The 48051-nt window shown below is 71.7% G+C and carries 47 protein-coding genes (1 of these 47 running past the window's edge); 24 read left to right on the top strand and 23 right to left on the bottom strand.

Annotated features, from left to right (window positions below; translation table 11 throughout):
* Together ACTG9Q_RS23635 and ku are read right to left on the bottom strand one after the other, a co-directional pair.
* On the bottom strand, positions 1-226 hold a 226-nt coding region (locus ACTG9Q_RS23635), incomplete at its 3' end, for a transposase family protein (protein WP_455575047.1).
* Positions 227-338: 112 nt separating this feature from the next.
* Positions 339-1283, bottom strand: coding sequence for a non-homologous end joining protein Ku (gene ku, locus ACTG9Q_RS23630; protein WP_455575062.1), 945 nt, complete (start codon positions 1281-1283; stop codon positions 339-341).
* Positions 1284-1434: 151 nt separating this feature from the next.
* Between ku and ACTG9Q_RS23625 the strand changes: the two genes are divergently transcribed.
* The 5 genes from ACTG9Q_RS23625 (at position 1435) to ACTG9Q_RS23605 (ending at position 5087) form a co-directional block, all read left to right on the top strand.
* Complete coding sequence (locus ACTG9Q_RS23625; RefSeq protein WP_455575046.1) at positions 1435-1902, top strand: hypothetical protein; 468 nt, start codon at positions 1435-1437, stop codon at positions 1900-1902.
* 29 nt (positions 1903-1931) lie between these two features.
* The gene (gene lpdA, locus ACTG9Q_RS23620) at positions 1932-3332 is read left to right on the top strand and encodes a dihydrolipoyl dehydrogenase (RefSeq protein WP_455575045.1); all 1401 of its coding nucleotides are present in this window, start codon (positions 1932-1934) and stop codon (positions 3330-3332) included.
* Positions 3333-3438: 106 nt separating this feature from the next.
* Positions 3439-3855, top strand: a complete 417-nt coding sequence (locus tag ACTG9Q_RS23615) for an organic hydroperoxide resistance protein (protein ID WP_455575044.1) — start codon at positions 3439-3441, stop codon at positions 3853-3855.
* Positions 3856-3937: 82 nt separating this feature from the next.
* A complete protein-coding gene (locus ACTG9Q_RS23610) occupies positions 3938-4300 on the top strand; it encodes a MarR family winged helix-turn-helix transcriptional regulator (RefSeq protein ID WP_455575061.1) in 363 nt (120 codons plus the stop codon).
* Between the two features lie 37 nt (positions 4301-4337).
* Positions 4338-5087 (top strand): VOC family protein, encoded by a 750-nt coding sequence (locus ACTG9Q_RS23605; RefSeq protein ID WP_455575043.1) that lies wholly within the window; start codon positions 4338-4340, stop codon positions 5085-5087.
* Here the strand turns inward: ACTG9Q_RS23605 and ACTG9Q_RS23600 are convergent.
* Positions 5084-6166: a TetR/AcrR family transcriptional regulator gene (locus ACTG9Q_RS23600; protein WP_455575042.1), complete on the bottom strand. Its 1083-nt coding sequence runs from the start codon at positions 6164-6166 to the stop codon at positions 5084-5086. The genes ACTG9Q_RS23605 and ACTG9Q_RS23600 overlap by 4 nt on opposite strands.
* A gap of 111 nt (positions 6167-6277) precedes the next feature.
* Between ACTG9Q_RS23600 and ACTG9Q_RS23595 the strand changes: the two genes are divergently transcribed.
* Positions 6278-7465 (top strand): cytochrome P450 family protein, encoded by a 1188-nt coding sequence (locus ACTG9Q_RS23595; RefSeq protein WP_455575041.1) that lies wholly within the window; start codon positions 6278-6280, stop codon positions 7463-7465.
* Positions 7466-7619: 154 nt separating this feature from the next.
* On the opposite strand, the gene ACTG9Q_RS23590 is transcribed toward ACTG9Q_RS23595, so the two are convergent.
* Both ACTG9Q_RS23590 and gltB read right to left on the bottom strand, forming a co-directional pair.
* The gene (locus tag ACTG9Q_RS23590) at positions 7620-9062 is read right to left on the bottom strand and encodes a glutamate synthase subunit beta (protein WP_455575040.1); all 1443 of its coding nucleotides are present in this window, start codon (positions 9060-9062) and stop codon (positions 7620-7622) included.
* On the bottom strand, positions 9055-13572 hold the full coding sequence (gene gltB / locus ACTG9Q_RS23585; RefSeq protein WP_455575039.1) for a glutamate synthase large subunit: 4518 nt from the start codon (positions 13570-13572) through the stop codon (positions 9055-9057). The genes ACTG9Q_RS23590 and gltB overlap by 8 nt, the downstream gene beginning before the upstream one ends.
* Positions 13573-14100: 528 nt before the next feature.
* Between gltB and ACTG9Q_RS23580 the strand changes: the two genes are divergently transcribed.
* Both ACTG9Q_RS23580 and ACTG9Q_RS23575 read left to right on the top strand, forming a co-directional pair.
* Positions 14101-14589 carry an FxsA family protein gene (locus ACTG9Q_RS23580; RefSeq protein WP_455575038.1) on the top strand — a complete coding sequence of 163 codons (489 nt, stop codon included), beginning with the start codon at positions 14101-14103 and terminating at the stop codon, positions 14587-14589.
* Positions 14590-14642: 53 nt separating this feature from the next.
* Positions 14643-15161 carry a superoxide dismutase gene (locus ACTG9Q_RS23575; RefSeq protein WP_455575037.1) on the top strand — a complete coding sequence of 173 codons (519 nt, stop codon included), beginning with the start codon at positions 14643-14645 and terminating at the stop codon, positions 15159-15161.
* Positions 15162-15172: 11 nt separating this feature from the next.
* On the opposite strand, the gene ACTG9Q_RS23570 is transcribed toward ACTG9Q_RS23575, so the two are convergent.
* From ACTG9Q_RS23570 to ACTG9Q_RS23555, 4 genes are all read right to left on the bottom strand, one after another.
* Positions 15173-15979, bottom strand: a complete 807-nt coding sequence (locus ACTG9Q_RS23570; protein ID WP_455575036.1) for an NUDIX domain-containing protein — start codon at positions 15977-15979, stop codon at positions 15173-15175.
* Positions 15980-16088: 109 nt separating this feature from the next.
* The gene (locus ACTG9Q_RS23565) at positions 16089-18587 is read right to left on the bottom strand and encodes a DEAD/DEAH box helicase (RefSeq protein WP_455575035.1); all 2499 of its coding nucleotides are present in this window, start codon (positions 18585-18587) and stop codon (positions 16089-16091) included.
* 49 nt (positions 18588-18636) lie between these two features.
* Entirely contained in the window at positions 18637-19113 is a 477-nt protein-coding gene (locus tag ACTG9Q_RS23560; RefSeq protein WP_455575034.1) for a hypothetical protein, read from the bottom strand.
* 176 nt (positions 19114-19289) lie between these two features.
* Positions 19290-20126, bottom strand: coding sequence for a metallophosphoesterase family protein (locus tag ACTG9Q_RS23555; RefSeq protein ID WP_455575033.1), 837 nt, complete (start codon positions 20124-20126; stop codon positions 19290-19292).
* Positions 20127-20460: 334 nt separating this feature from the next.
* Between ACTG9Q_RS23555 and ACTG9Q_RS23550 the strand changes: the two genes are divergently transcribed.
* Entirely contained in the window at positions 20461-20916 is a 456-nt protein-coding gene (locus ACTG9Q_RS23550; protein WP_455575032.1) for a hypothetical protein, read from the top strand.
* Positions 20917-21057: 141 nt separating this feature from the next.
* Here the strand turns inward: ACTG9Q_RS23550 and recQ are convergent, their stop codons facing one another.
* The 4 genes from recQ to ACTG9Q_RS23530 form a co-directional block, all read right to left on the bottom strand.
* On the bottom strand, positions 21058-23076 hold the full coding sequence (gene recQ / locus ACTG9Q_RS23545; RefSeq protein WP_455575060.1) for a DNA helicase RecQ: 2019 nt from the start codon (positions 23074-23076) through the stop codon (positions 21058-21060).
* Between the two features lie 78 nt (positions 23077-23154).
* Positions 23155-24120: an LLM class F420-dependent oxidoreductase gene (locus ACTG9Q_RS23540; RefSeq protein ID WP_455575031.1), complete on the bottom strand. Its 966-nt coding sequence runs from the start codon at positions 24118-24120 to the stop codon at positions 23155-23157.
* Positions 24121-24235: 115 nt separating this feature from the next.
* Positions 24236-24724, bottom strand: coding sequence for an SRPBCC family protein (locus ACTG9Q_RS23535; protein WP_455575030.1), 489 nt, complete (start codon positions 24722-24724; stop codon positions 24236-24238).
* Between the two features lie 73 nt (positions 24725-24797).
* Entirely contained in the window at positions 24798-26036 is a 1239-nt protein-coding gene (locus ACTG9Q_RS23530) for a lectin (protein WP_455575029.1), read from the bottom strand.
* Positions 26037-26231: 195 nt separating this feature from the next.
* Here ACTG9Q_RS23530 and ACTG9Q_RS23525 point away from each other — a divergent pair, with 195 nt between their 5' ends.
* The 4 genes from ACTG9Q_RS23525 (at position 26232) to ACTG9Q_RS23510 (ending at position 29409) form a co-directional block, all read left to right on the top strand.
* Entirely contained in the window at positions 26232-26810 is a 579-nt protein-coding gene (locus ACTG9Q_RS23525) for an ArsR/SmtB family transcription factor (protein WP_455575028.1), read from the top strand.
* A 1-nt stretch (position 26811) separates the two neighbouring features.
* On the top strand, positions 26812-27555 hold the full coding sequence (locus tag ACTG9Q_RS23520) for an SRPBCC family protein (protein ID WP_455575027.1): 744 nt from the start codon (positions 26812-26814) through the stop codon (positions 27553-27555).
* A gap of 9 nt (positions 27556-27564) precedes the next feature.
* Entirely contained in the window at positions 27565-28359 is a 795-nt protein-coding gene (locus ACTG9Q_RS23515; RefSeq protein ID WP_455575026.1) for an alpha/beta fold hydrolase, read from the top strand.
* A gap of 78 nt (positions 28360-28437) precedes the next feature.
* Complete coding sequence (locus ACTG9Q_RS23510) at positions 28438-29409, top strand: hypothetical protein (protein ID WP_455575025.1); 972 nt, start codon at positions 28438-28440, stop codon at positions 29407-29409.
* Positions 29410-29467: 58 nt separating this feature from the next.
* Here the strand turns inward: ACTG9Q_RS23510 and ACTG9Q_RS23505 are convergent, their stop codons facing one another.
* Entirely contained in the window at positions 29468-30061 is a 594-nt protein-coding gene (locus ACTG9Q_RS23505) for a nitroreductase family protein (RefSeq protein WP_455575024.1), read from the bottom strand.
* Between the two features lie 58 nt (positions 30062-30119).
* Positions 30120-30578 carry a MarR family winged helix-turn-helix transcriptional regulator gene (locus ACTG9Q_RS23500; RefSeq protein ID WP_455575023.1) on the bottom strand — a complete coding sequence of 153 codons (459 nt, stop codon included), beginning with the start codon at positions 30576-30578 and terminating at the stop codon, positions 30120-30122.
* 87 nt (positions 30579-30665) lie between these two features.
* Between ACTG9Q_RS23500 and ACTG9Q_RS23495 the strand changes: the two genes are divergently transcribed.
* Both ACTG9Q_RS23495 and ligD read left to right on the top strand, forming a co-directional pair.
* Positions 30666-31223 carry a YceI family protein gene (locus ACTG9Q_RS23495; protein ID WP_455575022.1) on the top strand — a complete coding sequence of 186 codons (558 nt, stop codon included), beginning with the start codon at positions 30666-30668 and terminating at the stop codon, positions 31221-31223.
* A 178-nt stretch (positions 31224-31401) separates the two neighbouring features.
* Complete coding sequence (gene ligD / locus ACTG9Q_RS23490; RefSeq protein ID WP_455575021.1) at positions 31402-32373, top strand: non-homologous end-joining DNA ligase; 972 nt, start codon at positions 31402-31404, stop codon at positions 32371-32373.
* Here ligD and ACTG9Q_RS23485 read toward each other — a convergent pair.
* The 3 genes from ACTG9Q_RS23485 to ACTG9Q_RS23475 form a co-directional block, all read right to left on the bottom strand.
* A complete protein-coding gene (locus ACTG9Q_RS23485) occupies positions 32366-33484 on the bottom strand; it encodes an FAD-dependent oxidoreductase (protein ID WP_455575020.1) in 1119 nt (372 codons plus the stop codon). The genes ligD and ACTG9Q_RS23485 overlap by 8 nt on opposite strands.
* Positions 33485-33584: 100 nt before the next feature.
* Positions 33585-34559 (bottom strand): aldo/keto reductase, encoded by a 975-nt coding sequence (locus ACTG9Q_RS23480; protein ID WP_455575019.1) that lies wholly within the window; start codon positions 34557-34559, stop codon positions 33585-33587.
* 37 nt (positions 34560-34596) lie between these two features.
* Positions 34597-35292, bottom strand: coding sequence for an SDR family NAD(P)-dependent oxidoreductase (locus ACTG9Q_RS23475; RefSeq protein WP_455575018.1), 696 nt, complete (start codon positions 35290-35292; stop codon positions 34597-34599).
* A 95-nt stretch (positions 35293-35387) separates the two neighbouring features.
* On the opposite strand from ACTG9Q_RS23475, the gene ACTG9Q_RS23470 reads away from it, so the two are divergent.
* From ACTG9Q_RS23470 to ACTG9Q_RS23460, 3 genes are read left to right on the top strand one after another with little or no spacing between them, the layout of a single operon-like run.
* The gene (locus ACTG9Q_RS23470) at positions 35388-36032 is read left to right on the top strand and encodes a DUF2975 domain-containing protein (RefSeq protein WP_455575017.1); all 645 of its coding nucleotides are present in this window, start codon (positions 35388-35390) and stop codon (positions 36030-36032) included.
* Positions 36029-36247 (top strand): helix-turn-helix domain-containing protein, encoded by a 219-nt coding sequence (locus ACTG9Q_RS23465; protein WP_455575016.1) that lies wholly within the window; start codon positions 36029-36031, stop codon positions 36245-36247. Before ACTG9Q_RS23470 ends, ACTG9Q_RS23465 begins: the two co-directional genes overlap by 4 nt.
* Positions 36248-36306: 59 nt before the next feature.
* Positions 36307-36747: a cold shock domain-containing protein gene (locus ACTG9Q_RS23460; protein WP_455575015.1), complete on the top strand. Its 441-nt coding sequence runs from the start codon at positions 36307-36309 to the stop codon at positions 36745-36747.
* A 62-nt stretch (positions 36748-36809) separates the two neighbouring features.
* On the opposite strand, the gene ACTG9Q_RS23455 is transcribed toward ACTG9Q_RS23460, so the two are convergent.
* Together ACTG9Q_RS23455 and ACTG9Q_RS23450 are read right to left on the bottom strand one after the other, a co-directional pair.
* Positions 36810-38105: an RNA polymerase sigma factor gene (locus tag ACTG9Q_RS23455; protein ID WP_455575014.1), complete on the bottom strand. Its 1296-nt coding sequence runs from the start codon at positions 38103-38105 to the stop codon at positions 36810-36812.
* On the bottom strand, positions 38102-38434 hold the full coding sequence (locus ACTG9Q_RS23450; protein WP_455575013.1) for a YciI family protein: 333 nt from the start codon (positions 38432-38434) through the stop codon (positions 38102-38104). Before ACTG9Q_RS23450 ends, ACTG9Q_RS23455 begins: the two co-directional genes overlap by 4 nt.
* Positions 38435-38598: 164 nt before the next feature.
* Between ACTG9Q_RS23450 and ACTG9Q_RS23445 the strand changes: the two genes are divergently transcribed.
* Together ACTG9Q_RS23445 and ACTG9Q_RS23440 are read left to right on the top strand one after the other, a co-directional pair.
* Positions 38599-39036 (top strand): helix-turn-helix domain-containing protein, encoded by a 438-nt coding sequence (locus ACTG9Q_RS23445; protein ID WP_455575012.1) that lies wholly within the window; start codon positions 38599-38601, stop codon positions 39034-39036.
* Positions 39037-39228: 192 nt separating this feature from the next.
* Complete coding sequence (locus ACTG9Q_RS23440; protein ID WP_455575011.1) at positions 39229-40578, top strand: S8 family peptidase; 1350 nt, start codon at positions 39229-39231, stop codon at positions 40576-40578.
* Positions 40579-40618: 40 nt separating this feature from the next.
* Here the strand turns inward: ACTG9Q_RS23440 and ACTG9Q_RS23435 are convergent, their stop codons facing one another.
* The gene (locus tag ACTG9Q_RS23435; RefSeq protein WP_455575010.1) at positions 40619-42304 is read right to left on the bottom strand and encodes a M48 family metalloprotease; all 1686 of its coding nucleotides are present in this window, start codon (positions 42302-42304) and stop codon (positions 40619-40621) included.
* A gap of 62 nt (positions 42305-42366) precedes the next feature.
* Between ACTG9Q_RS23435 and ACTG9Q_RS23430 the strand changes: the two genes are divergently transcribed.
* Positions 42367-43050, top strand: a complete 684-nt coding sequence (locus tag ACTG9Q_RS23430; RefSeq protein WP_455575009.1) for a hypothetical protein — start codon at positions 42367-42369, stop codon at positions 43048-43050.
* Positions 43051-43169: 119 nt separating this feature from the next.
* On the top strand, positions 43170-44480 hold the full coding sequence (locus tag ACTG9Q_RS23425; protein WP_455575008.1) for an ABC transporter ATP-binding protein: 1311 nt from the start codon (positions 43170-43172) through the stop codon (positions 44478-44480).
* 55 nt (positions 44481-44535) lie between these two features.
* Here the strand turns inward: ACTG9Q_RS23425 and ACTG9Q_RS23420 are convergent, their stop codons facing one another.
* Positions 44536-45312, bottom strand: coding sequence for an IclR family transcriptional regulator (locus tag ACTG9Q_RS23420; protein ID WP_455575007.1), 777 nt, complete (start codon positions 45310-45312; stop codon positions 44536-44538).
* Complete coding sequence (locus ACTG9Q_RS23415; protein ID WP_455575006.1) at positions 45305-45727, bottom strand: hypothetical protein; 423 nt, start codon at positions 45725-45727, stop codon at positions 45305-45307. The genes ACTG9Q_RS23420 and ACTG9Q_RS23415 overlap by 8 nt, the downstream gene beginning before the upstream one ends.
* An 88-nt stretch (positions 45728-45815) precedes the next feature.
* Between ACTG9Q_RS23415 and ACTG9Q_RS23410 the strand changes: the two genes are divergently transcribed.
* Complete coding sequence (locus ACTG9Q_RS23410; RefSeq protein WP_455575005.1) at positions 45816-47156, top strand: aspartate aminotransferase family protein; 1341 nt, start codon at positions 45816-45818, stop codon at positions 47154-47156.
* Positions 47156-48051, top strand: partial view of an acyl-CoA dehydrogenase family protein gene (locus ACTG9Q_RS23405; RefSeq protein ID WP_455575004.1) — the 5' portion only. The gene runs 250 nt beyond the window's last position; only the first 896 of its 1146 coding nucleotides appear in the window; its start codon is at positions 47156-47158; the stop codon falls past the right edge of the window. Before ACTG9Q_RS23410 ends, ACTG9Q_RS23405 begins: the two co-directional genes overlap by 1 nt.

Here is a 48051-nt window from a genome sequence, read left to right as displayed (position 1 = left end):
CGAACAGTGGCCCGATCTGACGCATCGTCAGATTCGTCCGCCAATACACCGCGACCAGCAGCACCCGGTCCGGCAACGTCAACCGCCACTGCCTGCCAGGGCGTCCGTCGGCGATGGCCTCACCGCCACGAGCGGCCACCACCCGCACCAGCTTGCGGAACTGGCCCGGCTGCAGCCCGGTGAACGGCGCTATCCACTCCGACCGCGACGACGAGATCACCTGCACCCGCACATGATCAACCACCCGCCACACAACCCGATCACCGGGTTACGAGACACCCCTTAGCCACGTTCCGGCATCGCCTTTCGGTATACCGTGCCACGCTGAACGGCGCGGGTCAGGAAGCGGCTCGGGTGCCGGCTTTTTCCAGGGCTTTTTCGAGTTCGTCCCTGGTCATTTTTGAGCGGCCCTTGATGTCGAGTTCTTTGGCGAGTTTGTCGAGTTCGGCTTTGGTCAGGTCCGAGAGGTCCTGTTCGGGGGTGGCCTTGGTGGTGGGCTTTCCCTTGCGCCTGCTCTCGACGCTCGCGCTCAGGGCTTCGAAGAGGTCGACGACCTTTGTCGGTTCGGCGGGCTCTTCCTCGGTGACCACGGTTCGGCCCTTGCGCTTGTCTTCGATCAGTTGCTCGACGCGCTGGGTGTAGGTGTCGTGGTAATTGTCCGGCTGCCATTCCTCGGCCATGGACTCCACCAGGGAGACCGCCATGTCGAGTTCCTTGCCGCGAGCCGTGATGATCTCCGGCATGGATTTCAGCTCTTTCGCCGGGTCGCGGATGTCCTCGGCGAACAGCATGGTGTTCAGGATCAGCAGGTCGTCGCCGGGGCGTATGGCGGTGAGGTATTCCTTGCCGCGCATCACGAACGTCGCGATGCCCGCCTTGTTCGTCTTGCGCATCGCTTGGAGCAGGAGGCTGTAGGCCCGCGCGTACTCCTCCTTGGTCGGGGCCAGCCAATACGTGCGCTGGTAGTGGATCGGGTCGATCTGGTCCAGGTCCACGAACGCGCTGATGTCGATGGTGCGGGAGCGGCCCGGGGCGATGGCGTCGAGTTCGTCGGGTTCGAGGATGACGTACTCGTCGCCGCCGACCTCCGCGCCCTTGACGATGTCGGAGAAGGCGACCTCCTTGCCCGTGCGCTCGTTGACCCGCTTGTACCGGATGCGGTCGGCGGTGCCGCGCTCGAACTGGCGGAAGCTGATGGTGTGGTCTTCAGTGGCGCCGTACAGCTCTACCGGCACGGTCACCAAGCCGAAGTTGATGGCGCCTTGCCAGACCGGTCGTGCCACGACCCCTCCCCGGGTTTGCCTACATGTCAAACAGTAGGGGCGCACAGAGCCCAACGCCACGCTGTTGACTGAAAGAAGTTGACCGGTTCGAGGTTGAAAGTCACGCGAATGGGTAGTACTCCGGGTGTTACACGACCTCACGGAGGCGGCTTTGCTACGCACGAATGTCCCCCCACGCCCACTGTGGTGCGGCCTCGAGTACGGCCCCGCGCTCGTCGTGCTCGACCAAGCCGATGCCCGTCCCCGCGACCTGCCCCCCGCCTGGGCGCCGCTGGCCCTGTCCTTCCAGATCGCCTGGTGCGCGACCCCCGGCCCCGATTCGGGACCCGAGGCGGTCGAGGACGTCCTGGAGACCCTGGCCGACCGTCGGGTCCACACCGCCATGGTGGTCGACGCCGCGCTCGCCCAGTTCGCCGTGACCGCGCTCAGGGAGTTCTCCCACATCGTGCGCTCGCTCATCGTGGTCGGTCCGGGTGAGGTGCCCGACACCACGGTGCGCACGCGGCGCGTGCCCGGCAGCGGGGTCTCATCACCAGCTGTGGTCAAGGCGGTACACGCCGAACTCGACCCGCGCGCCCGGCTCGCGCCCCTCCGAGTAGACGGGTGGGCGCGCACCTGAACGGCCCAGCACGCAATATCGTGGGCGGCATGAGCACACACTTCGACGTCGTGGTCCTCGGGGCCGGGCCGGGCGGCTACGTGGCCGCGATCCGCGCTGCGCAGCTCGGCCTGAGCGCCGCCATCATCGAGGACCGCTACTGGGGCGGTGTCTGCCTCAACGTGGGCTGCATCCCGTCCAAGGCGCTGCTGCGCAACGCCGAGCTGGCCCACATCTTCACCCACGACGCCGACGCCCTCGGCATCGAGGTCGAGGGCTCCCTGCGCTTCGACTACGGCAAGGCGTTCGCCCGCAGCCGCACGGTCGCCGACGGCCGGGTCAAGGGCGTGCACTACCTGATGAAGAAGAACAAGATCACCCAGTACCACGGGTGGGGCACGTTCACCGACCCGAACACCGTCGAGGTGACGCTCACCGACGGCGGCGGCGAGACCATCACCTTCGACCACGCCATCATCGCCGCGGGCGCCACGACCCGGCTGCTGCCGGGCACCAAGCTCTCCGAGCGCGTGGTCACCTACGAGGAGCAGATCCTCAGCGACACGCTGCCCGGGAGCGTCGTCATCGCGGGCGCGGGGGCGATCGGCGTCGAGTTCGCCTACGTCATGCACAACTACGGCGTGAAGGTCACCATCGTCGAGTTCCTGGACCGCATGGTGCCGCTCGAGGACGAGGAGGTGTCCAAGGAGCTGGCCCGCCGGTACAAGAAGCTGGGCATCGACGTGCTCACCGGCACCCGCGTGGAGTCCATCGACGACTCCGGCGACAAGGTGCGCGTGACGGTGTCCAAGGGCGGCGAGGAGCGGGTCCTGGAGACCGACAAGGTGCTCCAGGCCATCGGCTTCCAGCCGCGCGTGGAGGGCTACGGCCTGGACAAGACCGGCGTCGCGCTGACCGAGCGCAAGGCCATCGAGATCGACGGCTTCTGCCGCACCTCGGTGCCGCACATCTACGCCATCGGCGACGTCACCGCCAAGCTCATGCTCGCCCACACCGCCGAGTCCATGGGCATCATCGCCGCGGAGACGATCGCGGGCGCGGAGACCATGGAGCTGGACTACGTCATGATCCCGCGGGCGACCTACTGCCAGCCGCAGATCGCCAGCTTCGGCTACACCGAGGCGCAGGCCAGGGAGAAGGGCTACGACGTGCGCGTGGCCAAGTTCCCGTTCACCGCCAACGCCAAGGCGCACGGCCTCAACGAGCCGGTCGGCTTCGTCAAGCTGATCAGCGACGCCACCCACGGCGAGCTGATCGGCGGGCACCTGATCGGGCCCGAGGTCACCGAGCTGCTGCCGGAGCTGACCCTGGCCCAGCAGTGGGACCTCACCGTCCACGAGGTCGCCCGCAACGTCCACGCCCACCCGACGCTGGGCGAGGCCGTCAAGGAGGCCGTCCACGGCCTGGCCGGACACATGATCAACATGTAGGGACGCTTGCCCGGGTAAGCCCGGGTAAGCCACACCACTTTGAGTTGTGTGCAATTGAGTTGCAGGCTATCTTTGATGGAGTAAGCCAACCGCGAAGGAGTTTGCGATGAAGGTGCTCTACACAGCCGAGGCCACCGCGACCGGCGAGGGCCGCGGCGGGCACGTCCGCTCGGCCGACGGTGTCATCGACCAGGACCTGGCGGTGCCGACCGGCCTCGGCGGGCCCGGCGGCGCGGCCAGCAACCCCGAGCAGCTCTTCGCCGCGGGCTACTCCGCGTGCTTCCACGGCGCCCTGCAACTGGTCGCCCGGCAGGCGAAGACGCCGATCGCGGGCTCGACGGTCACCGCGTCGGTCGACATCGGCAAGTCCGACGACGGCCTCGACCTGGCCGTGACGCTGACCGTCACCGTGCCCGACGTCGAGCGGGGCGTCGTGGAGGACCTGGTCGCCAAGGCGCACCAGGTGTGCCCGTACTCCAAGGCCACGCGTGGGAACATCGAGGTCGACCTCGTGGTCGCCTGAGCTTCACCGGAGGTGTGATGTGGCCGTCTCGCTGTCGTTGGAGCAGCAGCTGTGCTTCGCGCTGTACTCCGCGTCCCGGGCGATGACGGCCCGGTACCGCCCGCTGCTCGACGACCTGGGCCTGACCTACCCGCAGTACCTGGTCCTGCTCGCGTTGTACGAGCGCGACGCGCGCACGGTCAAGGAGCTGGGCGAGGAGTTGCGTTTGGACTCCGGCACCCTTTCCCCGCTGCTGAAGCGGATGTCCGCGGCGGGCCTGGTGCGCCGCACCCGCAGCGAATCCGACGAGCGCAGTGTCGTCGTCGAGCTGACCGACGAGGGCGCGGCACTGCGCTCGCGGGTGGGCGGGGTGCCCGCCGAACTGTTCCAGGGCAAGGACATCACCGTCGAGGAGATCGCCGACCTGCGCGCCCGGCTCCAGGACTTCCTCGCCCGCATCGCCTGATCCGCGAAAGTCGGCGTTCCCGGTTAGCGTGATGAGCATGAGTCACGTCAGTGCGAACCAGCCCCTCGGCACCCCGACCTGGGTCGACCTCGGCATCCCCGACCTCGCCGGCGCGCAGGAGTTCTACCACGGCCTCTTCGGCTGGGAGTACGAAGACCGCGCCGGCTACAGCATCGCGTTATCGGACGGCAGAAAAGCGGCCGGGCTGTCCGAGCACGCCGAGGGGCCGGATTTCTGGTGGAACGTCTATTTCGCCACCGACGACTGCGCCGCCACGGCCACCCGGGTCAAGGAGGCGGGTGGGCAGGTGGTCACCGAACCGGACCCGATGGCCGACCAGGGCGTGATGGCGGCGGTGGTCGACCCGGTCGGCACGCCGTTCGGCCTGTGGCAGGGCCAGAAGATGGTCGGCTGCGAGGTCGTCAACGAGCCGGGCGCCTTGGTCCGCAACGACCTCACCACCGGCGACCCGGCGCGGGCCAGGGAGTTCTACCGCGCGGTCTTCGACTTCACCTTCGACGTGAACGACGACCTGCCCGGCCTGGACTTCACCTTCCTGCGGCGCCCGGACGGCCACGAGGTGGCAGGCATCGTGGGCGAACCGAAGGCGCTGCGATCACGCTGGTCGACTACCTTCGAGGTCGCCGACGCCGACACCACCGCGACGGAGGCGCTGAAGTCGGGCGGGCGGGTCATCGACAGCCAGGACATGGCCTACGGCCGCGTCGCCGTCCTGCTCGACCCCTTCGGCACGGAGTTCTCCGTCATCGCCCGCCCCGCGGATTAGCTCGGCTCGTGGACGGCGGTGGCGTGACAGGCGCCCCAGCCCTCTGAGCGCAGCGTCACGCGGCCGTCGGTGATCCGCACGGCGACCTCGGTGCCGTCGCCGACGCCCTCGACGCCCGCCGCGGCGGCGATCGCGCCGGTCTCGTCCAGGACGACGCGCAGCCGGGGCCAGGCCGCCGCGGGGACGGCCTGGCGCAGGAGGCCGCGGGTCTCGGCCAGACTCAGCCGGACCAGGGGGAACAGCTCGGCCGGGGCGGTGGACACCACGACGGCGGTGACGGCCTCGCTGTCGGGGGCCGCGCGCAGGGCGTCCTCGATCGCGCAGAGGCGGTGGACGCCGAGGATGGCGACGACGCCGTTCTCGGCCAGCTCCGCCGGGCTGGCGCCCGCGGTGTCGGTGGCCGTCGGCGGTGACCACGGCCGGTCGACGGCCTGGATGTGGGGTAGGGCGTGCGGGGGAGCCCAGCCGTCCTCGAAGTCGGGCAGGTTCTCGCAGGTCTGCACCACGTGGAACGGCTCGACCAGGCCCGGGGCGGCCGCGGCGAGCTGGCGGGCGCCCTCCAGGGTGGTGAGCGCGGCCTCGGCCAGCCGGACCCGGCGCCCGGACCCGTCCAGGTGCTCGAAGGCCATGCCGAGCCGGATCGCCGAGAGCTTCATGAGCTGGGCGTACGGGCCGCGGGTGCGCTCGTCGGCGAGGATCTCCGGCAGCAGGTCGGCGGCGAGGCGGCTGGGACCGTGCGCGGGGTCGGTGGCCATCGGCAGCCGGGTGACGAAGGTCCGGGCCAGCGCGCCGAGGGCCGCGCGGGACGTCGTGTGCCGGGCAGGCCCGCCCTCGGCGGCGACGGCCTCGGCGTCCTCCGCCAAGACGGCGAAGTACAGGGCGCGCTTGCTCGGGAAGTTGGAGTAGACCGCGCCGCGGGTGAGTTCGGCCCGCGCGGCGATGGCGTCGATCTTGGTCTCGCGGAAGCCGCGCTCGGTGAACTCCGACCGGGCGGCGGCCAGCAGCTTGGCGCGGTTGCCCAGTTGGAGCGCGGTCCTGGTGGGCTTGGCCGCCACCGCGGGCCCTCCTCGCTCGGTCACGGTCTGTGCTCGATCACGATACCGCCGCCGCGTTCAGATGATGCGCCCATATGATGTCGGCATCCAGATGATGTCATCATATGACTTCATCATCTGAAATTGGAGGGCTGGATGACAGGCCAAGTCGCGGTGCCGGAGATCGAGGCGATGGACCCGGTGGTGCTGGGTGACCCGTTCGGGACCTACGCGCGGCTGCGGGAGCAGTCGCCGCTGGTCCGGCTGCTGGTCCCGGGCATGGGCGCGATGTGGGTGCTCACTCGCCATGACGGAGTCCGGGCGATGCTGGGCGACCCCCGCTTCGAGCTGAGCGCGGACAGCTACCTGCGCCCGCCGGGCCTCACCCCCGAGGTCACCGCCTACCTGCGGACGATGTCCGAGATGGACGGCCCGGAGCACGCCCGGCTGCGCAGGCTCGTCGCACCCGCCTTCACCGCGCGCCGCGCCACCGCCCTGCGCCCGCGCGTCGAGGCGATCGTGGACCGGCTCCTCGACGCGCTGCCCGCCACCGGCCCGGTCGACCTGATCGAGCACTTCGCCCGCCCGCTGCCGATGGCGGTGATCTGCGAACTCGTCGGCATCCCGGAGTCCGACCGCCCCGAGTGGCACGAGTACGGCGCGGCCGTCGCCGGTGGCTTCAGCGCCCGCTTCATCGAGGCGATCCCCAACATCATCGCCGGCGCCAAGGCGGCCGTCGCCCGCCGCCGCGCCGAGCCCGCCGACGACGTCCTCTCCGACCTCATCCGCACCCAGGACGAGGACGGCGACCGCCTCAGCGACACCGAGATGGTCACCCTCGTCTGGCACCTCGTCCTCGCGGGCCAGACCCCGACCAACCTCATCGCCAACTCCGTCGAGACCCTCTTCGCCCACCCCGACCAGCGCCCGGCCCTCACCGAGAACCCCGCCGCGGCTGTCGAGGAACTGACCCGCTGGTGCAGCCCGCAGCTGCTGACCACCCCGCGCCGCCCCCGCGAACCCGTCGACGTCGACGGCATCACCATCCCCGCGGGCGAGCCGGTCACCGCCGCCATCGCCTCGGCCAACCGCGACCCCCGCGCCTTCCCCGACGCCGACCGGCTCGACCTCACCCGCGCGCCGAACCAGCCCGGCCACCTCGCCTACGCCCACGGCCCGCACTACTGCCTCGGCGCCGCCCTGGCCCGCGTGCAGACCGAGGTGGCCCTCACCACCCTGTTCCGCCGCCACCCCAACCTGGCCCTGGCCATCGATCCCGCCGACCTCCAGCGCGCCCCCGACCCCGGGACCTGGCGCCTGGCCGCGCTTCCGGTGCGCCTCTAGAAACCCCGAGATCCGAGACCCGAGACCCGAGACCCGGGTGCCGAGACCCGAGACCCGGGTGCCGAGACCCGGGTGCCGGGTGCCGGAAGACTGATGGGAAAAGAGAACGGGCCCACCGACATCTTTGGCGGTGGGCCCGTTCGGCTGGGGCGGCCTAGACCAGGGGCCGGTCGGTCGGGGCGATCGGCCGCGGCAGGACCGTGCGGCCGGTCAGGTAGGCGTCGACGCCCGCCGCGGCGGCGCGGCCCTCGGCGATGGCCCAGACGATCAGGGACTGGCCGCGGCCCATGTCGCCCGCGGTGAAGACGCCGGGGACGCTGGTCTGGTAGTCGCCGTCGCGGGCGACGTTGCCGCGCGCGTCCAGCTCGACGCCCAGGTCGCCCAGCAGGGCCGACTTCTCCGGGCCGACGAAGCCCATCGCCAGGGTGACCAGGTCGGCCGGGATCTCCCGCTCGGTGCCGGGGATCGGGGTGAAGCCCTCGACGTCGGCCAGCCGCAGCGCCCGGACCGCTCCCTCGCCGACGAACTCGGTGGTGGACACCGAGTACACCCGCGAGCCGCCCTCCTCGTGCGCCGAGGACACCCGGAACAGCATCGGGTACGTCGGCCACGGGTGCGCGTCACCGCGCTCCACGCCGGGCCTGGGCATGATCTCCAGCTGCGTCACCGACGCCGCCCCCTGCCGGTGGGCGGTGCCGACGCAGTCGGCGCCGGTGTCGCCGCCGCCGATGACGACGACGTGCTTGCCCTTGGCGTCGATGGGGGAGCGGTCCAGCAGGCCGGCGGCCACCTTGTTCGCCGGCGGCAGGTACTCCATCGCCTGGTACACCCCGGACAGCGAGCGCCCCGGGATCGGCAAATCGCGCCACGCCGTCGCGCCCCCGGCCAGCACCACCGCGTCGTAGGACGACAGCAGGGCCGAGGCGTCGACATCGGTGCCGACGTCGACGCCGGTGCGGAACACCGTGCCCTCGGCCCGCATCTGCTCGAGGCGCCGGTCGAGCCGCGACTTCTCCATCTTGAACTCGGGGATGCCGTACCGCAGCAGCCCGCCGATCGCGTCGGCGCGCTCCAGGACCTCCACGTCGTGGCCCGCCCTGGTCAGCTGCTGCGCCGCGGCCAGGCCCGCGGGCCCGGAGCCGACGACGGCCACGTTCTTGCCCGTGCGCGCCACCGGCAGCACCGGGGTGATCCAGCCTTCTTCCCACGCGCGGTCGACGATGGAGATCTCCACGCGCTTGATGCCCACCGGGTCGGCGTTGATGCCCAGCACGCACGCCGCCTCACAGGGCGCGGGGCACAGCGTGCCGGTGAACTCCGGGAAGTTGTTCGTCGCGTGCAGCCGCTCCGACGCCGCGCGCCAGTCCTCGCGCCAGACCAGGGTGTTCCAGTCCGGGATGAGGTTGCCCAGCGGGCAGCCCTGGTGGCAGAACGGGATGCCGCAGTCCATGCAGCGCCCGGCCTGCTTGCCGACCTTGCGGGCGGCGAACTCGGCGGTGTCGTCGTAGACCTCGCGCCAGTCCTGCAGGCGCAGGAACACCGGGCGGGAGGGGGCGTTCTCCCGAGGGGTGCTCAGAAAGCCCTTGGGGTCAGCCATGTGCGGCCTCCATGATCGCCTGGTCGATGTCGCGGCCCTCGGCCTCGGCCGCGGCGCGGGCGGCCAGCACCCGCTTGTAGTCCTTGGGCATCACCTTGGTGAAGCGGCTGACGACGGCGTCCCAGTCGGCCAGCACCGCCCGCGCGACCGCCGAGTCGGTCTCGGCCTGGTGACGCGCGACGGTCTCGCGCAGGAAGTCGTGGTCGTCGGCGTCGAGCGGGTCGAGGTCGACCATCTCCGGGTTCACCTGGCTCGCGGCCAGGTCGAGGACGTAGGCGATGCCGCCGGACATGCCCGCGGCGAAGTTGCGCCCGGTCGGGCCGAGCACCACCACGCGGCCGCCGGTCATGTACTCGCAGCCGTGGTCGCCCACCCCCTCGACGACGGCCAGCGCGCCGGAGTTGCGCACGCAGAACCGCTCGCCCACCTTGCCGCGCAGGAAGAGCTCCCCGCTGGTGGCGCCGTAGCCGATCACGTTGCCCGCGATCACGTGCGCCTCCGCGGCGAACTGCGCCCCCGGGTGCGGGCGCACGGTGATCCGCCCGCCGGAGAGGCCCTTGCCGACGTAGTCGTTGGCGTCGCCGACGAGGCGCAGCGTCACGCCGCCGGGCAGGAACGCGCCGAAGGACTGGCCCGCCGTGCCGGTGAAGGTGACGTCGATGGTGTCGTCGGGCAGGCCGCCGCCGCCCCAGCGCCGGGTCACCTCGGAGCCGAGCATGGTGCCGACGGTCCGGTTGACGTTGCGCACCGGCAGTTCCAGGCGCACCTTGTCCCCGGACTCCAGCGCGCCCTCCGCCAGCTGGATCAGCGTGTTGTCCAGCGCCTTCTCCAGCCCGTGGTCCTGGGCGACGACCCGGTGCCGCGAGGCGCCCTCCTCTAGCTCGGGCACGTGGAAGATCGGCGAGAGGTCCAGCCCGGTGGCCTTCCAGTGGTCCACCGCGGCGCGGGTGTCGAGCAGCTCCGCGCGGCCCACCGCCTCGGCGAGGGTGCGGAAGCCGAGGGAGGCCAGCAGTTCCCGCACTTCCTGGGCGATGAACTCGAAGAAGTTCACCACGTACTCGGCCTTGCCGCTGAACCGCTCGCGCAGCACCGGGTTCTGCGTCGCCACGCCGACCGGACAGGTGTCCAGGTGGCAGACCCGCATCATCACGCACCCGGAGACCACCAGCGGCGCGGTCGCGAACCCGAACTCCTCGGCCCCGAGCAGCGCGGCCACGACGACGTCGCGGCCGGTCTTGAGCTGCCCGTCGGTCTGCACCACGATGCGGTCGCGCAGCCGGTTGGCCAGCAGCGTCTGCTGCGTCTCGGCCAGGCCGAGCTCCCACGGCCCGCCCGCGTGCTTGATCGACGACAGCGGCGAGGCGCCGGTGCCGCCGTCGTGCCCGGAGATCAGCACCACGTCGGCGTGCGCCTTGGACACCCCGGCCGCGACCGTGCCCACGCCCACCTCGGAGACCAGCTTCACGTGGACGCGGGCCGCCGGGTTGGCGTTCTTCAGGTCGTGGATGAGCTGGGCGAGGTCCTCGATGGAGTAGATGTCGTGGTGCGGCGGCGGGGAGATCAGCCCGACGCCGGGCGTGGAGTGCCGGGTCTTGGCGATCCACGGGTAGACCTTGGTGCCGGGCAGCTGCCCGCCCTCGCCGGGCTTGGCGCCCTGGGCCATCTTGATCTGGATGTCGTCGGCGTTGACCAGGTACTCGCTGGTCACGCCGAACCGGCCGGAGGCCACCTGCTTGATCGCCGAGCGTCGGGTCGGGTCGTAGAGCCGCTCGGCGTCCTCGCCGCCCTCGCCGGTGTTGGACTTCGCGCCGAGGCGGTTCATGGCGATCGCCAGCGTCTCGTGCATCTCCTGGGAGATCGAGCCATAGGAGATGGCGCCGGTGGAGAACCGCTTGACGATCGAGGCGACCGACTCCACCTCCTCGACCGGCACCGGCTCGCGCACGCCCTCCTTGAACGCGAACAGCCCGCGCAGCGTCTTCAGCGACGAGGACTGGTCGTCGACGAGCCGGGTGTACTCCTTGAAGATCTCGTATTTCCCGGTGCGCGTGGAGTGCTGGAGCTTGAACACCGTCTGCGGGTTGAACAGGTGCGGCTCGCCCTCGCGGCGCCACTGGTAGTCACCGCCGACGGCCAGCTCGCGGTGGCTGGCGCGCACGCCGTCGGCCGGGAACGCCGCGCGGTGCCTGCGGGCCACCTCCTCGGCCAGCACGTCGAAGCCGATGCCGCCGAGGCGGGAGGTGGTGCCGGTGAAGCAGCTGTCGATCACCTCGGCGCCGAGGCCGAGCGCCTCGAAGATCTGCGCGCCGTGGTAGGAGGCCACAGTGGACACACCCATCTTCGACATGGTCTTGCGCAGCCCCTTGCCCAGCGCCTTGATCAGGTTGCTGGTGGCCTGCCTGCCGTCCATCCCGGCGATGATCCCCCGCTCGGCCATCTCCTCGACCGTGGCCATCGCCAGGTAGGGGTTGACCGCGGAGGCGCCGAAGCCGACCAGCAGCGCGATGTGGTGCACCTCGCGGGCGTCGCCGGACTCGATCACCAGGCTCACCTGCGAGCGGGTCTTCTCCCGCACCAGGTGCTGGTGCACCGCGCCGACGAGCAGCAGCGACGGGATCGGCGCCAGGTTCTCGTCGACGCCCCGGTCGGAGAGCACGACGATGCGCGCGCCGTGCTTGATCGCCCAGGACACCTCGGCGCGGATCTCGGCCAGCTGCTCGCGCAGGGCGTCGCCGCCGCCGCGCACGTCGTAGCGGCCGTGGATGGTGACCGACTGGAAGCCGGGCATGTCCCCGTCGTCGTTGATGTGGACGATCTTGGCCAGCTCGTCGTTGTCCAGCACCGGGAACGGCAGCGAGATCCGGCGGCAGGAGTGCGGGCCCGCGGCCAGCAGGTTCGGCTCGGCGCCGAGCTGGGTGCCGAGGCTGGTCACCAGCTCCTCGCGGATGGCGTCCAGCGGCGGGTTGGTGACCTGGGCGAAGAGCTGGCTGAAGTAGTCGAACAGCGGGCGCTGGTCGGTGGAGAGCGGGGCGAGCGGGGCGTCGTTGCCCATCGACCCGATCGGCTCGGCGCCGGTGCGGGCCATCGGCTCCAGCAGCAGCGCCAGCTCCTCCTCGGTGTAGCCGAACGCCTGCTGGCGGCGCACGAGGGAGGCGTGCGTGGGGATCTCGCGCTCACGGGTCGGCATGGTCTCCAGCGGCACCATGCCCGCGTCGACCCAGTCGGCGTACGGGTTCGCCGCGGCCAGCTCGCCCTTGATCTCCTCGTCGTCGATGATGCGGCCCTGGGCGGTGTCGACCAGGAACATCCTGCCCGGCTCCAGCCGCCCCTTGCGGACGATGGTGGTCGGGTCGATGTCCAGCACGCCGACCTCGCTGGCCAGCACGACGAGGCCGTCCTCGGTGACCCAGTAGCGCGCCGGGCGCAGGCCGTTGCGGTCGAGCACGGCGCCGATCTGGGTGCCGTCGGTGAAGGAGACCAGCGCGGGGCCGTCCCACGCCTCCATCAGGGTGGAGTGGAACTGGTAGAACGCCCGGCGGGCGGGGTCCATCGTCGTGTGGTTCTCCCACGCCTCGGGAATCATCATCAGCACGGCGTGGGGGAGCGAGCGGCCGCCGAGGTGCAGCAGCTCCAGCACCTCGTCGAAGGAGGCGGAGTCGCTCGCGCCGCGGGTGATGACCGGCAGCACCCTGCGCAGGTCCCCGGGGATCAGGTCCGAGGACAGCATCGCCTCGCGGGCGTCCATCCAGTTCCGGTTGCCGCGCAGGGTGTTGATCTCCCCGTTGTGCGCGACGTAGCGGTAGGGGTGGGCCAGCGGCCAGGACGGGAAGGTGTTGGTGGAGAAGCGGGAGTGCACCAGGCCGAGCGAGCTGGTGACGCGCTCGTCGGTGAGGTCGGGGAAGAACGGCGCGACCTGGGGCTCGGTGAGCATTCCCTTGTAGACGATCGTCCGCGAGGACAGGCTCGGGAAGTAGGCGTCGGCGGCCCGCTCGGCGCGCTTGCGCACGCAGAAGGCCAGCCGCTCGAGGGCCATCCCGCTGACGCCGTCGGCCGCGGCGATGAACAGCTGCGCGAAGTGCGGCATGACCGAGGCCGCGGTCGCCCCCGCGTGCTCGCGGTTGACCGGCAGCTCGCGCCAGCCGAGGACGACGGCGCCCTCCTCGACGGCGATCGTCTCAATGACTGAGACGGCGGTGGCGCGCGCGTCGGCGCCCACCGGCAGGAAGGCGGTGCCCACCGCGTACGCGCCGGGGTCGGGCAGTCCGAAGTCGACGACCGCGCGGTAGAACGCGTCCGGCACCTGGATCAGGATGCCCGCGCCGTCACCGGTGTCCGGCTCGGCCCCGCGGGCGCCGCGATGCTCCAGGTTGCGCAGGGCGACGAGGGCTTTGGCGACGATGCCGTGGTCACGCCGACCGGTGAGGTCGGCCACGAAGGCCACCCCGCAGGCGTCGTGCTCGTACTGCTCGTCGTAAAGACCACCGCGCAGGCGGTCTTGGCGGGTCGTCACGCTAGCGGCCCTCCCATAATGCGGGAACTCATGCGGGCAGGCGGGACCTGAGGGGCCAGAGCGGCACCCACCAGACCCCACGGCCCGTGCGTTCCCGGAAACGTCCGGCGACATTGGTGCCCGGGCAACGGGCGGGTAGACGCACCTCATCGTGCGAGGGAGCGGCCGTCGGACCCCATTGGCGACGGGCGCGGGCAGGTGGCGTCGCGCTGCGGCGTCCGCTTGAGCGCGTCGCCGGGCACGATGCTTGGGCACAACACTGTGCGGGCCATGTGGATGAGGCGTCGGGCGGACTACGCTGGCACGTCCCGCCGCCTGCTGGCTACCCGGGATCTTCCGGGGTTCTCATGACAATAGTGTGAAATGTTCGTATCCGGGATACGCCGAACGGCGCGCGTGAAAATCGCCACGTGCCCCTTGACGCGTGCTGTTGGGGTCATCCTACCCCTGAGCTGGGGAAACGATGGGCGGGAGCGTTTCGGGCCTGTCACGCGTTGAACCGGTGACGACGTGAAAGGGAGGGTCGCCGTGCCGGTCTTGGTCCTGTTGCTGCTCGCGATGGTCGCCGAGGTGGCCGTCCTGGTGTGGATCGGCGGGCTCGTGGGCGTGCTGCCGACGCTGCTGCTGCTGGTCGGCGCGACGCTGCTCGGCGGCTGGCTGCTGCGCAGGGAGGGCGCCAGGGCGCTGGGCGCACTCCAGCAGGCGGTGTTCGCCCGCCGCGCGCCCGACCGCGAGGTGATCGACGGCATGTTGATCGCCGCGGCGGGTGTCCTGGTCTTCGTCCCCGGTCTGATCAGCGACGTGCTGGCGCTGGGCCTGCTGTTCCCGCCGACCCGGGCGGTGGTCAGGGCCAGGGTGCTGCGCCGGGCGTCGGCGCGGGCCGCGGTGGCCGACGCGATCGTGGTGGACTCGACCATCGTGAACCCGGTCGCCCCGGACCCTGGGCGGGTGGACTCCGGCCGGGTGGACCCCGCGGTCATCGTCATCCCCGAGCCCCGGGATGACACGAAGGCGTGAATCAGCGACGCGCTTGCGGCGGTTGAGGCCGCCGCGTTGACAGGATCAGCGCCATGCGTGCGCTGACCCTGGCTTGTGTCCTGTGCGTGGTGGCCGCGGTGCCCGCCGCGGCCGACGAGTTCGAGCCCTACCGGCCGGGCGCCACCGCGGTGACCTATGACGCGCGGGTGCCCGAGGGCGCCCGCGCGTCGGTGGTGTCCTTCGGGCTGGGCGGGCGGACGGTGGTGTCGCTGCTGGTCAGCGGGTTGCAACCGCGGGCGCACTACGGCGCCCACGTGCACGTGCGGCCGTGCGGGCCGACCGGCGCTGAGGCGGGGCCGCACTTCCAGAACGTGGTCGACCCGGTCTCGCCGTCGGTCGATCCGGCGTACGCCAACCCGAGGAACGAGGTCTGGCTCGACCTCACCACCGACGCCCGGGGCATGGCCCTGTCCTCGGCCCAGGTGTGGTGGCGCTTCGGCGACCGGCCCGCCGGGTCGGTCGTGCTGCACGCCCACCACACGGCGACCGCTCCGGGCGAGGCAGGGATGGCGGGCCCGCGGCTGGCCTGCCTGACCGCCGACTTCGCGTAGACCAACTCTGGTCAGCCCGCTGCGGGGAGGCGGTCCAGGAGCCAGCGGGGGCCGAGGACGTCGGCGCCCGCGGCCGTGCAGCGGGCGCGGAGTTCGCGGTCGGCGGTGACGACCGTGCACAGGTCCTGTACGGCCAGCTCGGCGATGGTGTCGTCGCCGCTGCCCCGGGCCGCCACGACGGTGACCTCGGGGGTCGGGTCGACGCCGCGGGCCTGGCCCTCCACGACCAGGACGATCTCGGGGAAGGCGACGTCGAAGCCGCCGAAGCCGGTGACGCCGCCCGCGGCCAAGGCGGCCAGCGAGTCGCGCAGGCGGGTGGCGGCCCCGTGGCGGTCGCGCCACCAGCCGTCCGGGCGCGAGCCCATGACGTTGGCGCAGTCGACCACCAGGACCGGGCGCCGCAGGCAGGCGCGCAAGCGGGGCCAGGCGTTGGCGAACGGGGCGAACAGCGGGCGCAGGTGGACCTGCTCCACCGGCACCCACGCCGCCGCGTCGGTCTCACCGGAGGCGGGGCCCACCTCGGGCATCGGATCGACCGTGCCGATCACCGTGTCGTAGGCCCAGCCGCCGTGGTCCTCGCGCAGGACGCCGATGAGGTCGACCAGGGACACGTCGAGGGTCGACTCCTCGCTGGTCTCGCGCAGCGCCGCCACGACCGCGTCCTCGTGGCTGTCCCGGGCCCCGCCGAAGGTGCCCCAGGTGTTCCCGCCCGGCGTCCACCCCGCGCGCCGCTGGAGCAGGACGTGGCCGCCGGACACCGGCAGCAGGCCCGCGGCGCCGTAGCGCCCCCAGTGCCGGTGCCCGCGCCTGCACCGCACCACTCGATCGCCGTCTCCCCGACCCAAGGAAACCCCTTTCGCGTCGACTGTGAAACGAGTCCACCACGGTGGGGGTTCCCGTGCGCGGCGTCCCGCCGCGGCGGGACCGTCAGAACTCGCCCACCTTCGTCACGGTCAGCACCGCGGTCCCGCTCTCGTCCGACGCGCGCAGGTCCACGTCCGCGGTGAAGCCCCAGTCGTGGTCGCCGCTGGGGTCCTCGAAGATCTGCCGCGCGCGCCAGAGGTCCTCGCCCTGCTCCAGGATCAGCAGCGCCGGGCCGCGGGCGTCGGGTCCGGTGCCGATCTGGGCGTGCGCGTCGAAGTACGGCGCCAGCGCGTCCTCCCAGGCGATGGCGTCCCACCCGGTGTCGCCGTCGAGCTCGCCCAGGGCGTGCCAGTCGCGGCGGGCGGCGAGCTGGACGCGCTGGAACAGGGCGTTGCGGACCAGGACCCGGAAGGCGCGCGGGTTCGTGGTGACCGCAGGCGGGGCGTCGTCGACCACGACGGCGTCCTCGTCGGCGGGGTTGGTCAGCTTCTCCCACTCGTCGAGCAGACTGGAGTCGACCTGGCGGACCAGCTCGCCCAGCCACTCCACCAGGTCGGTCAGCTCCTCGGTCTTGGCGTCGTCCGGCACGGTCTGGCGCAGCGCCTTGTAGGCGTCGGCGAGGTAGCGCAGCACCAGGCCCTCGGAGCGGGCCAGGCCGTAGAAGGCGACCAGCTCGGTGAAGGTCATCGCGCGCTCGTACATGTCGCGCACCACCGACTTCGGCGAGAGCCGGTGGTCGCCGACCCACGGGTGCCCGCGCCGGTAGGTCTCGAAGGCCGCGCCGAGCAGCTCGGCGAGGGGCTTGGGGTAGGTGACCTCGTCGAGCAGGGCCATCCGCTCGTCGTACTCCATGCCCTCGGCCTTCATCGCGGCGACCGCCTCGCCGCGGGCCTTGTGCTGCTGGGCCATCAGCACCTGTCGCGGATCGTCCAGAATGGACTCCACCACGGAGACCGCGTCCAGGGCGTAGGACGGCGATTCCCGGTCCAGCAGCTCGATCGCGGCCAGCGCGAACGGCGAGAGCGGCTGGTTCAGCGCGAAGTCGACCTGGAAGTCCCCGGCCAGCACGACGGTCCGGCCCTGCTCGTCGGGCTCGTCGAGCTTCTCCACCACGCCCGCGGCCAGCAGCCCGCGGTAGATGGCGATGGCGCGGCGGATGTGGCGGCGCTGGGCCGGGCGGTCCTCGTGGTTGTCGGTCAGCAGGTGGCGCATCGCGGCGAACGGGTCGCCCGGGCGGCCGATCACGTTGAGCAGCATCGCGTGGCTCACGACGAAGCTCGACGTCAGCGGCTCCGGCTCGGCGTCGACCAGCCGCTCGAAGGTCGGCCTGCCCCAGGAGACCATGCCCTCCGGCGGCTTCTTGCGCACGACCTTGCGCCGCTTCTTCGGGTCGTCGCCGACCTTGGCCAGCGCCTTCTCGTTCTCGATGACGTGCTCCGGCGCCTGGACGAGCACGGTGCCGACGGTGTCGTAGCCCGCCCGGCCCGCGCGCCCGGCGATCTGGTGGAACTCCCTGGCCTTGAGCAGCCGGGTCCTGATCCCGTCGTACTTGGACAGGGCGGTGAACACCACGGTGCGGATCGGCACGTTGATGCCGACGCCGAGGGTGTCGGTGCCGCAGACGATCTTCATGAGCCCGGCCTGGGCCAGGCGCTCCACCAGCCGCCGGTACTTGGGCAGCATCCCGGCGTGGTGCACGCCGATGCCGTGGCGCACCAGGCGCGAGAGGGTCTTGCCGAAGCCGGAGGAGAAGCGGAAGTCGCCGATGAGCCTGGCGATCTCGTCCTTCTCCTTGCGGGTGCAGACGTTGATGCTCATCAGCGCCTGCGCGCGCTCCAGGGCGGCGGCCTGGGTGAAGTGCACGACGTAGACCGGTGTCTGGTTGGTGCCGAGCAGTTCCTCAAGCGCCTCGTGCAGGGGTGTCAGGCCGAAGGAGAAGAACAGCGGCACCGGGCGCTCGGCGCTGGCCACGACCGCGGTGTCGCGGCCGGTCCGCCGGGTCAGGTCGTCCTTGAACCGGGTGACGTCGCCGAGGGTGGCCGACATCAGCAGGAACTGCGCCTTCGGCAGTTCGATCAGCGGCACCTGCCACGCCCAGCCGCGGTCGGGCTCGGCGTAGAAGTGGAACTCGTCCATCACGACCTGGCCGACGTCGGCGCCGTCACCGTCGCGCAGGGCGATGTTGGCCAGGATCTCCGCGGTGCAGCAGATGATCGGCGCGCCCGGGTTCACGCTGGAGTCCCCGGTCATCATGCCGACCTCGGAGGCGCCGAAGATGTCGCAGAGGGCGAAGAACTTCTCCGACACCAGCGCCTTGATGGGGGCGGTGTAGAAGGTGCGCTGCCGGTGCGCCAGCGCCGCGAAGTGCGCGCCGGTGGCGACCAGCGACTTGCCCGAGCCGGTCGGGGTGTTGAGGATGACGTTGGCCCCCGAGACCAACTCCATCAGGGCTTCTTCCTGCGCCGGGTACAGCGACAGGCCCTGCTCGTCCGCCCAGGTGGCGAACGCGTCGAACAGCGCGTCGGGGTCGGGGGAACCGGGGAGGCGGGCGGTCAGCGTCATGATGGGCACGATCGTGCCCGGTCTCGGCGTGGCGGCGCCACCCGGGTGTTTAGAAGCGGTGCCCGTACAGCACGCTGCGGACGGCCCCGATGACGGAGCTGAACAGCGGCAGGGCCGGGTGCGCCAGGTCAGGCGCGGTGGCCCAGTGGGTGGTGGCCCGGTCGGTGGCGGGGGTGGGCAGCAGCACGCGCGCGGCCACCGGCTCGACACCGGGCGGCAGCGGGCGGCGCCGCTGCTCGTTGGTGACCGGCTGGGTGAGGAAGGTCCACTCGGTGCGCTTGCCCGGCACCGCCAGGACGGGACCGGCGAGCATCCGCAGCCGCAGCCACCACTGCACCTCGGCGCCGAGCCCCGCGCGCATCCGCAGCCCGGCGACGTCGTCCCCGAGCACCAGGTAGGCCGCGCGCGAGTCCCCGTCGACCGGCCAGTGGAGCCGTGATCGGTACTCGGCCACCTCGAAGGCCGCCGGTTCCGCGCTTCCGTCTCCGTCCACGGCGTGCAACGCCGCGATGTTCGCCGCTGTCATGGCGAGCCACCTTCCACCGTCGACACCCGCGGTGATCGCCCCATTGCGGTCGTTGGACGCCGACTCTCGTTCATCTAAGGATCGGCGCTGCGGGAGGGGGTGACTCATCCCAGTAGCCCATAACCCGCAAGTGATAACGCCCACATACGGTGGTCGACCGATCGCGGGGGGCCAGGTCAGACGCGGGCGGGGCTGGGGAAGACCTTGCGGAGGATGCCGTGCGGGTTGCCGTGGCGCTTCCACTCGCGCGGGTAGCCGAGGCTGACCTCCTGGAACCGGACCCCGTCGTGGTGGGTGATGCGGGGGACGTGGAGGTGGCCGTAGATCATCGCGGCGGTGCGGAAGCGGGTGTGCCAGTCGGCGGTGAGGGTGGTGCCGCACCACTGGGCGAACTCCGGGTAGCGCAGGATGCGCGTCGGCTCGCGGACGGTGGGGTAGTGGTTGACCATCACCAGGGGAACCGAGGGGTCGCAGGCGGCCAGCCGGGCCTCGGTGGCGACGGCGCGGGCCTGGCACCAGGCGTCGCGGGTCTCGTAGGGGTCGGGGAACAGGTAGTACTCGTCGGTGCACACGATGCCCGCGGTGTGGGCGATCTCCAGGGAGTCCTCCTTGGTGGAGGTGCCGGGGGCGTGGAAGGTGTAGTCGTAGCCGACGAACAGCGGGGCGATCAGGACGTCGCCGTCCTCGCCCTCCCACGTCGCGTACGGGTCCTCGGGGGTCAGCACGCCCAACTCGCGGCAGATGCCCACCAGGCGGTCGTAGCGCTCGACGCCGCGGGTCTGGTCGGGGTCGTTGGGGGTGGTCCACAGCTCGTGGTTGCCGGGGGTCCAGACCACCTTCGCGAAGCGCTCGGCCAGCAGGTCGAGGGCCCAGCGCACGTCCTCGACGCGCTCGGCGATGTCGCCCGCCACCAGCAGCCAGTCATCGGCCGACTCAGGACGCAGGCCGCGGGTGATCTCGCGGTTCTCGTCGTAGGTGATGTGCAGGTCGCTGACGGCCAGGAGGGTTCCCACGCCCCGATCCTGTCATCCGGGGCTGGGAGCGGGGAACGGAGCTGTCGGCCGCCCGTCACTCCCGGCACCGGCTGACGGCCTTGGCGCGGGCCAGACCGCCTCGAAGCGGGCTCTCATCGAGCACGACGCCTGCTGTCCGGCCGCTCCGGACTGGCCCGGATGCAGTAATCTGTGACACACCGCACCCTTTGGACGATTCGCTAATTTGTGCAACGCTGTGTAGCCGCTCCTGCGTAGAAGTGTGACGTCGTCACACGAACCGGGGGTGCAAGGTGCATACGCGCAGAGTCCGCGGGGTACCTAGTACAGAACCTGCGGACGTGAGGAGCCCGTCATGACCGATCAAGCCCGCGGCATAGCCCGCAGGCTGGTCACGGTGACCAGGGGCGGCTCCGCGCCCGGCTCCGAGGCGCCGCTGGACCTGCTCGGCGGGCCCGGTGAACGGGCGCGGCTGCGCGACGTGCTGCGGGAGCTGGTCTCGGCCACCGCCGCGATGCTGCTGCACCGCGGCGGCGACCGGGCGGATCACTCATACCTGCTGGACCTGCACGACGCCGACGGCAGGCCGGTCCCGGTCGACAGCCTGAACCCGCCGGTCCGGGCCCTGGTGCGGGCGGTCCTGGCCGACATCAACGGGCGGCCCGCCGATGCCGACGCCCAGCTGGACCTGTCGGTGCGCAACAACGGCGGGGACCCGGTCAGCGTGCTCGTCCTCGCCCTGCTGTGGACAGTGGGCTCCCTGGAGTGGTGCGAGGCCCACCACGCGCCCGCGCCCGCCTGGCTGACCTGATCCCGTCACCCCGTACTTGACCGCCGGACAGCGGGCGCGAGGCCGATATTGGTGAATCGCGCACTTCGTCCCCGGAAATCCTCAGTCATTCTTGCCGCTAAATTCCTGGGCCCCAGACCCGTCGGCGCGCCCGGATCGGGGTCAGTAGTCCTCGTCCTCCGGGGGCTCGGGGAGCGGGATGTCGTCGTCGTGGTGAGCCGACACCGGCTCGGCCAGGACCGGTGATCCCGCCTGCGATCCTGGCGGCGATCCAGCAGGCGATCCTGCCGGGGCGGGCGCGGCGGGTCGCGGGGCCGGGCGCGGCGTCGCGGGCGGGGGCGCCGCGGCGTCGGTGGTGGTCTCGGTGAGGGTGTCGAGGACCTGCTGGCCATAGCGGGCCAGCTTGGCCTCGCCGACGCCGCTGATGGAGCTGAGCTCGGACAGCGTGGCCGGGTTCGCCGCGGCGATGGCGCGCAGGGTGGCGTCGTGGAAGATGACGTAGGCGGGCAGGCCCTGCTCGCGGGCGGAGGCGGCGCGCCACGCGCGGAGGCGCTCGAAGACCGGTTGGGCGCTGCTGGGCATTTCCGCGGCCGCCGTGGTGCGGCGGGCGGTGGTGGTGCGGGACCGGGTGCGCTCGGGCTCGCGGCGGAGCATGACCTGGCGCTCGCGGGAGAGGACGGCCGCGCTGTCCTCGGTGAGGTGCAGGGTGCCGTACTCGCCCTCGACCTTCAGCAGGCCCTGGGCCAGTAGTTGGCGGACCACCGCGCGCCACTCCGCGTCCTTCAGCTCGGTGCCGATGCCGAAGGTCTTGAGCTGGTTGTGGCGGAACTGGGTGACCTTGTCGGTGGTCTTGCCCAGCAGGATGTCGATGAGCTGGCCCGCGCCGAAGCGCTGGTTGCGCTCGCGGTCCAGGCGCAGGATCGTCGACAGCAGCTTCTGGGCGGGGACGGTGCCGTCCCAGGACTCCGGCGGGGCCAGGCAGGTGTCGCAGTTGCCGCAGGCGGCACTGCTCTGGCCGAAGTAGTTCAGCAGCTGACCGCGCCTGCACTCGATGGTCTCGCAGAGCGCCAGCATCGCGTTGAGGTGCTGGCCCTGGCGGCGGCGGTGGGCCTCGTCGCCGTCGGAGGAGTCGATCATCTTGCGCAGCTGCACCACGTCCTGCAGGCCGTAGGCCAGCCAGGCCGTGGACGGCAGGCCGTCGCGGCCCGCGCGGCCGGTCTCCTGGTAGTAGCCCTCGACGGACTTCGGCAGGTCCAGGTGGGCCACGAACCGGACGTCCGGCTTGTCGATGCCCATGCCGAAGGCGATGGTGGCGACCACGACCAGGCCGTCCTCGCGCAGGAAGCGCGACTGGTTGACCGAGCGGACCCGCGCGTCCAGTCCCGCGTGGTACGGAACGGCCGGAATTCCGTTGTCCGACAGCAACTGCGCGGTGTCCTCCACCGACGCCCGGGAGAGGCAGTACACGATGCCCGCCTCGCCCGCGTGCTCGGCGCGGATGAGGTCGAGCAGCTGGCGGCGCGGGTTGTTCTTGGACACGATCCGGTACTGGATGTTCGGGCGGTCGAAGCTGGCGACGAAGTGCCGGGCGGCGGTCAGGTCGAGCCGGGTGGCGATCTCCTCGCGGGTGGCGGCGGTGGCCGTCGCCGTCAGCGCGACGCGGGGGACCTCCGGCCAGCGCTTGTGCAGCTCCGAGAGCAGCAGGTAGTCCGGGCGGAAGTCGTGGCCCCACTGGGACACGCAGTGCGCCTCGTCGATGGCGAACAGCGCGATCTTGCCCTGGTCGAGCAGGCGCACCGTGGACTCGACCTTCAACCGCTCGGGCGCCAGGTAGAGCAGGTCCAGCTCACCGGTCAGGAACGCCTGCTCGACCTCGCGGCGCTCGGCGGAACCCTGCGTGGAGTTGAGGAACCCGGCCCGCACCCCGACCGCGCGCAACGCGTCCACCTGGTCCTGCATGAGCGCGATCAGCGGCGAGACCACCACGCCGACGCCGGGCCGCACCAGGGCGGGGATCTGGTAGCACAGCGACTTCCCGCCGCCGGTCGGCATGAGCACCAGCGCGTCGCCGCCGCCCGCCACGTGCTCGACGATGTCGGCCTGGTCGCCGCGGAACTGCTCGTAGCCGAAGACCCGCCGCAGGACTTCCTGGGCGGCGGCGCGGACGTCGGTCTGGGTCACGGGGGGCACAGCCCCGATCCTAGGGGCCCGCTCGCGCCGCCCGCCGCCCGTTCTCCCCAGCCTGTGGACAACGTCGGCTCAGGTGGCCGCGCGCAGGGCGGGGAGCAGCTCGGACTCGGCGAAGCTGAAGAAGTCTCGCTGCGCGTCACCGCCGATCTGCACCAGGGCGACATCGGTGAAGCCCGCGTCGAGGTACTCCGAGACCGCCTTGACGATCGGCTCGACGTCCGGTCCACACGGGATGCTCTCGGCCACGTCCTCGGGCCGCACGAACTGGGTCGCGCCCGCGAACGCGGCTGTGCCGGGCAGTTCGGCGTTGACCTTCCAGCCGCCGCCGAACCAGCGGAACTGGTCGTGCGCGCGGGCCACCGCGGCGTCGCGGTCGGGGTCCCAGCACACCGGCAGCTGCCCGATCTTGCGGCTCTCACCGGCCACCTGGTCCCAGCCCGTGACCAGGTCCTCTTTGGGCTCCACCGCGATCATGTGGTCGGCCAGCGGGGCGAACCGCTGTACCGACTGCTTGCCGGAGACCGCGACGGCGATCGGCACCCGCACCTCCGGCAGGTCCCAGAGCTTGGCCGAGTCCACCCGGAAGTGCTCACCGCCATGGGTGACGTAGCCGCCGTCGAACAGCGCCGAGATGATCCCGATGGCCTCGGCCAGCATGTCGTGGCGCACGTCGACGGAGGGCCAGCCGCGGCCCACCACGTGCTCGTTGAGGTTCTCGCCCGCGCCCAGCCCGAGGGTGAACCGCCCGCCCGCGAGGATCTGCGTCGTCGCGGCCTGCTGGGCCACGATCACCGGGTGGTAGCGGATGATCGGGCACGTCACGTACGTCATCAGCTCGACGGTCTCGGTCACCTGCGTGACCGCCCCCAGCACGCTCCAGGCGTTCGGTGCGTGGCCCTGGCTGTCCAGCCAGGGGAAGTAGTGGTCGCTGGAGACCTCGAAGTCGAAACCGGCCCGCTCGGCCGCGGCCGCGTGCTGCACCAGCTCCGCCGGACCGGCCTGCTCGGTCATCAGCGTGTATCCGAATCGCGCCATGGCGGGGATGTTCCCGAGCGGGGGTCCACGCAAACGTGCCCCGGCGGCCGGGGGCCACCGGGGCACGTCTCGCTTGCGCGGTTACAGCTCGGCTGTGCGTGTCTGCCGCGCGGGTCTACAGCGGGTTGGTGGTGGGCGCCTGCGGCGGCGGGTCCACCTCTCCGCGCCACGCGCCGGTCTCCTGACCCGCGCGGTCGGACTCGATGTAGTGCTTGAACCGCTTGAGGTCGCCCTTGACCCGGCGGTCGAGCACGCCGAGCTTGTCGGCCACGTTCTCCACGAAGCCCTCGGGGTCGATCTCCATCTGGGCCGTCACCCGGGTGGTGTCACCGTCGATGCGGTGGAACGTCACCACACCCGCGTGCATGGGTCCGTCGACGGACTTCCACGCCACGCGCTCGTCGGGCCGCTGCTCGGCGATCGTCGCGTCGAACTCGCGGGTCACCCCGCCGATGGTGGTCTTCCAGTGCGTGGTGCGGTCGTCGAGCTGCCGGATCTCATCGACGCCCTCCATGAAGTGGGGGAACGTCTCGAACTGAGTCCATTGATTGTACGCGGTCCGCACATCAACACGGACGTCCACGGATTCAGTGATGGTGCTCATCGACCGTGGTCTCCTTTCTGTCGACCGTCTCTGTCTACGTATCGACTACCCGCCCCCGCACTGGGTTACACACTTACGGGGCGGTCCATTTCTGGTTCGCCGCGCCCGAACAGGTCCAGATCTGCAGGCGCGCGCCGTTCGCCGAGCTGCTGTCGGTGACGTCGAGGCACTTGTTCGCGGCGATGTTGACGATGTCGCGCGCGCCGCTGATCGCCCAGCGCTGCGCGCCCGTCCCGTTGCAGTCCCAGAGCTGGATCTTGGCCCCGTTCGCGGTGGACCCCGAGGTCACGTCGAGACACTTGCCCAGCGCGCGGATGCTGCCGTCGCCCGCGATCGTCCACCGCTGCGCGTTGGTGCCGTTGCAGTCCCAGAGCTGCACCGGGGTGCCGTTCGCGGCGTTGGCCCCGGCCACGTCGACGCATTTGCCTGCCAGCCCGCTGATCTGGCCCGTGCGCTCACCGGAGGTCGGGGAGCTCACCCTGACGTAGTCGACGACCATCGACTGCGGGAACACGGTGCTGCCATCGGGGTCGCCGGGCCAGTAGCCGCCGACCGCGAGGTTGAGGATCATGAAGAACGGGTGGTCGAACACCCACCGGTTGCCGCCGAGGTCCGAGGGCGTCTTGGTGCTGTAGACGATGCCGTCCACCGACCAGGTGATGCGGTTGGGCGCCCAGTCCACGGCGAAGACGTGGAAGGCGTCGGCGAAGCGCTGTCCGCCCGGCAGCGTGTACCCGGCGCCCACGCCGCCCGCGCCGGAGTAACCGGGGCCGTGCAGGGTGCCGTGGACGGTGCTGGGCTCGAACCCGACGTTCTCCATGATGTCGATCTCGCCGCTGGCGGGCCAGCCGATGCTGCCGATGTCGTTGCCCAGCATCCAGAACGCGGGCCACATGCCCTGTCCACGTGGGACCTTGATCCGGGCTTCGAAGCGGCCGTAGGTCTGGGTGAAGGTGCCCGCGGTGTTGAGCCGGGCCGAGGTGTACTGGCAGGTGCCGTACCAGCACTGGTGGTTGGCGGGGTTCTCGCGGCGGGCGGTGATGACCAGGTTCCCCGCGCCGTCGAGCGAGGCGTTGCGGGTGTTGCCGGTGTAGAACTGCCGCTCGTGGTTGTTGACGTTGTCGCCGACCTCGTGGCGCCACTTGGCCGGGTCGACGCCCGCACCCGCGGGTCCGTTGAACTCATCGGCCCAGATGACGGCCATCGGGGCTTGCGCCGCGGCCGTCTGGGGGACGGTGGGGATCAGTGCTGTCATGGCCAGGACGGCCGTGACCAGGGCGAATCGCCGCCGTCGGGGTTCCGCGTGGGACATCGTCGTCACCTCGGGATGAAGTTTGTACAGGGTGGCAACAAATATGCAGGGTGAGGGCGGATCTAGGCAAGAGGTGCCCGGAACCGGTTCCGGTGACGGTCTCACCCTGGCTGTCGAGTCCACCGACAAACAGAATCATCAAGACAGTTGGAGTCATCCTTGACAAAATAAATTGTCGGTGAGAGCGTGTGCCGCATGTTGGACGTGACAGTGATCGAGGACCGGGCCGCCGCCGAGGTGTGGCTCGACCCGGTGCGGGCCACGCTGTTGGCCGCGCTGACCGAGCCCGGGTCGGCGACGATGCTCGCCGGACGCCTCGGCATCCCCCGGCAGAAGGTCAACTACCACCTGCGCACGCTGGAGAAGCACGGGCTGGTGACGCTTGTGGAGGAACGCCGCAAGGGCAATGTCACAGAACGGATGGTGCAGGCGAGCGCGGGCTCCTACGTCATCTCCCCGGCCGTGTCCCCCGAACTCGCCCCCGACCCGCGCAGGTCGCCCGACCGGCTCTCCGCGCGCTGGCTGCTCGCCGTGGCCGCCCGCCTGGTGCGCGATGTCGGCTCGCTGCTGACGAAGTCCGCCGCGACCGACAAGAAGCTGGCCACCTTCGCCATCGACGGGGAGATCCGCTTCGCCACCGCCGCCGACCGCGCCGCGTTCGCCGCCGAGCTGGGCGAGGCCGTCACCGGCTTGGTCGCCAAGTACCACGCCGATTCCGGCCGCGCCCACCGGATCGTCGTGGCCGTGCACCCCGACGCCGGGACGGAGGACTGAGATGGGCAGGCACTTCAGCCAGGACACCGACTTCGAGGTGCCCGCCTCGGTCGAGGAGGTCTGGGACGCCATCGCGACCGGGCCGGGCGTGCAGTCCTGGTACCTCGGCCGCACCGAGGTGGAGCCGGGCGAGGGCGGGGTCGTCCGCACCGCGCTGGGGGAGTACGCGCCGGAGGCGGAGATCACCGGGTGGGAGCCGAACCGGCGCTTGGCCCACCGGGACGGGCCCCTGCCGGACGGGCGGTTCCTCGCCTTCGAGTTCCTGGTCGAGGGCCGCGAGCGCTCCAGCACGGTCGTGCGCGTGGTCACCAGCGGCTTCCTGCCCGGTGACGACTGGGCCGACGAGTACGAGGCCATGCTGCAAGGCGGCGCGCTCTACCTCGCCACCCTCACCACCTACCTCACCCACTTCGTCCCCCGCACGGCGAGCCCGTTCACCGTCTGGGGACCCGCTGTGTCCACATGGGACGAGACCCGGGACCGGCTGCACGCCCTGCTGGGCGTGGCCGATCCCGCCGAGGGCGACCGCGTGCGGTTCGCGGAACCGGGGATCGGCAGCGTCGACGGGGTCGTCTTCCACGCCAACGACCAGACCGTCGGAGTGCGCACCGACAACGCGATGTACCGCTTCATGCGCGGCTTCCGGCAGTCCATCATGGTCAGTCACCTGCTGTTCGACCCGGCCGCCGACGTGGCCGACGCCGAGCGCGCCTGGGACGGCTGGCTCACCCGCAACTTCGTGTAAGGACAAGCCATGCCTTTCGCCACCTCCGCCGACGGCACCCGCATCGCCTACGAGACCACCGGTTCCGGCCCCACCCTGGTGCTGGTCGACGGCGCGCTGTGCCACCGCCGCTTCGGCCCGTCGGCCGACCTGGCCGCGGCGTTCGCGCCCCACTTCACCGTCCACACCTACGACCGGCGCGGCCGGGGCGACAGCGGCGACACCGCCCCGTACGCCGTGGACCGCGAGATCGAGGACTTGGCCGCGGTCATCGACGCCGCGGGCGGCCACGCGGCCGTCCTCGGCCTGTCCTCCGGCGCCGTGCTCGCCCTCGACGCCGCGCACCGCCTGGACTCCATCACCCGCCTCGCGGTGTACGAGTGCCCCTTCATCGTCGACGACAGCCACCCCGCCCGGCCCGCCGACCTCGTCGGGCACATGGACGCGCTCATCGCCGAGGACGAGCGCGGCAAGGCCGTCGCCTCCTTCATGCGGATGGTCGGCACCCCCGCCGTCGTCACCGCCGTGATGCGGGTCACCCCGGTGTGGTCGAAGCTCAAGGCCGTCGCGCCCACGATCCGTTACGACTACCGGGTTCTCGGCGACACCGGTGCCGGGCGCCCCCTGCCCGCCGAGCGCTGGTCGGAGGTCAAGGCGCCCACGCTGGCCATGGACGGCGGCAAGAGCCCCGCCTATCTGCGCACGGCCATGCGCACTCTCGCCGAGGTGCTGCCCTCGGCCGAGTACCGCACGCTGCCGGGACAGACCCACATGGTCAAAGCGCGGGTAATCTCACCCGTGGTAACGGAATTCTTTCTCAGTTAGGCACAATGGCGGTTGTCCGCGGCAATCCGATACCGGAATCCTCCGCTCAGGGACACCCTGCGAGAAGGAGAGAGCTGGATGGCAACAGCGGTATCCGATCAGTCCACAGTGGAGTCGAAGGCGACCTCGTCCTTCGTCTCCGGCATCTTCCCCCGACGCCCCGGCCTGGTCATCGGGCTGAGCGCCCTGGTGGGCTTCCTCTTGACGGTGGTGTGGTCGGCGAGGTTCGTCGACCACACCATCGGCGCCACGATCGCCGACGGCCTGCTCGGCCACAACGCCGCCGAAACGCCCATCGCGGGCATCGGCTCGGGCATCGCCTTCGCGTTCGTCACCGGCATCGCGGGGACGTTCACCGCGTGCAACATCGCCGCGTTCGGGGCGGTGGCGCCGATGCTGGGCGACTCCAGCACCCGGTGGTCGCGCTTCGTCGCGACCCTGCGCCCGGTCGGCTGGCTGGCCGTCGGCATGGTCGGGATCTCCGCGCCGTACGGCGTGCTGGTGGGGCTGGTCGGCACCAGCATGCCGCAGTTCGACACCGCGCCGTCGGTGCCGGGCGAGCTGTCCGCGCGCGGCGTGCAGTCGATGGTCGTCTTCGGGGTGATCGGCCTGATCATGATCTACATCGGGCTGGCCGCCGCGGGCAAGGTCCGCGACCCCTTCGCCGGGATCGCGAGCCGCTTCCCCAACGCGCCCATGGTGTTCATGGGCGTGCTCATCGGCGGCTTCCTCATCGGGCGGCCGTTCTCCCTGTTCCGCCAGATGTTCCGGGACGCCGCCGAGGCCCACGACCCGCTCTACGGCGCGGCGGCGTTCACCCTGCAGTCGCTGGGCAACGTGGTGATCATGGCGGTGATCTTCCTGATCCTCGCCTACGGCACGGGCGGCAAGCTCCAGCGCTGGCTGGCCGCCGACCCGCGCCGCCTCGCGGTGCTCACCGCGTCGGCGCTGATCATCGCGGGCGTGTTCACCTTCATGTACTGGGACATCAGGATGCTGGCCCGGCGGGAGATCATCCCGTGGTACCCGGTGGCCCCCTGGGCGGGCTGAGACAGCACAGCGGTGGCCCCGGACGCGTCCGGGGCCACCGCTGTGTCAGAACCGGGTTCTACCAGCGGTTGCGGTGCACGGCCAGCGGCGGGCGCGCGGCGGGGCGGAAGGACCCGCCGACGTAGTACGCGGTGGGCACGAGCGCGCCTTGGTGCACGCCGGAGGGCAGGCCGAGCAGGTCGGCGATCTCGCGCTCGTAGGCCAGGTGCGCGGTGGTCCACGCGGTGCCGATGCCCCGGCTGCGCGCGGCCAGCATGTAGCTCCAGACCGCGGGAAGCAGCGTGCCCCACAGCGACGCCTGGTTGTCCCGGGGCAGCGGGCCGCCGGTGTCCACACAGGCCAGTACGAGCACCGGCACCCTGGCCAGGTTCTCGGCCAGGTAGGCCGCGCTGTCGAAGGTGCGGGAGCGGGCCGCGGGCTTGGCGTGGAAGGCGGCGCGGTAGTAGCCGCCGATGGCCGCCTTGGTCGCCGGGTCGGTGATGACCATCCAGTGGGCCGTGGTGCGACCGGACCCGCAGGGCGCCTGGCCCGCCAGGTCGATGCAGTCCTCGATCTCGGTCAGCGGGACCTCGCGGGTCAGGTCGAGCCGCTTGCGCACAGTCCGGGTCGTGGTGAGCAGCGCGTCCGGGGTGAGCGCGAGGTCGGTGGTCACCCGTGAATGCTGGCAGCGCGCTTCAGGGCACGCATTCGCGATCGTGCTCTGTCTCGTATCAGCCCTCGTCTTCAGCAAGCCGGGCGGCGACACGCTCGGAGATGTCGGCAAGGGCGGCCACCAGCTCAGGTGTGAGCACATCGAACAGGAACTGGCGGACGGTCTCGACGTGGTGGGGCGCGGCCGCGTCGATGGTCGCGCGGCCCTCGTCGGTGAGCGCGACGAACGCGCCGCGCCGGTCGTTGGGGCACTCCTGGCGGTCGACGAGGCCGCGCCCGCGCATCCGGTTGAGCTGGTGGGAGAGCCTGCTCTTCTCCCACTGCAGCTTCTCGGCCAGCGCGAGCACCCGGGTCCGCCCGCCGGTGACCTCGCTCAACTCCACCAGCACGGCGAAGTCGGCGAGGGAGAGCCCGGAGTCGTCCTGCAGCTGCCGGTTGAGTCGGGCCGCCAGCCGGGCCTGCATGTGCAGGTACCCGCGCCAGGCCCGCTGCTCGTCCTCGTCCAGCCACCGTGTCATGCCAGGAGTGTACCGGGAATAGTTGACACATCATCCATGTTCCGCCAGTATCAAGTTGAGCAGTCAACAACTCGGAGGGCGACCACCATGACCACGACCATCGACTTCACGACCCTGACCGGCGCCTACGCCATCGACCCCGCGCACAGCCGCGTCGGCTTCGTCGCCCGGCACGCGATGGTGACCAAGGTCCGCGGCGGGTTCAACGAGTTCGAGGGCACCGCCGTCCTCGACGGCGCCGCTCCCGAGAAGTCCACCGTCGCCCTGACGATCCAGGTCGCCAGCATCGACACCCGCAACGGCCAGCGCGACGAGCACCTGCGCGCCAACGACTTCCTCGACGTCGCCAACCACCCGGCCATCACCTTCGCCTCCACCGCCATCGCCCACGACGGCGGCGCGGACTTCCAGGTCACCGGCGACCTGACGATCAAGGGCGTGACCAGGGAGATCACCTTCCCGCTCGAGTTCCAGGGCAGCGCGACCGACCCGTTCGGCAACGAGCGCGTCGGGTTCGAGGGCGCGCTCACCATCAACCGCAAGGACTACGGCGTGAGCTGGAACGTGGCGCTGGAGGCCGGTGGCGTGCTCGTCAGCGAGAAGGTCACCCTGGAGTTCGAGATCTCGGCGATCAAGAGCGCCTGAGGGCTAGTGCCTCGACCCAGAGCCTTGGCCGTGTATCGGCGTGTCCACGGCGTGGTTGGCAAGGCGCCGGGACGTCCTCGTATCGGGCATACGTGGGCGTTCCGGCGACGCGGCCAGGCGCGTCGTGGGCATGTCGAGACGTGGTGAAGGTTCTGGGTCGAGGCACTAGGTTGGCCCCATGGCGGCCAAGAGCCCTGCGGTCGAGGTTGAGGTAGGCCCGCACACAGTGCGGGTCTCCAACCCCGACCGGGTCTACTTCCCCGCCACCGGGGCCACCAAGCTCGACCTGGTCAACTACTACCTCGCGGTCGGCGACGGCATCGTCCGCGCGCTGCGGGAGCGCCCGTGCATGCTGCACCGGTTCCCCGAGGGCGTCGGCGGGGAGAAGGTGCACCAGAAGCGCGTCCCCCACGGCGCCCCGCCGTGGCTGGAGACCGTCCGGCTGCACTTCCCCCGCTACAACCGCCACGCCGACGAGCTGTGCGTCACCAAGGCCGCCGACGTCATCTGGGCGGTCCAGATGTCCACCGTCGAGTTCCACCCCTGGAACTCCCGGCGCGCCGACACCGAGTGCCCCGACGAGTGGCGCGTCGACCTCGACCCGATGCCCGACTGCGACTTCGCCACCGTCCGGCGGGTGGCGGGTGTGGTGCGCGAGCTGCTGGCCGAGCTGGGCATCACCGGCTACCCGAAGACCTCCGGCGGACGCGGCCTGCACGTCTACGTCCGCATCACCCCGTCCTGGGGCTTCGCCGACGTCCGCAGGGCCGCCCTGGCCTTCGCCCGGGAGGTGGAGCGGCGCGCGCCCGAGGACGTCACCACCACGTGGTGGCGCAAGGACCGCGACCCGCGCCGCCTGTTCGTCGACTACAACCAGAACGCCCGCGACCACACCATCGCCAGCGCGTACTCGGTGCGCGGCGTCCCCGGCGCCACGGTGTCCACCCCGATCACCTGGGACGAGGTCCCCGACGTCGACCCGCGCGAGTTCACCATCGCCACGGTGCCCGCCCGCTTCGCCGCGCTCGGCGACCTGCACGCCGCCATCGACGACACGGCGTTCTCCCTCGACCGGCTCCTGGAGTGGGCCGACCGCGACGAGCGCGACGGCGCGCCCGACCCCGGGGTCAGCGACCCCGGGGTCAGCTGACGATGCTCGCCGCGGTGCCCGCCATGGCGGTGCGGACGACGGCGGGCCCGCCGGGCAGGTCGGCGACGCCGAGCAAGCGGTTGCGGAGACTGATCTTCCACTGGCGGTCGGGGAGCATCCAGCGGGCGGCCCGGCGCCCGGAGCGCTGCTTGGCCTCGGTGAAGGGGCGCATCCTGGCTTCGTAGGCGGGCAGCGCGGTGGGGATGTCGGCCTTCCCGAGTTCGTCGGCGAGGACCCATGCCGCGGCCATCGCGACCGACGCGCCCTGGCCCGCCATCAGGGACACGGCGTGGGCGGCGTCGCCGATGAGGACGGCGTTCCCGCGGTGCCAGGCGGGCACGACGGTCTGGGCGACCTGGTCGTAGTAGGGGTCTTCCGGGCAGTGCGCCAGGGCTTTGGCGACGGTGTCGCCCAGGTAGGCGAAGGTCTCGCGCAGGGTGGCGCGGGGATCGCGCGGCAGTGGCGCCGTGGTGGCGTGGAGGAACATCGTGGCCAGGCCGGTGGCGGTCGGGTAGAGGCCGACCTGGCGGTTGGGCTCGGCGATGACCTGGAAGCGGTCGCCGACCTCCGCGGCCAGGGTCGGGTCGGCCAGCAGGTAGGACGCGGTGTGGAAGCCGAGCGGGCGCAGGAAGTCGCGCTCGGGGCCGAAGATGAGTTCGCGCACCCGGGAGTGGACGCCGTCGGCGCCGACGAGCAGGTCGGCCTCGACCGGGGTGCCGTCGGTGAGGCGGTCAGGGGCGGCCAGTGAGGTGCCGTAGCGGATGTCGAGGCCGACGGCGTCGCGCAGGATGCCGTCGAGGTCGCCGCGCATGAGGCTCACCAGGCGCCCGCCGAGGGCCCGGCGCATGGCCGCGGCGGAGACGCCGCCGCGCGGCGCGCCGCCCGGGGTGGTGTAGCGGAGGGCGGTGATCCCCGCGTCGGCCGCCTCGACCCGCCCGATCAGGCCCATCCGCTCGGCGATGTCGTAGCCGGAGCCGAAGAAATCCATCATGTACCCGTCCGGGCGCGGCCCGGGGGAGCGCTCGAGCACCGTGACCGACCACCCGGCCCGGCGCAGCCACCACGCCACCGTCAACCCGGCGATCCCAGCACCGCAGACCAGGGCCCGCATGGCACACCTCCACTTGGTCAAATGTATTGGGCATTTGACCAAATTCTGGCACAGAGGTGCGCACCGGCCGAAGACGGTGGGCACCGCTACCTGGTCTTGATCACCAGCGGTCGTGGATCAGGGGACGGATCAGCTCGTCGTACACGGCGGTGACCGTCTCGTGGGCTTCGGGGCTCAAGGGCGCGAGGTCGCCGACCGAGCTGTTGGCGTGGGCCTGCTCCTGGTTGCGGGCGCCGGGGATCACCACGCTCACCCCGGGCTGGTCAGCGATCCAGCGCAGTGCGAACTGGGCCATCGTCCACCCGGCGGGCACCGCGTCCCCGAGCCGGGCGACGGCGTCGAGCCCCACCTCGTACGGCACGCCCGAGAACGTCTCGCCGACGTCGAACGCCTCGCCGTGGCGGTTGTAGTTGCGGTGGTCGTCGGCGGCGAAGGTCGTGCTCGCCGAGTAGCGCCCCGACAGCAGCCCCGAGGCCAGCGGCACCCGGACGATGACGCCGACGCCCGCCGCGGCCGCCGCGGGCAGCACCCGCTCCAGCGGCTTGAGGCGCAGGCAGTTCATGATGATCTGCACCGTGGCCACGCCTGGCCGGGCGATCGCGGTGAGCGCCTGCTCGCAGGTCTCCACGCTCACCCCGTACGCGGCGATCGCGCCCGACTCCACCAGCGCGTCCAGCGCGTCGAAGACCGCGTCGTCGGAGTACACCGGCGTCGGCGGGCAGTGCAGCTGCACCAGGTCGAGGGTGTCGACGCCGAGGTTGCGCCGCGAGCGGTCCGTCCACGCCGCGAAGTTGGCCGCGGTGTAGTTCTCCTGGACCTGCTCGACCCGGCGGCCCATCTTCGTCGCGACGGTGACCGAGCGCTCGGTCAGGAAGCGACCGATGAGGGATTCGCTGCGGCCGTCGCCGTAGACGTCGGCGGTGTCGAAGAAGGTGACGCCGGAGTCGGCGGCGGCGTGCAGGACGGCGATGGCGTCGGACTCCTCCACCTGCCCCCAGTCGGCGCCGAGTTGCCAGCAGCCGAGCCCGATGACGCTGGTGGTCCGCCCGAGGCGGGGAATGTTCCTGGTCTCCACGATTCAGAAGCCTAGACGCCCTGCCTTGGTCCCCGCCTCACCACGGAATGGACTTGCGATCGCGGAAGAAGCCGCCGGTCGGCCCGCTCGGCGGGAGCAGGGCCGCCCAGACGACGGTGTCGGCGCCTTGGGCGGGCGAGAGCGGCGCGGCGGGGCCGCCCATGTCCGTGCGCACCCAGCCCGGGCACACGGCGTTGACCTTCACCGTCGCGGGCACCGCGTCGGCCAGCGTGATCGTCAGGGCGTTGAGCGCCGCCTTGGCGATGCCGTACGCGGGCGGTGAGGGCACGTTGTCGGTGAGGGACCCGGCCGCGGAGGAGACGTTGACGACGCGCCCCCACCCGCGCTCGACCATCCCCGGCACCAGCTCCCGGCACAGCCGGTACGCGCCGAGCAGGGTCACCTGCAGGGCCTCCTCGAACACCGCGTCCGGGATCGCGAACAGCGGCTGGGTCGGGTACACCCCCGCGTTGTTGACCAGGACGTCGACGTTCGTGCCCGCCGCGGCCAGCGACCTCGTCAGTTCGAGGACGCTGCCGGGGCTGGTGACGTCCAGCTCGACCGCGCGGACGTCGTGCCCGCCGCGGGACAGTGCCGTCGCCGCCAGTTCCCCCTTGGGCAGCTCGCGGGAGCCGAGCAGGACGGACAGACCGGTCTCGGCGAGCCTGCGGGCCACCTCGAAGCCGATACCCCGGTTCGCGCCGGTCACGAGCGCGGTGCGGGCGCTGCTCACGGGTGGCCCCCTTCGGAATCGACTCAGTCCATTAGTCCACGCCCATGGTCAAGATTTCAAGATCGCGACGAGGTTTATCGTTTATCATTATGGGTATGTCCGCGACCCGTGATCCGATCGAACCGGCCAAGACGCTGGTGTCCATGCTCGCCGCGTTCGTCGCGGTGTTCACCCTGATCGCCCTGATCGGCATGTCCACCGGCACCGGGTCCCTCTGGGGGCTGAGCAACTCCGAGCACGTCTGCGCCGAGGTGGCGGGCGGGCGCGTCCCGGTGTCGAGCGAGGTGGCGCCGGTCGACCCCGCGGTCCTCGCCGGCGGCGTCCAGGTGGCCACCGGCGATCTGCGGCTGTGCGCCCGGACCCCGACCGGCGCGCAGCGCGTCCTCGGGGTGGCCGCCCAGTTCCCGGCGTTCCTGCTGCTCGTCGGCACCCTGCTGCTCGCGGTGGGCCTGTTCCGGCTGGTCGACCGGGACGGCCTGTTCACCGGGCGCGCCGTCACGCGGTTGCGGCGCCTGGGCTGGTTCGTCATGGTGGGCAACGTCGTGGTGAGCGTGGTCCAAGCCGTCTCGGCGAGCCTGCTCGCGGGCTCGATGGTCACCACCGAGTGGTCGGGCACCCGGTGGCTGGACTACTGGGAACCGTCCATCATCGCGGTCGTGCTCGGGGCGGTCCTCGTCTCCGTGGCACGCGTCCTGCACCTGAGCACGGTGATGCGCGAAGACCTGGAAGGCACGGTGTGACCGACGACGACCACACCATCGAGGTGGTCCTGGACGAGGTGCTGCGCGCCCGCGGCATGACGCTGACCGAGCTGTCCGCCCGGGTGGGCGTGTCGCTGGTCAACCTGTCGGTGCTGAAGAACGGGCGGGCGCGGGCGATCCGGTTCACCACGCTCAGCAGGCTGTGCGCGGTGCTGGAGTGCCAGCCGGGCGACCTGCTGCGCCACCGCGCGTGATCGCCCCCGCGTGCCGGGGCTACTATGGGCGGGCTTTGTCTGGCTGATGGGTGTGGGGTGTGGCTGTGGTCCGGGGCAAGGTCATTCGGTTCGACGACGTCCGAGGGTACGGTTTCGTGCTGCCCGAGACCGGTGGCGAGGACGTGTTCCTGCACGTCAACGACATCGACTTCGACAAGCGCAAGCTGGTGCCCGGCGCGATGGTCGAGTTCGTCATCGAGGAGGGCGAGCGGGGCCTGAAGGCCTCCGACGTCAGCCTCGTGTCCGGCCCGACGCGGGCGGCCGCGCCGGTCAACGACTACGGGGGCGACCCGGCGTTCGCCGACGACGGCGACTTCGCCGACCTGCTCTCCGTGCGGGAGTTCCGCGACGAGGTGACCGAGGCCCTGCTGGCCGGGGTCCCGACGCTGACCGCCGAGCAGGTGCTGCGGGTGCGCCAGACCGTCGTCGGGATCGCCCGCGCCCACGGCTGGCTCGACGCCGAGGCCCGCGAGTCCTGAAGCTCGCCGAGGCCCGCGAGTCTTGTGGCTCGCTGAGGCCGACGAGTTCCCAAGCCCGAGCCTTATAGCTCGGCGAGCCGCGCGCGCAGGAAGTCGCGTTCGGCGGCGTTGTCGGTCAGGGCCAGCGCGGCCTCGTAGGCCGAGGCGGCCTCCGCCGCGCGGTCGAGCCTGCGCAGCAGGTCGGCCTTCACCGCGGGCAGGTAGCGGTAGCCGGTCAGCTCGCCCGAGCGCTCCAGCGACTCGATCTCCGCCAGCGCCGCCGCGGGACCGGACACCCGGTCCGTGGCGACCGCCCGGTTCAGGGCGACCACGGGCGAGGGCCAGACGCGCAGCAGCTCGTCGTACAGCGTGCGGATCTGCGCCCAGTCGGTCTCGTCGATGCTCGGCGCGGCGGCGTGCAGGGCGGCGATCGCGGCCTGCAGGGTGAACCGCCCCGGCGCCCCGCGCCGCAGCGCCCAGACGATCAGCCGGTCGCCCTCCTCGATGGCGGCCCGGTCCCACGCGCCGCGGTCCTGCTCGGCGAGGCGGGCCAGCGCGCCGTCGGCGCCGGTCCGGGTGGCGCGGCGGGCGTCGGTCACCAGCAGCAGCGCCAGCAGCCCGGCGACCTCGGTCTCGTCGGGCATGAGCGCGCGCAGCATCCTGGCCAGGTCCAGCGACCGCTCCACCAGGTCCGCGCGCACCAGCGCCTGCCCGGACGGCGCGGTGTGCCCGGTGGTGTAGAGCACGTGCACCACGGTGAGCACCGAGTCCAGCCGGTCGGGCAGCTCGGCCGCCGCGGGCACCTCGTAGCGCACGCCCGCCGTGGCGATGCGCTTCTTCGCCCTGGTCAGCCGGGCGGCCATGGTGGCCTCCTGCACCAGCAGCGCCGCGGCGACGTCGGCGGTGCTCACCCCGCACACCAGGCGCAGGGTCAGCGCGACCTGGGCCTCCTGGGCCAGCACCGGGTGGCAGCAGGTGAAGACCAGCCGCAGGCGGTCGTCGGCGATGGTGCCGTCGTCGGTGGAGTCCTGGTCGGCGTCGTCGGACTCGTCGGGCTCCAGCAGCAGCGGGAGCTTGGTGCGCAGGGTCTGGTCGCGACGGATCGCGTCGAGGGCCTTGCGCTTGGCCGCCGTGGTCAGCCAGGCGGCGGGGTTGGCGGGCACGCCGTCGCGCGTCCACGCCGCCAGCGCGGAGAGGTAGGCGTCCTGCACGCACTCCTCGGCCAGGTCGAGGTTCCTGGTGACCCGGGCGGTGGCGGCCAGCACCAGCGCCCACTCGCGGCGGTGCGCGTCGGCCAGTGCCCGCTCGGCCAGTCTCCGGTCGGCCAGTGCTTGCTCGGTCTGGGCCCGCTCGGTCTGGGCCCGCTCGGCCGGTGTCACTCCCCGATCAGCGGTCGTACCTCGACCCCGCCGCGCCAGGTCGCCGGGCAGTGCCTGGCGATCTCCACGGCGTGCTCGCGGTCGCGGGCCTCCAGCACGAAGAAGCCCGCCAGCACCTCTTTCGCCTCGGCGAACGGGCCGTCGGTGATGATGCCGCCCCGCACGGCCACGGCGGTGGTGCTGGCCTGCAGCGCCTGCGCTGAGACAACCTGGCCGCCCAGCTCGGTGATCCGGTCGCCGAACTCGCCGTGCGCGGCCATCTCCTCCTCCGGCATGTCCGCGACATCACCAGGGGTCGGGCTGTAGAGCAGGACGGCGTACTGCGGCATGGGGTTCCCTCCAGAGCGGTTCTGCGCTACTCCTACCCGTCGAACCCGTGCCCGGCAACTCCGAGACGGGCATCCCGGTCTAACTTCGCCAACACAATCGGCAACAACCGAGCAATAGCGTTTCATGGCCTGCCGAGCCCCCGCACTGCGAGATCATTTACGGCATGGACGGGGATGACAACGTCGACACGACCTGGCCGTTGGGCCCCGCACTCCGACGGGCCCGCAACGCCGCGGGCCTCTCCCAGGCGAAGGCGGCCAAGCGGGCGGGGGTCTCGCGCGCGCTGTGGCAGCAGTTGGAGGCGGGCGAGCGCCCGGACGGCAGGCCGCTGCGGCCCAAACCGGTCTCGCTGAGCCTGGTCGCCCGCGCGCTGGACCTCGATCCGCGCCAGGTGCTGGAGATGGCCGGGCTCGACCCGACCGCGTACGACCCCTCGCGCGCGGGCCGCCCGGTCGCCTCCACCGCCGAGGTGGGCGAACTGCTCGAGATGGTCACCGAGGTGCAGCGCCAGGCCGTCGTCGAACTGCTGCGCGCGATGGTCGACCCCACCGGCGGCCTGGCCTACAAACAGGCAATCCTGCTGCCCAAGACCGAGGACTGAGCCCGCCTCGCGAGCACCCTGCGAGGGTGTTCGGCGGAAATTGTCCTGCTGGTCCGATTGGACGGACTTTTCCGTCAACCACTAGTGAAGCCGCCTCGCTTCCACTTGACTGCGATTACCTCGTTCCGCGTTCCGGTGCCCTGGTGAGGGCGGGTACCGGTGCGTCCCCTGCCTGTGAAGGAGGCCCCTTCAATGATCCGTTCACCCTTGCGCGGCTTGGCGGCCGCGCTGTTCACCGCTGTGCTGGGACTGGCGGCCATGCCATCAACCGCCGTCGCCCAGGGCCAGATCCTGGGCGCGGACTCGGCCGACGCCGTCCCCGGCAGCTACCTGGTGATGCTCAAAAGCGCTGAGGGCAAGCAAACCGTGGTCGAGCGGCACCGGGCCCGCGTGACGCACACCTACTCCCGCGCGCTCACCGGGTTCGCCGCGCGGATGTCCGAGGCCGACGCCCGCCGCGCCGCCGCGGACCCGCGCGTGGCCTACGTGGAGCAGGACCGGATCGTGCGGATCACCGGCACGCAGCCGAATCCGCCGTCCTGGGGCCTGGACCGCATCGACCAGCGCGCCCTGCCGCTGGACAGCAGCTACACCTACCCCAACGGCGGCGCGGGCGTGACCGCGTACATCATCGACACCGGCATCCGCACCACGCACACCGACTTCGGCGGACAGGCCCGGTGGGGCACGAACACCGTCGACACCAACAACACCGACTGTAACGGCCACGGCACGCACGTCGCGGGCACGGTCGGCGGCACGGCGCACGGCGTGGCCAAGGACGTCAGCCTGGTCGCGGTGAAGGTGCTCAACTGCCAGGGTTCCGGCACCCTCGCCGGGGTCGCGGCGGGTGTGGACTGGGTGACCGCCAACGCGGTCAAGCCCGCGGTCGCGAACATGAGCCTCGGCGCCACCGGCACCAACGCCACCCTGGAGAGCGCGGTGCGCAACTCCGTCGCCTCCGGTGTCGTCTACGCCCTGGCCTCCGGCAACTCCAACGCCGACGCCTGCAACTTCACCCCGGCGCGCACGGCCGAGGCGATCACGGTGAACGCCAGCACGAACACCGACGGCCGCGCGTCGTTCTCCAACTTCGGCAGCTGCACCGACATCTTCGCGCCGGGTCAGAACATCACCGCGCCGTGGAACACCAGCGACACCGCGGTCAACACCATCAGCGGCACCTCGATGGCCGCCCCGCACGTCGCGGGCGCGGCGGCGGTCTACCTGGCCGGGCACCCCGGGGCGACGCCCGCGCAGGTGCAGACCGCGATGAAGAACGGCGCGACCAAGAACGTGATCTCCAGCCCTGGCGCCGGATCGCCGAACAACCTGCTGTTCGTCGGCGAGGGCACCGATCCGGACCCCGACCCCGACCCGGACCCGGAGCCCTGCACGGCGCCCGCGTGGAGCGCGTCGTCGTTCTACTTCGCAGGCGCCCAGGTCAGCCACAACAGTCGCAACTGGATCCTGGTGGCGTTCTTCTCCTACAACCAGGCCCCCGGAACCTCGACCGCCTGGGCGGACTTGGGACCCTGCTGAACTGAGCCGAGCCGAGTTGGGGGCCGGGTCCGCCCGGCCCTCAACCCGGTCTTGTCGGCAGCGGTGCCAGGGTGATTCCCGGGGTGGGCAACAAGAATGACCTTGGCACGCTGAAGATGGGCGGCTGGTACGTCGGGTACGGCGGCGCTGTCGGGTACGTGGGCAGGTAAGTCCGCGTGGGGAACACGGGACTGCCCGGGAGCACCGGGTCGTCGTCCTCCTGCCCGACGGCGATGAACACGGCCACCACCGCGAGCACGCCGACGAACCACAGGACGGGCTTGAGCGCGCCCGCGCCGACGGGAGCCTCCGGGAACAGTGACGCCCGCCGGTGTTCCCGCGCGGGCAGGGGAATCGGCGTGTTGATGTCTACATTGGACGCCGCGAGCGCCAGGCGCAGGCGCGGCACCTCCGAGGGCTGGTCGAGTGCCGCGGCCAGCCGCTCGGGCCCGTCGTCGCCCGCGATGAGCCGCGGCGGATCGATCCACGGCGCGCTCCACGCCGCCGCGCCCGCGCGGACCATCGCCTGGCCGACGAGCGCGGTGACCGCGACCCGGGTGGTGACGCGGTCGCGGTCGCCGGACTCCAGCAGGTCGAGCACCTGGGCCGGTGACGGCTCCGGCCCCAGCGCGGCCAGCAGCGGCGCGGCCAGTTCCTCCGCCCGGCGGGCCGCCGCGGCGGCGACCCACTCCCGCCACGGGACGCCGCCGCGGCGCGGGCTGGGGGCGTCGACCAGGTCGGTGGCCGGACGTCGGTCGGGGTCCTCGGGGGTCTCGGGCAGCCGGGCCAGGCGCGCCAGCCGGGTGCGCAGGCTGGGGTGCGAGTCGCGCCAGGTCGGCTCCGGGCCGTCGAACTCGGCGGCGGCCAGGCGGTCGCGGTAGTCGGGATCGGCGAGCATGGCGGAGAACGCCGCCACCGGGTCGTCCGGCGGGGTGGGGGCGCGGTCGAGGAAGCGCGCGGTGAAGTCCGACCACGCCGCGGCGGTGCGCGCGCTCGCCAGCAGGGCGTCGGCGGTGACCTCCTTGCCCGCCACGCGGGCCGCTGCGGCGTCGGCGGCGAGTTCCTGCTTGCGGCGCGGCCCCAGGGTGGCGCGGTCGTAGACCCAGGCGTACGCCGAGAACAGGCGGAACGGCAGGCCCGCGTACATCCGGGTGACCGCGTCGCCCAGCGCGGCCTCGGCGATGGCGGCCCTGGCGCCGCGCAGGGCGACCGAGCCGCGGTAGGCCAGGGCGGTGAGGCGGGTGTGGCCGCGGGCGTAGTGGCCCAGCTCGTGGCAGAGGACGGCGCGCAGCTCGCCCACGGTCAGGCAGGCCAGCAGCGGCCTGCCCACGGCGAGCGTGCGCGTGCCGCCGACCAGGCCGAGCAGCCGCACCCGCTCCATCACCGCGGCGTTGGCGTCGTCGGTCACGAGCAGCACGTCCGGCGGCCGGGTGCCCACCCGCTCGGCCAGCTCCCCGACCAGCGCCCACAGGTGCGCCGTCCGGGGCACGGGGTCGCCGCCGGGCTCGGGGGTCAGGTCGCTGACCCTGGCCAGCGACCGCACCACGACCAGCACCACCACGCCGAGGCCGACCAGCGCCAGCAGCACCATCGGCTGGAACGCGGCCTGGCCGCTCACCAGCACGACCAGGACCAGGGCGGCGTAGAACAGGACCAGGGCGAGCACCATGAGGTAGAAGCCCGCCAGCAGCGCGGCGGCGACCAGTCCGCGGACGAAAGCGACCAACGCCGACCCCCTGCCGTGGTAGACCAGTGAGCACAGCCATTCTCCCAGCGGGAGGCCGCGCGATGGACGAGTTGGGACAGGTCGTGGCGACCCACCGCGTCGACACCGACCGGCGGACGGCGATCGGCGGCTGGGGCATCGCGCTCGGCGTGCTCGCGCTGGTCATCGCCGCGAACCTGGCGGGCGAGGTCGGCGACGCCGCGTCGGCCGGGCGGCAGGCCCTGGGCGGGGCCATCGGGCTGGCCCTGTCGGCGTTCGCCATCGGCGGGTGGCACCTGGCCAAGCGCGCGCTGCTGCCGGGGGAGCGGTTCGTGGTGCGCGAGCGCGGGCTGGTGCACGTGACCGACCGGCGCGACGTCGTGGTCCCGTGGGCGGCGGTCGTGCACGCCAGGGTCCAGGTCGGGCACGTGCACAGCCCGATCGCGCACTACTTCGGCAGCCAGTGCTGGGTGGCGCTGAAGGTGCGGGGCAGGCGGGGCCGGGTCCGGTTCAGCGGCCTGACCGAGGGCTACGACCGGCTGCTGGAGTCCGTGCTGCACCACTGCCCGCCCGCCCCGGGGCGCTCGGTCCGCGCGCGGTGGACGTGGGCGGGCGTGGCGGTGGCCTCGGCCGGGACGGGCCTCGCGCTGGGCCTGGGCATCGATGACGACATGACGGACACCGGGGCGCTGTTCACGGCCATCGGACTGGTGGTTTGTTTCGTACTGGCGGTCACCGGTGTTGTCCTTGCCGTGCGCCGAAACTGACTGTCCACAAGGTTCAGTCGCACACCGTGCCCCGGGCGACACCCAGGGTGCTTAGCGCATTCGGGGGATTGCATGCGTCCATCCGATTGGCGAGAGTTTCGATTCAGACGCATCCACCGATGCTGTTGGAGGCGACTTTGGTCAGGATCGGACTTCGGGACATCACGAAGGTGTTCCCCGGCGGCGCGGTCGCGCTCGACGGCGTCGAGCTCGACATCGCCGACGGCGAGTTCATGGTGCTGATCGGCCCGTCGGGCTGCGGCAAGTCCACCCTGCTGCGGATCATCGCCGGGCTGGAGTCGCCCACCGAGGGCGAGGTGTTCCTCGACGGCATGGCCGCCGGGCACCTCACGCCCAAGGAGCGGCAGGTGGCGATGGTGTTCCAGAACTTCGCGCTCTACCCGCACATGCGCGCGGGGGAGAACATCGCCTTCCCGCTGCGCATCTCCGGCATGGACGTCTCCGCCCAGGGCGAGCGCGTCGCCGAGTCCGCCGCCGCCCTCGGCGTGCGAGAACTGCTCAGCCGCTGGCCGCACCAGCTCTCCGGCGGGCAGCGCCAGCGGGTGGCGATGGGCCGCGCGCTCGTCCGCCAGCCCCGGCTGTTCCTGCTGGACGAGCCACTGTCCAATCTCGACAGCGGGCTGCGGGCGGAGCTGCGCGCGGAGATCTCGGCCATGGTGCGCTCGCTGGGCGTGACGACCGTCTACGTCACCCACGACCAGACCGAGGCGCTCACCCTCGCCGACCACATCGCGGTGCTGCGCGGCGGTGTCCTGCAAGACGTCGGCGCCCCCGGCCGGGTCTACGACAAGCCCGCGACGATGTTCGTCGCCGCCTTCCTCGGCACCCCGCGCATCACGCTGCTGGAGGCGTTCGTCTACGTCTACCTCAACAGCCACGTCGCCCTGCGCGTGGGCGATCAGCAGCTGTCCATCCCGTGGGCCGACCCGCGCGCCCGCGAGCTGGCGCACTACCACGGCGAGTCCATCGTCGTCGGGGTGCGCGCCGAGGCCCTCGCCCCGATCGCCGAACCCCGCCGCGGGCAGTCGCTGAGCGGGACCATCGGGCACCTGGAGCACCACGGCCACGAGTCGCTGGCCTTCGTCGACATCGGCGCCACCGAGATCGACCTCGACGCGGAGATCGCCAAGCCCAGCGCGGCGGTGGCCACCCGCAGGCACGCCCGCAAGACCGAGACGGTCTTCTCCCGCCTCCTCGACCGGGTCACCCGCCAGGAGCGCCCCCAGGAGGACGCGGCGCAGGACACCGGCCACGCGGGCCGCCACCACCTGCGTCCCGCGGAGCTGACGGTGCGCCTGCCGCCGCGGGTGCGGGCCTCGCCGGGGGAGAACATGACCATCGGCGTGCGGCTGGGCCTGCTGCACTTCTTCGAGCGCCGCGGCGCGCGGATCGACGTCGGCTGGCGCTGAGCACCGCGGCGGTCGACCCGAGCGGGTGGTCGGCATCGGCTCCGGAGCTGACAGGTCAGCGGGCGGTGGCGAGGAGCGGGGCGACGCGGCGGGCGGTGTGGGTGAGCTGGTTGACGATGGCGGGGAAGCGCTCGTCGGTGACGCGGACCGCGGGGCCCTGGACGGCGAGCGCGGCGACCACCCCCGTGGTCGTGCGCACGGGGACGGCGACGGCCCGGACGCCGGGGTGGCGTTCCTCGTCGTTGAGCGCCCAGCCGCGCTCGCGGACGGCGTGGAGGTCGGCGAGCAGGGCGTCGGGGTCGGTGACCGTGCGGGAGGTGTGGCGGGCCAGCGCGCCGAGGGAGCGGGTCTCGCCCTCCACGTCCTCGGCGGCGGCCAGCAGGCACTTGCCCATCGCCGAGGTGTGCAGGGGGACGCGGGTGCCCGCGGCCTGGTCGAAGCGCAGCGGCTGGTGCGAGGGGACGTCCAGGACGACCTGTACGTCGCGGCCGGTGCGGATGCCGAGGTTGACCGACTCGCCGGTGCTCTCGGCCAGTTCGGCCAGCAGCGGCCGGGCCTCGACGTAGCCCAGCTGACCCGCGGCGCGGGCGCCGAGCACGGCCAGGGTGGGGCCGAGCTGGTAGCGGTCGCCGCGCGGCTCCTGCATGAGCAGGCCGCCCTCGGCCAGCGCCCTGGTGACCCGGTGCGTGGTGCTCACCGTGAGCCCGGTGCGCCTGGCCAGTTCGCTGATGCCCAGGGCGCGCTCGCCGCTCCCGAAACACCCCAGCACCGACAGGGCCCGCTCGATCGCCTGCGCTCCCGACCGCGATCCGGCCTCCCGCTCGTCAGCCACGCATTGAATCCTGGCACACCGGCGCGGTGAAGATCAGATCAGTCGGTGCGGCCGGACCGGTGGGTGAACCGCGAAGGGCGCCACCACCCACGCCGACCCCGGCACCAGGCAACGCGGTGTGGACCACCAGGGCCACAGTGGACACGATCGGCGGCGCGAGCAGGCCGGCGATGTCCGGCACGCCCTGCGACGCCCACGCCGCGGCCTTGTCCGCCGCCGTCTGTGGCGTCGCAGATCCGCAAAGGTCCACTGTGGATGGAATGAGGGGACTGTCGAGGTCGGGTTGGGGCAGCAAGGGGATATTCACGCCGCCATGCGCCGACTCGTCTTCGGTATCTGATCGGGTGTTTCGACGCTGTGTCAATGCGAACAGTGGGTGATTGTGGGCTGGCAGAGTGTTCGGTAGCGTCGCCATCACTGAGGGCCGCGCAACGCAGCAGAGCCCCACTCCAGTGGGAACGCGGGGGTCTCCGTTGTCGAGTGACGAGATCGTCAATGGGTACATGGCTCGCACGCGGGCGTCACGGGCGCACTTCGAGCGCGTCAGGGACCTGATCCCGGCTGGTGCGACCCGCAGCCTGAACTCATGGCCGCCGTACCCGATCTACGTCGAGTCCGGCGACGGTGCCACCGTGCGCGACCTGGACGGCAACACTTACCGAGACTTCCTCGCCAATTACACCGCACTTCCCCTCGGCTACGCCGATCCGGACATCGTGGACGCCATCCGGCGCGGCCAGGACAACCCGACCGCTCTGTCGTTTTCCCGCACGCTGGAGCGCGACCTGGCCGAACTCATCGTCGACCGCGTCCCCGGTGTCGATCGGGTGCGCTTCACCGGGTCGGGCACCGAGGCGGTGATGTTCGCGCTGCGCCTGGCCAGGGCCCACACCGGACGTCCGCGGGTGGCCAAAGCCGAGGGGGGCTTCCACGGCACCATCGACGACGTCATGGTCAGCGTCCGGCCCGCGCCGGACCTGGCCGGGCCCGCGCACGCCCCGGCCTCGGTGGCCGAGATGCGCGGCATCCCGGCATCGCGGGTGGCCGACACGGTCGTCCTTCCCTTCAACGACACCGAGAACACGCTGGCGATCCTGCGCGCGAGGGCCGAGGAGCTGGCCGCGGTCATCCTGGAGCCGGTGCTCGGCGTCGGCGGCATGATTCCGGCCGAGCCGGACTACCTGCGTGCCGTCCGCGCCGCCTGTGACGAACTTGGCATCGTGCTCATCTTCGACGAGGTGATCACCCTGCGCCTGGCCGTCGGCGGCGGCCAAGCGCTCTACGAGGTCACCCCCGACCTCACCACCAGCGGCAAGGTCATCGGCGGTGGCTTTCCCATCGGGGCCTACGGCGGCCGCGCGGAGATCATGGCGCTGCTGGAACCCCAGGGCGGCACCGATGTCTACGACGCCCGCTCAGGCGGCCCCGCCCTCTACCAAGGCGGCACTTTCACCGGCAACCCGATGAGCCTCGCCGCGGGCGTGGTGACGCTGGGCAAACTCGACGACGCCGCCATCGCCGCCCTCAACAAGACGGGCGACGCCCTGCGCGCCGCGCTGGTCGAGCGGTTCGCCGACGCGCCGGTCCCGGCGGCGGTGACCGGAGTCGGCTCGCTGTTCGCGCTGCACATCGGTCCGCGAGAGGTGCGGTGCTATCGCGACACCTGGGCCGTGGACGCGGCCATGCAGCACCAGTTCTTCCTCGGCCTGCTCGCCAGGGGGGCGATCGTGGCCCCGCGCGGAATGGGCTGTGTCTCCACCCGCACCTCGGCCGCGGACCTGGAGTTCTTTGTGGACGCGGTCAGCGACACGCTCGCCGCGATCGCTGACCGAGGGGATCTCTGATGCCGTGGACGGCAAGACAGTGCGAGCGTCGTGAGCGGTTCCGGCAGTTCGGCGCCGAGGTGGTGGCACCCGGCGCCGAGGAGCGCGACGAGGACGGCCGGTTCGACCCGAAGCTGTGGACCCGCCTGGCCGAGGAAGGTTTCTGGACCTCCCACCTGCCGGTCGACCTCGGAGGGGAGGGTGGCACGCTGTGGGAATTCCTTGCCGGGCTGGAGGGCCTGGCCGTGGGCGCCGACGACTCCGGGTTCGTGCTCTCCGCTGTCGCGCACGCGGGCCTGATGCACGTCCTGCTCGAACACGGCACCGACGACCAGCGGCGCAGGCTGTTGCCCGCGCTGGCCACGGGTGCGGTCGGCGCGACCGCGGCCACCGAGCCCCAGGGCGGCTCGCACGTGGCCGCCGTCGGCACGCGGGCCGTGCGCGGCGATGACGGGAAGCTGCTGCTGTCCGGGCGGAAGAGCCACATCACCAACGCCCCCGTCGCGAATCACCTGCTCGTCGTGGGCAGGCTCGCCGAGCTGGCCCCGCGCGACATCACGCTGTTCGTGCTCGACCGCGGCGTGCCGGGGCTGAGCACCGGTCCGCACGAGGACCTGCTCGGCCAGCGGACCAGTCCCACCGGCCCGATCATGCTCGATGACGTCCCGGTCACCGAGGCCGACATCGTCGGGCCCGCGGGCGACGGGCTGAACACCCTGTACTCCTTCCTGGCCTTCGACCGGCTGATGTACGGCGTCGTCGTCGCCGCCCAGCTGGAGGGCCTGCTGCCCGACGTCATCGACCGGGTCACCACCCGCAGGGCGTTCGGCACCGAGATCGGCAACCACGAGTACATCCAGGACAAGGTCGTCACCATGCGCATGACGATCGAGACGTCCCGGCACTTGGCCTACGC

Source organism: Actinokineospora lacus (genome assembly GCF_053813445.1).
Note: the sequence above shows the minus strand (reverse complement) of the source record. Positions and strands in the feature narration are given on the sequence as shown.

Bases quoted from the DNA above. Each gene is read 5' to 3' on its own strand.
- ACTG9Q_RS23445 (WP_455575012.1), top strand. From the start codon at position 38,599: ATGGACGGGGATGACAACGTCGACACGACCTGGCCGTTGGGCCCCGCA.
- ACTG9Q_RS23430 (WP_455575009.1), top strand. From the start codon at position 42,367: ATGGACGAGTTGGGACAGGTCGTGGCGACCCACCGCGTCGACACCGAC.
- ACTG9Q_RS23525 (WP_455575028.1), top strand. From the start codon at position 26,232: ATGTTGGACGTGACAGTGATCGAGGACCGGGCCGCCGCCGAGGTGTGG.
- ACTG9Q_RS23415 (WP_455575006.1), bottom strand. From the start codon at position 45,727: ATGGCGACGCTACCGAACACTCTGCCAGCCCACAATCACCCACTGTTC.
- ACTG9Q_RS23410 (WP_455575005.1), top strand. From the start codon at position 45,816: ATGGCTCGCACGCGGGCGTCACGGGCGCACTTCGAGCGCGTCAGGGAC.
- ACTG9Q_RS23500 (WP_455575023.1), bottom strand. From the start codon at position 30,578: ATGACACGGTGGCTGGACGAGGACGAGCAGCGGGCCTGGCGCGGGTAC.
- ACTG9Q_RS23520 (WP_455575027.1), top strand. From the start codon at position 26,812: ATGGGCAGGCACTTCAGCCAGGACACCGACTTCGAGGTGCCCGCCTCG.
- ACTG9Q_RS23515 (WP_455575026.1), top strand. From the start codon at position 27,565: ATGCCTTTCGCCACCTCCGCCGACGGCACCCGCATCGCCTACGAGACC.
- ACTG9Q_RS23610 (WP_455575061.1), top strand. From the start codon at position 3,938: ATGACGGCCCGGTACCGCCCGCTGCTCGACGACCTGGGCCTGACCTAC.
- ACTG9Q_RS23530 (WP_455575029.1), bottom strand. From the start codon at position 26,036: ATGTCCCACGCGGAACCCCGACGGCGGCGATTCGCCCTGGTCACGGCC.
- ACTG9Q_RS23575 (WP_455575037.1), top strand. From the start codon at position 14,643: ATGCGTGCGCTGACCCTGGCTTGTGTCCTGTGCGTGGTGGCCGCGGTG.
- ligD (WP_455575021.1), top strand. From the start codon at position 31,402: ATGGCGGCCAAGAGCCCTGCGGTCGAGGTTGAGGTAGGCCCGCACACA.
- ACTG9Q_RS23595 (WP_455575041.1), top strand. From the start codon at position 6,278: ATGACAGGCCAAGTCGCGGTGCCGGAGATCGAGGCGATGGACCCGGTG.
- ACTG9Q_RS23510 (WP_455575025.1), top strand. From the start codon at position 28,438: ATGGCAACAGCGGTATCCGATCAGTCCACAGTGGAGTCGAAGGCGACC.
- ACTG9Q_RS23540 (WP_455575031.1), bottom strand. From the start codon at position 24,120: ATGGCGCGATTCGGATACACGCTGATGACCGAGCAGGCCGGTCCGGCG.
- ACTG9Q_RS23425 (WP_455575008.1), top strand. From the start codon at position 43,170: ATGCTGTTGGAGGCGACTTTGGTCAGGATCGGACTTCGGGACATCACG.
- ACTG9Q_RS23470 (WP_455575017.1), top strand. From the start codon at position 35,388: ATGTCCGCGACCCGTGATCCGATCGAACCGGCCAAGACGCTGGTGTCC.
- ACTG9Q_RS23590 (WP_455575040.1), bottom strand. From the start codon at position 9,062: ATGGCTGACCCCAAGGGCTTTCTGAGCACCCCTCGGGAGAACGCCCCC.
- ACTG9Q_RS23485 (WP_455575020.1), bottom strand. From the start codon at position 33,484: ATGCGGGCCCTGGTCTGCGGTGCTGGGATCGCCGGGTTGACGGTGGCG.
- ACTG9Q_RS23535 (WP_455575030.1), bottom strand. From the start codon at position 24,724: ATGAGCACCATCACTGAATCCGTGGACGTCCGTGTTGATGTGCGGACC.
- ACTG9Q_RS23550 (WP_455575032.1), top strand. From the start codon at position 20,461: ATGACCGATCAAGCCCGCGGCATAGCCCGCAGGCTGGTCACGGTGACC.
- ACTG9Q_RS23440 (WP_455575011.1), top strand. From the start codon at position 39,229: ATGATCCGTTCACCCTTGCGCGGCTTGGCGGCCGCGCTGTTCACCGCT.
- ACTG9Q_RS23565 (WP_455575035.1), bottom strand. From the start codon at position 18,587: ATGACGCTGACCGCCCGCCTCCCCGGTTCCCCCGACCCCGACGCGCTG.
- ACTG9Q_RS23560 (WP_455575034.1), bottom strand. From the start codon at position 19,113: ATGACAGCGGCGAACATCGCGGCGTTGCACGCCGTGGACGGAGACGGA.
- ACTG9Q_RS23605 (WP_455575043.1), top strand. From the start codon at position 4,338: ATGAGTCACGTCAGTGCGAACCAGCCCCTCGGCACCCCGACCTGGGTC.
- ACTG9Q_RS23615 (WP_455575044.1), top strand. From the start codon at position 3,439: ATGAAGGTGCTCTACACAGCCGAGGCCACCGCGACCGGCGAGGGCCGC.
- ACTG9Q_RS23495 (WP_455575022.1), top strand. From the start codon at position 30,666: ATGACCACGACCATCGACTTCACGACCCTGACCGGCGCCTACGCCATC.
- ACTG9Q_RS23450 (WP_455575013.1), bottom strand. From the start codon at position 38,434: ATGCCGCAGTACGCCGTCCTGCTCTACAGCCCGACCCCTGGTGATGTC.
- lpdA (WP_455575045.1), top strand. From the start codon at position 1,932: ATGAGCACACACTTCGACGTCGTGGTCCTCGGGGCCGGGCCGGGCGGC.